This window comes from Methylomonas sp. AM2-LC, assembly GCF_039904985.1.
Lineage (GTDB): Bacteria > Pseudomonadota > Gammaproteobacteria > Methylococcales > Methylomonadaceae > Methylomonas.
In genome coordinates this window covers 2,422,202-2,479,872 of record NZ_CP157005.1, presented here as the reverse complement: position 1 = coordinate 2,479,872, position 57,671 = coordinate 2,422,202, and the positions used below count along the sequence as shown (strand labels likewise).

At 45.0% G+C, this 57,671-nt stretch carries 50 protein-coding genes and 2 pseudogenes (2 of these 52 running past the window's edge); 21 read left to right on the top strand and 31 right to left on the bottom strand.

What is annotated here, in order from left to right; all coding sequences use genetic code 11:
- The 3 genes from ABH008_RS11215 to ABH008_RS11205 form a co-directional block, all read right to left on the bottom strand.
- Positions 1-1,141, bottom strand: the 5' portion of a protein-coding gene (locus tag ABH008_RS11215; RefSeq protein WP_347989938.1) for a hypothetical protein. It extends 146 nt beyond the left edge of the window; 1,141 of the gene's 1,287 nt are visible here — the first part of the coding sequence; the start codon lies at positions 1,139-1,141; the stop codon falls past the left edge of the window.
- Complete coding sequence (locus tag ABH008_RS11210) at positions 1,141-3,774, bottom strand: AAA family ATPase (RefSeq protein ID WP_347989937.1); 2,634 nt, start codon at positions 3,772-3,774, stop codon at positions 1,141-1,143. Before ABH008_RS11210 ends, ABH008_RS11215 begins: the two co-directional genes overlap by 1 nt.
- Positions 3,775-3,990: 216 nt before the next feature.
- The gene (locus ABH008_RS11205) at positions 3,991-4,614 is read right to left on the bottom strand and encodes a tyrosine-type recombinase/integrase (RefSeq protein ID WP_347989936.1); all 624 of its coding nucleotides are present in this window, start codon (positions 4,612-4,614) and stop codon (positions 3,991-3,993) included.
- A 170-nt stretch (positions 4,615-4,784) separates the two neighbouring features.
- Here ABH008_RS11205 and ABH008_RS11200 point away from each other — a divergent pair, with 170 nt between their 5' ends.
- The gene (locus tag ABH008_RS11200; protein ID WP_347989935.1) at positions 4,785-5,129 is read left to right on the top strand and encodes a type II toxin-antitoxin system RelE/ParE family toxin; all 345 of its coding nucleotides are present in this window, start codon (positions 4,785-4,787) and stop codon (positions 5,127-5,129) included.
- On the top strand, positions 5,126-5,428 hold the full coding sequence (locus ABH008_RS11195) for an XRE family transcriptional regulator (RefSeq protein WP_347989934.1): 303 nt from the start codon (positions 5,126-5,128) through the stop codon (positions 5,426-5,428). Before ABH008_RS11200 ends, ABH008_RS11195 begins: the two co-directional genes overlap by 4 nt.
- 425 nt (positions 5,429-5,853) lie before the next feature.
- Here ABH008_RS11195 and ABH008_RS11190 read toward each other — a convergent pair whose 3' ends face one another.
- A complete protein-coding gene (locus ABH008_RS11190; protein ID WP_347989933.1) occupies positions 5,854-6,105 on the bottom strand; it encodes a hypothetical protein in 252 nt (83 codons plus the stop codon).
- A gap of 27 nt (positions 6,106-6,132) precedes the next feature.
- Entirely contained in the window at positions 6,133-8,385 is a 2,253-nt protein-coding gene (locus ABH008_RS11185) for a P-loop NTPase fold protein (RefSeq protein ID WP_347989932.1), read from the bottom strand.
- A gap of 790 nt (positions 8,386-9,175) precedes the next feature.
- Between ABH008_RS11185 and ABH008_RS11180 the strand changes: the two are divergent.
- Positions 9,176-9,394 (top strand): annotated as a pseudogene (locus ABH008_RS11180) (DDE-type integrase/transposase/recombinase); the annotation flags it as partial.
- A gap of 97 nt (positions 9,395-9,491) precedes the next feature.
- Entirely contained in the window at positions 9,492-9,656 is a 165-nt protein-coding gene (locus ABH008_RS11175; RefSeq protein ID WP_347989931.1) for a hypothetical protein, read from the top strand.
- A 49-nt stretch (positions 9,657-9,705) separates the two neighbouring features.
- On the opposite strand, the gene ABH008_RS11170 is transcribed toward ABH008_RS11175, so the two are convergent.
- Positions 9,706-10,029 (bottom strand): DNA-binding transcriptional regulator, encoded by a 324-nt coding sequence (locus tag ABH008_RS11170; protein WP_347989930.1) that lies wholly within the window; start codon positions 10,027-10,029, stop codon positions 9,706-9,708.
- Positions 10,007-10,462, bottom strand: a complete 456-nt coding sequence (locus ABH008_RS11165) for a type II toxin-antitoxin system RelE/ParE family toxin (protein WP_347989929.1) — start codon at positions 10,460-10,462, stop codon at positions 10,007-10,009. The genes ABH008_RS11170 and ABH008_RS11165 overlap by 23 nt, the downstream gene beginning before the upstream one ends.
- 98 nt (positions 10,463-10,560) lie before the next feature.
- Between ABH008_RS11165 and ABH008_RS11160 the strand changes: the two are divergent.
- Positions 10,561-11,233 (top strand): annotated as a pseudogene (locus ABH008_RS11160) (IS6 family transposase).
- Between the two features lie 119 nt (positions 11,234-11,352).
- Here ABH008_RS11160 and parE read toward each other — a convergent pair.
- A complete protein-coding gene (gene parE / locus ABH008_RS11155) occupies positions 11,353-13,242 on the bottom strand; it encodes a DNA topoisomerase IV subunit B (protein WP_347989928.1) in 1,890 nt (629 codons plus the stop codon).
- Positions 13,243-13,787: 545 nt separating this feature from the next.
- Here parE and ABH008_RS11150 point away from each other — a divergent pair.
- Entirely contained in the window at positions 13,788-14,087 is a 300-nt protein-coding gene (locus tag ABH008_RS11150; RefSeq protein ID WP_347989927.1) for a hypothetical protein, read from the top strand.
- Positions 14,088-14,407: 320 nt separating this feature from the next.
- Positions 14,408-14,851 carry a GDP-mannose mannosyl hydrolase gene (locus tag ABH008_RS11145; protein ID WP_347989926.1) on the top strand — a complete coding sequence of 148 codons (444 nt, stop codon included), beginning with the start codon at positions 14,408-14,410 and terminating at the stop codon, positions 14,849-14,851.
- 105 nt (positions 14,852-14,956) lie between these two features.
- On the opposite strand, the gene ABH008_RS11140 is transcribed toward ABH008_RS11145, so the two are convergent.
- From ABH008_RS11140 to ABH008_RS11105, 8 genes are all read right to left on the bottom strand, one after another.
- Positions 14,957-15,394 (bottom strand): LysM domain-containing protein, encoded by a 438-nt coding sequence (locus ABH008_RS11140; protein WP_347989925.1) that lies wholly within the window; start codon positions 15,392-15,394, stop codon positions 14,957-14,959.
- A 278-nt stretch (positions 15,395-15,672) separates the two neighbouring features.
- Positions 15,673-16,179 (bottom strand): hypothetical protein, encoded by a 507-nt coding sequence (locus tag ABH008_RS11135; protein ID WP_347989924.1) that lies wholly within the window; start codon positions 16,177-16,179, stop codon positions 15,673-15,675.
- A gap of 232 nt (positions 16,180-16,411) precedes the next feature.
- Positions 16,412-23,173 (bottom strand): JAB domain-containing protein, encoded by a 6,762-nt coding sequence (locus tag ABH008_RS11130; RefSeq protein WP_347989923.1) that lies wholly within the window; start codon positions 23,171-23,173, stop codon positions 16,412-16,414.
- Positions 23,170-25,149 (bottom strand): hypothetical protein, encoded by a 1,980-nt coding sequence (locus ABH008_RS11125; RefSeq protein ID WP_347989922.1) that lies wholly within the window; start codon positions 25,147-25,149, stop codon positions 23,170-23,172. Before ABH008_RS11125 ends, ABH008_RS11130 begins: the two co-directional genes overlap by 4 nt.
- A 2-nt stretch (positions 25,150-25,151) precedes the next feature.
- A complete protein-coding gene (locus tag ABH008_RS11120) occupies positions 25,152-25,784 on the bottom strand; it encodes a hypothetical protein (protein WP_347989921.1) in 633 nt (210 codons plus the stop codon).
- An 82-nt stretch (positions 25,785-25,866) separates the two neighbouring features.
- On the bottom strand, positions 25,867-26,361 hold the full coding sequence (locus tag ABH008_RS11115; RefSeq protein WP_347989920.1) for a hypothetical protein: 495 nt from the start codon (positions 26,359-26,361) through the stop codon (positions 25,867-25,869).
- 328 nt (positions 26,362-26,689) lie between these two features.
- Positions 26,690-29,509 carry a hypothetical protein gene (locus ABH008_RS11110; protein ID WP_347989919.1) on the bottom strand — a complete coding sequence of 940 codons (2,820 nt, stop codon included), beginning with the start codon at positions 29,507-29,509 and terminating at the stop codon, positions 26,690-26,692.
- 9 nt (positions 29,510-29,518) lie between these two features.
- Positions 29,519-30,400, bottom strand: a complete 882-nt coding sequence (locus ABH008_RS11105) for a hypothetical protein (protein WP_347989918.1) — start codon at positions 30,398-30,400, stop codon at positions 29,519-29,521.
- 89 nt (positions 30,401-30,489) lie between these two features.
- Here ABH008_RS11105 and ABH008_RS11100 point away from each other — a divergent pair, with 89 nt between their 5' ends.
- The gene (locus ABH008_RS11100) at positions 30,490-31,515 is read left to right on the top strand and encodes an acyltransferase (protein ID WP_347989917.1); all 1,026 of its coding nucleotides are present in this window, start codon (positions 30,490-30,492) and stop codon (positions 31,513-31,515) included.
- A 97-nt stretch (positions 31,516-31,612) separates the two neighbouring features.
- Here the strand turns inward: ABH008_RS11100 and ABH008_RS11095 are convergent, their stop codons facing one another.
- The 10 genes from ABH008_RS11095 to ABH008_RS11050 all read right to left on the bottom strand — a co-directional run bounded on the left by ABH008_RS11095 (position 31,613) and on the right by ABH008_RS11050 (position 38,081).
- Positions 31,613-33,337, bottom strand: a complete 1,725-nt coding sequence (locus ABH008_RS11095) for a hypothetical protein (protein WP_347989916.1) — start codon at positions 33,335-33,337, stop codon at positions 31,613-31,615.
- Entirely contained in the window at positions 33,334-33,933 is a 600-nt protein-coding gene (locus ABH008_RS11090) for a hypothetical protein (RefSeq protein ID WP_347989915.1), read from the bottom strand. The genes ABH008_RS11095 and ABH008_RS11090 overlap by 4 nt, the downstream gene beginning before the upstream one ends.
- Positions 33,933-34,160, bottom strand: a complete 228-nt coding sequence (locus ABH008_RS11085; RefSeq protein WP_347989492.1) for a hypothetical protein — start codon at positions 34,158-34,160, stop codon at positions 33,933-33,935. Before ABH008_RS11085 ends, ABH008_RS11090 begins: the two co-directional genes overlap by 1 nt.
- Before the next feature lie 95 nt (positions 34,161-34,255).
- Complete coding sequence (locus ABH008_RS11080; RefSeq protein ID WP_347989914.1) at positions 34,256-34,750, bottom strand: hypothetical protein; 495 nt, start codon at positions 34,748-34,750, stop codon at positions 34,256-34,258.
- Positions 34,747-34,953 (bottom strand): hypothetical protein, encoded by a 207-nt coding sequence (locus ABH008_RS11075; RefSeq protein ID WP_347989913.1) that lies wholly within the window; start codon positions 34,951-34,953, stop codon positions 34,747-34,749. Before ABH008_RS11075 ends, ABH008_RS11080 begins: the two co-directional genes overlap by 4 nt.
- Positions 34,954-35,002: 49 nt before the next feature.
- A complete protein-coding gene (locus ABH008_RS11070) occupies positions 35,003-35,200 on the bottom strand; it encodes a hypothetical protein (RefSeq protein ID WP_347989912.1) in 198 nt (65 codons plus the stop codon).
- Between the two features lie 12 nt (positions 35,201-35,212).
- Complete coding sequence (locus ABH008_RS11065; protein ID WP_347989911.1) at positions 35,213-35,710, bottom strand: hypothetical protein; 498 nt, start codon at positions 35,708-35,710, stop codon at positions 35,213-35,215.
- 9 nt (positions 35,711-35,719) lie between these two features.
- Positions 35,720-36,757 (bottom strand): major capsid protein, encoded by a 1,038-nt coding sequence (locus ABH008_RS11060; RefSeq protein ID WP_347989910.1) that lies wholly within the window; start codon positions 36,755-36,757, stop codon positions 35,720-35,722.
- 270 nt (positions 36,758-37,027) lie between these two features.
- Positions 37,028-37,666: a hypothetical protein gene (locus tag ABH008_RS11055; RefSeq protein WP_347989909.1), complete on the bottom strand. Its 639-nt coding sequence runs from the start codon at positions 37,664-37,666 to the stop codon at positions 37,028-37,030.
- 97 nt (positions 37,667-37,763) lie between these two features.
- Positions 37,764-38,081, bottom strand: coding sequence for a hypothetical protein (locus ABH008_RS11050; RefSeq protein WP_347989908.1), 318 nt, complete (start codon positions 38,079-38,081; stop codon positions 37,764-37,766).
- A gap of 405 nt (positions 38,082-38,486) precedes the next feature.
- Here ABH008_RS11050 and ABH008_RS11045 point away from each other — a divergent pair, with 405 nt between their 5' ends.
- Entirely contained in the window at positions 38,487-40,076 is a 1,590-nt protein-coding gene (locus tag ABH008_RS11045) for a hypothetical protein (protein WP_347989907.1), read from the top strand.
- Between the two features lie 356 nt (positions 40,077-40,432).
- Here the strand turns inward: ABH008_RS11045 and ABH008_RS11040 are convergent, their stop codons facing one another.
- Complete coding sequence (locus ABH008_RS11040) at positions 40,433-41,596, bottom strand: acyltransferase family protein (protein ID WP_347989906.1); 1,164 nt, start codon at positions 41,594-41,596, stop codon at positions 40,433-40,435.
- 122 nt (positions 41,597-41,718) lie between these two features.
- Between ABH008_RS11040 and ABH008_RS11035 the strand changes: the two genes are divergently transcribed.
- On the top strand, positions 41,719-42,288 hold the full coding sequence (locus ABH008_RS11035) for a transglycosylase SLT domain-containing protein (protein WP_347989905.1): 570 nt from the start codon (positions 41,719-41,721) through the stop codon (positions 42,286-42,288).
- A 92-nt stretch (positions 42,289-42,380) separates the two neighbouring features.
- Here ABH008_RS11035 and ABH008_RS11030 read toward each other — a convergent pair whose 3' ends face one another.
- On the bottom strand, positions 42,381-44,018 hold the full coding sequence (locus tag ABH008_RS11030) for a hypothetical protein (protein ID WP_347989904.1): 1,638 nt from the start codon (positions 44,016-44,018) through the stop codon (positions 42,381-42,383).
- A 329-nt stretch (positions 44,019-44,347) separates the two neighbouring features.
- On the opposite strand from ABH008_RS11030, the gene ABH008_RS11025 reads away from it, so the two are divergent.
- Complete coding sequence (locus ABH008_RS11025) at positions 44,348-44,542, top strand: (2Fe-2S)-binding protein (protein ID WP_347989903.1); 195 nt, start codon at positions 44,348-44,350, stop codon at positions 44,540-44,542.
- A 48-nt stretch (positions 44,543-44,590) separates the two neighbouring features.
- On the opposite strand, the gene ABH008_RS11020 is transcribed toward ABH008_RS11025, so the two are convergent.
- Positions 44,591-45,334 (bottom strand): S24 family peptidase, encoded by a 744-nt coding sequence (locus ABH008_RS11020; protein WP_347989902.1) that lies wholly within the window; start codon positions 45,332-45,334, stop codon positions 44,591-44,593.
- Positions 45,335-45,849: 515 nt separating this feature from the next.
- Between ABH008_RS11020 and ABH008_RS11015 the strand changes: the two genes are divergently transcribed.
- The 5 genes from ABH008_RS11015 (at position 45,850) to ABH008_RS10995 (ending at position 49,758) form a co-directional block, all read left to right on the top strand.
- On the top strand, positions 45,850-46,698 hold the full coding sequence (locus tag ABH008_RS11015; RefSeq protein WP_347989901.1) for a hypothetical protein: 849 nt from the start codon (positions 45,850-45,852) through the stop codon (positions 46,696-46,698).
- Positions 46,664-47,116, top strand: coding sequence for a hypothetical protein (locus ABH008_RS11010; RefSeq protein WP_347989900.1), 453 nt, complete (start codon positions 46,664-46,666; stop codon positions 47,114-47,116). Before ABH008_RS11015 ends, ABH008_RS11010 begins: the two co-directional genes overlap by 35 nt.
- 229 nt (positions 47,117-47,345) lie before the next feature.
- Positions 47,346-47,615, top strand: a complete 270-nt coding sequence (locus ABH008_RS11005) for a hypothetical protein (protein WP_347989899.1) — start codon at positions 47,346-47,348, stop codon at positions 47,613-47,615.
- Positions 47,616-47,968: 353 nt separating this feature from the next.
- Positions 47,969-48,316: a hypothetical protein gene (locus ABH008_RS11000; RefSeq protein ID WP_347989898.1), complete on the top strand. Its 348-nt coding sequence runs from the start codon at positions 47,969-47,971 to the stop codon at positions 48,314-48,316.
- Between the two features lie 302 nt (positions 48,317-48,618).
- Complete coding sequence (locus ABH008_RS10995) at positions 48,619-49,758, top strand: DEAD/DEAH box helicase (RefSeq protein WP_347989897.1); 1,140 nt, start codon at positions 48,619-48,621, stop codon at positions 49,756-49,758.
- Positions 49,759-49,925: 167 nt separating this feature from the next.
- Here the strand turns inward: ABH008_RS10995 and bfr (ABH008_RS10990) are convergent, their stop codons facing one another.
- Positions 49,926-50,408, bottom strand: coding sequence for a bacterioferritin (bfr, locus tag ABH008_RS10990; protein ID WP_347989896.1), 483 nt, complete (start codon positions 50,406-50,408; stop codon positions 49,926-49,928).
- A 20-nt stretch (positions 50,409-50,428) separates the two neighbouring features.
- Positions 50,429-50,908 (bottom strand): bacterioferritin, encoded by a 480-nt coding sequence (bfr, locus tag ABH008_RS10985; RefSeq protein WP_347989895.1) that lies wholly within the window; start codon positions 50,906-50,908, stop codon positions 50,429-50,431.
- 475 nt (positions 50,909-51,383) lie between these two features.
- Between bfr (ABH008_RS10985) and ABH008_RS10980 the strand changes: the two genes are divergently transcribed.
- From ABH008_RS10980 to ABH008_RS10960, 5 genes are all read left to right on the top strand, one after another.
- Positions 51,384-52,070 (top strand): hypothetical protein, encoded by a 687-nt coding sequence (locus ABH008_RS10980; protein WP_347989894.1) that lies wholly within the window; start codon positions 51,384-51,386, stop codon positions 52,068-52,070.
- A 334-nt stretch (positions 52,071-52,404) separates the two neighbouring features.
- A complete protein-coding gene (locus ABH008_RS10975) occupies positions 52,405-54,375 on the top strand; it encodes an EAL domain-containing protein (RefSeq protein WP_347989893.1) in 1,971 nt (656 codons plus the stop codon).
- Between the two features lie 260 nt (positions 54,376-54,635).
- Positions 54,636-55,919, top strand: a complete 1,284-nt coding sequence (locus ABH008_RS10970) for an HD-GYP domain-containing protein (protein ID WP_347989892.1) — start codon at positions 54,636-54,638, stop codon at positions 55,917-55,919.
- 199 nt (positions 55,920-56,118) lie between these two features.
- Positions 56,119-57,378, top strand: a complete 1,260-nt coding sequence (locus ABH008_RS10965; RefSeq protein WP_347989891.1) for an HD-GYP domain-containing protein — start codon at positions 56,119-56,121, stop codon at positions 57,376-57,378.
- A 237-nt stretch (positions 57,379-57,615) separates the two neighbouring features.
- Positions 57,616-57,671 carry the 5' end (the start) of an IS110 family transposase gene (locus ABH008_RS10960; RefSeq protein WP_347985910.1) on the top strand. The gene runs 979 nt beyond the window's last position, so 56 of the gene's 1,035 nt are visible here — the first part of the coding sequence; its start codon is at positions 57,616-57,618; its stop codon lies beyond the right edge, outside the window.

The window sequence follows — 57,671 nt, the reverse complement described above, 5'->3', positions numbered from 1 at the left end:
TTTCACTGAATCTTTCATGTGCAGGATAAAGCAAGTGCAAATCGCTGCACTGATAACGAACTGCATAACTAATCATCTGATATAGATCACTCTGCGAGATATTCTTCTTGTTATCTACTGCATCAAGTAGCTTCCATTTCGTATCCAGAACCGCTCTGACCTCGCTTTGCTCATCGAGCAAGGTAATATCCGGCTTCAGTAAGAAAGCTTTCTCATCACTCTTTTCATTTAGCACCAAATGTTTCGTTGGCCCTTGTGTCCTCAGCTTATAGCCATGTTGCCATGCTTTTGTTTTCAATTTACGGGCAATAAATTCCTCAAACAACCGATTCATATCGAACAGCAGAACCAAGCTTCGATTATCACCGGCGAAAACATCCGGACTTAGGCCGGATAAGAACCATTTACATTGCTCGAAGATATTGGCAAACCGGTTAGATGAGCGATCTAACACTAGCTTTTCAACATCGGCCTTTACAAATATCCGGTTTTGAACGGCTTCAAAGCTGTACAGTAATTCTGTTAATCTTTTCCGGACACTGCCAGCATGTGCCGATTTGAGCAATACCTTCAGCACATATTTGATGATTCGGTTAGGCTGATTATCACTGACTAACTCATGATACTCACAATAAACTCGCTCCTTATGGGCGATATTGATTTTTAATTGCTGGTCAATCAGCAGTTTGCCTCGTAACACTGGCAAGTTATCGCTACGGCGAACATAACGCTTAATCATTCCTTGGCGCAACTGCAGAAATAACTCATCACAAAACTGCAGAACGAAGACATCAAGTAAGCGATGCTTCTGCAAATTGATAGCCCCTGATCCGCATTTGTGCGGTTGTAGCCATTTGGCTGCATACAGCATCTTGATCAGAATATCTCGACAAATGCCATAGTTAGCTTCCCTGCGATAGATTTTCGGCAATATCTCGATACAATCCTGACCTATCGCGATCGAACCACAGAACTGAGCAAATTTAACCGAGTCACGCCCCCATTCTAATGCCTTGGCAGGTAAGGTGTGTTGAATCCGCTCTAAGGCTTCGGCTTGGTATGGTGAAATCGACTTCACCAAAGGATCAGGTCGATCGGCTATCATTAACCGTTCATGTTCTACAACCTGAATAACAGCCATTAGCTCAGTTCGTAGATTTTGCGGATCGCATCGGGTACGAGTTCATCTTCATCGACGACCCAGTATTCAATGCTATCTTCGTAATCGTCGTGGTCAAAGCCTAATACATCGGTATCATTAACCGTTTTATGTCCGATGATTTGAGGTTCAACCGGACTGCGATTGGGGCCGACATCGCGTAAAACGAGTTGAATCCTGTGCCAGTCTTCGTAAAAGTATTCCTGCAATAGCGGAATAATTTGATTCAAGAACACCTGTTTCAGTGTGTTGAAGTCCCTGACCGAAGTAAAATAAGCATGGCCAATAGTTTGGTCCCGATGTAGCAAAAAGCGGATTCGCTTATTCATCGTGTCTAACAATGCCCGCAGGTTGATCGCACCGCCTTGCCCATCCGGAATGCTTCCATCGCTGTTCGTACCGGAAATCACGCCAGACTGAGGCATCAACTCTCTAAAAGTAAAACGCCGTCGCAGTGCAGTATCCAGTAACGCAATGGAACGGTCGGCGGTATTCATCGTTGCAATGATATCCAAATTCTTGGGCACACCGAATTTGTCGCCAGAGTAAGGCAAAGTCAACTCCATGCCGGACTGTAAGACGCCATCCCTCGAGTATTCCGCTCGTTTGTCCACTTCTATCAGTGTAATTAATTCGCCTAATATTTTGGCGATATTACCTCGATTGATTTCATCGATGAAAATCGCATAACGATGCTCTGGATCATTTTTCGCTAACTCACAGATGCGACGAAATACGCCTGGCTGAACCTTATAAATAATATCTCCACTGCCCTGATCAGTTTCTTGTGGACGAATGCCTTCGACAAAATCCTCATAAGCAAACGCTTGATGAAAGGTGATAAATTCATAGCGATTGATGGGTTTATCTGCCGCTCCAGCCCCTTTTTTGATTCTTTCAACCGCCTGGATGATTTCTGCACCTTCCTCCTGCCACTCACCAACTAAAGTCCATTGTGCATCCTCTGTCTTATCGAAAACAAAGGGTGCAGTGCGCTTTGCGTATTGGACGGTAACCGAGTTCTCACTGGTATGCGACTGCAAACTAGCCCATATCTGATTACTAATGTACTTACTTCGACCTAATATTTTCGCTTTAGCAAGTACATAAGGATGCGTGGCGATTGCATTGACCTTAGCTTTGTTGCCGCCTATCTCATACAACGCAGCAAACACGACTTCCCACCAACTTAACTCGCCAATGATCGATTCCATCCATTCATCGTCTGAAATCGCTTCTGGCTTCTGTTGGTACTTTTTGACGTATTCGGTATTAAGCGTATAGGTCTTGCCAGTCCCTGGCGGACCGTACAAAATTAAGTTGATCGGTTTGCTGGTTTTCGTAGGCTCTACAGGTAATCTCTCAACCGCTTTATGTCGAATGTCTTGCCATAACTGCTCCACTTTACCGGCAGATCGTTTCTTAATTTCAATGCCGGAAGATTGTGGATTCCATTGTTGATTGTCCAACGTAATTTGATTCAATTCATTTAGAGCGATGAAGGGATCAATTGTCGGATCGACGATTTGGGTGAATTCGATATCTACATAAAAAACTTCCTCGCCCTTGGCTGCTTTAGCTTCGTCGAAATGAAGATCCTGGTAAGGCTCTTTGACGATATTGCCGGCGGCGATGATACCTTTTGGCTCGATACCCGTGCGTAATAAATAAGCTCTATCTCCCAATTTGATCTGAGTATTAGCACAACGCCAACTCATAATGACTGACTCACCAGATTGAGTTTTGAAACGGTCCGCGGCAAAACTGTCCCAGGTCAATTTTTCTGGATTCCAACTGAACAAATAGCTTTTTTGTTCAGATTCTTTCCACTGTTCAATCAGTGGTGTGTGATAAAAATCTAGTTCTTCAGTGCGATATTCCGCCACTTGCTGCTGACGAATTTCGGAAAGTTTTTGATCAAGTACGTACGCACTGAGTTTATGTGCTGTGTTCTTCGGCAATCCGCTAAATGCTACAACGATTGCCTCTCGGTCACTACCACCAAAGATTCGCTCAAACGAGTCAGGAAACAATAAAAACAGAAGCATATGGCGTAATTGCCGTTTTTCGGCTTCTGGAATAGAAGCTATCCAAACGCCAAAATCATCGGCATGCTTTAACAAGGAGTACCTTTTATCTTGAGGCAATGCTAAAAATGCCTTCATGACATTGATAAAGAAGATGAGCTCACGCCAGCGATTGATATTGAAGCTGGTACCGGCGCTACCAATACCTCTAAACGTGGCATCAGATAACAATGGATGGTGGTCTGGAATGACTGAATCTGACCAATTCCAAATACGCTGAACCCCCTCACGTTTCTTTTCTGGGCCGATATTGCTTGGACAGAGAAATATGATCCATAACATCTCTGCAGCTAGTTGTTTTGCGCTCGGGCTAGTCTCTTGTATCTGGTTCTCCATTTTTTCAAAAAAATTGCCTTCTCCTTCATCCAGGTTGTTAGAAAAATATTGTTCCAATTCGGCAATGTGCTCAGTTGTCCAAACTGGGCTTTCTGTAAATACCGACAACTGTTTTACCAGGCATCTTTCTTTCCAGATTTCAGCTGCCTCTAGAATAGGGCCTGAGTCATGTTCGGCACAATAGCGGCTCATAAAATCATCCGATAATCAAATTTGGTTTAGTGAAATGGGCATTAAAAGAACAAATGATTCATTTTAAACTTTAAAGCCATATTCTTCTGAATGACGGCTCATTGAATAGCAGCCGACATTGACTGTGACGCTTTGACAGTCGCTTGTGGGTCGATCTTTGCCCGTTCGCAAGCGCGGCGGTTACATAGATTGTAACCGCCGCCATGAATTAAAACATTAAATTTCTGTCTGTTCCGAAATTTCTAACGCATCATCGACCTCTATTCCGAGATATCTCACAGTGCTCTCAAGCTTGGTATGACCAAGTAATAGTTGAACGGCTCGCAAGTTTTTTGTCCGGCGATAAATCAATGTCGCTTTAGTCCTGCGCATTGTGTGAGTTCCATATGCTGCCGGATCAAGACCAATTGACATTACCCAGTGTTCAACAATTCGAGCATATTGCCGCGTAGAGAGGTGTGGCGAATCGTGAATTCGACTTGGAAAAAGAAACTCATCGGCCTTCAATTGAGCATGGTTAATCCAATTTGCTAACGAATCTCTGGTTTGCTCAGTTATCTCAAATTGAACCGGTCTATGCGTTTTCTGTTGCATTATCATTGCGCGTGATGACACTCGACCACCTTGCGCAACATCGCAAACTTTAAGTTTGACCAAATCACATCCCCGTAGCTTGCTATCAATAGCAAGATTAAAGAGAGCCTGTTCACGGATATTTTGGGACATTTGCAAACGTATGCGAATGGCCCAGATTTCCTTCAATTTTAGTGGCAATTTCTGACCAATCAACTTGCCTTTGTTCCAGGGTGCGTGTTGATTGCATTGATTTTTTTGGTTCATGACAAACTCCAAACTGTTGTTTAAGGAACTTTATTGTCATGCTATGGACTGGGTCGGGCGCAAACCATGTGGAAGTGTAAAATAAAGTTGCTGCCTGCGTACGATATAATGATCTTTTTTTAGGTCAAAGAGTTCTTGTCACAGTGTATCATTTTTGATACGCTGTATAAATGAATCCAATACTTTCTGTTAAATTTTTTGCAACTGAAGCAGGTAGCGAGCCCGTTAGAGAATGGTTGAAAGGATTATCTGCCCAAGACAGAAAAACGATTGGCGAAGATATTAAAACAGTTCAATTCGGTTGGCCTCTTGGTATGCCTTTAGTCGATCATCTCGAAGGCGACATATGGGAAGTTAGAGTTAAACTTGATAACCGAATCGCCCGCATTCTGTTTGTAATTGACAAGCATACGATGATTTTGCTGCATGGATTTGTCAAGAAGAGTCAAAAAACACCGAAGCCAGAAATCGATTTGGCCAAACAAAGATTGAAAGCATTACGAGGTAAGCAATGAACAGTCAACACGAAGAGAATCCCCATATTGGCAGTGACTTCGATGATTTCCTAAGCGAGGAAGCTATTCTTGACGAAGTCACAGCGGTAGCGACCAAGCGTGTCATTGCCTGGCAAATATCAGAAGGCATGTCTACGCTTAAACTCAGTAAGACTGCGATGGCAAAAAAAATGCATACCAGCAGAGCTTCACTTAATCGATTGTTGGATGAAGAAGATACCAGTTTAACCTTGACCACCTTAGTGAGCGCAGCCGCCGCGCTTGGTAAAAAGGTAAAAATAGAGTTGGAACCGGTGTAAACTTGTACGATCATGGTCATTTGTAGGCTCAAACGCTGAAAATCGTGGAAACGGAGCGCAAGCGAAAAGCGAGTGCCGGATTCAACCGTAAAGATTTTAGTCCGTCCTTGGCCTAAAATCGGTCTACACCGGCACGGCTTAATGTCTTCGACGCCCTGACCGTCCACGTCGCTCGAAGGTAGGACTTCTTGCTCTCGTATGACTCTACGCGCTATCGGGAGGCCTTGCAGGTTTTCCATGAAAACCCGCCCGGCACCTGTGCGCTTCCAGGGACTATTTGGACGACACTCGCTATCGCGTAGTTTCCTGTCCAAACAGCGAGTGAAGATTTTTAGTCCCCGATAGGCGTAGCGCCGGGCGGGTTATCGCAGCGAAGCGAAGAAAACCTGCAAGGCATCGCGAAACGCCGTCAAGCCATTTGGAGCCTAGCTCTTAAGCCGTTTAGGCGCAAGAGCAGGCGACGAGGGCGAATCGGGGCCGCCGGAGGCATTAAATGGTCGCGTAGTTTTTGCCGCTTGTTGGGGCTGGGATGCCCCTAAACAAGCTTTCGCAAAAATAGCGACTCGCTTGATCGGCCATCTACGTACGGCCAGGTATTCCAGACCAATGACAGGTGAAGCTTGATAGCTGACGTTCAATATACTGCTATCTGTGCCAGAAATTAAGATTTTTGGCACAAGTTTTCACGCCTGATAAATCAACATTCAATCATCAAAAGCCCACATGCCATCTGGATTCTTGCCGTTCTTAAGCATTTTAAATTCTTTAAGAAACTGCGAAACTACAACAGTAGCTGATTCAGGAACCTGTCCCTCAGATTCAAGTTTCTGCAGTTTTTCCGCTACTACATCAATTTCAAGATATTCCTCTATCCATTTCGGATTTAGTCTAGGCTGGACATTTACAGCCGAATCACCAAAAGTTTGCCCTCTTGACTGAGTTAAAAAATGCGATAGGAATATGAGTAGTTTCTCGTCAGAGATAACGACATTCGTACACCAGGCATTTACCTCCTCCTCAGCAGAACCAATCTTTTGCCATAAAAGCAATATTCTTGAAAACTGTGAGTTACTCAATAATTCACCCGAATCGGTCTTTCGTATTTTTTCGACCCAAATGGTTTTAAGTTCGTCGACAATATTTGAGTCCAGCAACATTGCTCTGTTACTTTCAAGTTGCATAGTTATCTCATCCCAAAAAACTCCCAGCAGATAGCTTTGAGTACCTATTGCTTGGCCTTGATCAAAGCCAATTTTTAAATATTCTGAACGCTGAGTTATTTCCACTCGCTTGAGCAGGTGGTAAACGATTCTTCCAATCCTTTGTTCATTACTTAAATCAAATCCACCGGTGTTATCACTTGGCAAACTTAACTTGTCACCAATATTTAAAAGTTCATTAATAATTATGGGAATATATTCAGCGAGAATATCTTGTTCTACATAATCCATCAAGCGTTCAAGTATTGCACGGGCCTTTGATAGTCCATCAGGCCGCATTATTAGACTAGCAGCACATAATTTTTCACCAAATAAGTTTGGCGTTATAACTGAATTTAGAATATCCAATATTTCGCTTCTTTTTATATCTCCATCGGCGATAGATAATCGGAAGTAAATTGGGAATAAGTCTGGAACACAAATACGCTGACTTTTACGCCATACTGCTATCCATTCTCCACCATAACTCATATCATCCGTTTTTGGAAATATCCTCTTAATTAATGCCTTGGTGCTGGCTTGCAAATTTTCAGGAACATTTTTTTGCCAAGCCGCATGAAATTCCTGCGTAGTATTGTCTCTACTCCCGCCATATTGTCTATCTGGTTTATGGCCCGCAAAATGATCTGGATTAGATCGAATAACGTCATATAATCTTGGCAAAAAAACCCGTAAAGCTTCTATAGCAATAAAATCTACCGGATTTACTTCATCGACTACAGCGGGATAAGTGACTGCCATGGTATTTATAAATCGCACTATATCTCTAGGTACTTGAATAAAAGGAGCGATACCATCGTTAAGCACATTTATCCAATAGGCTTGTTCAAACAAACCATCAGGAGTACCAATAATTACATTATCAAGTTGCTTGGTAAATGCCGCAATTAAAGCAGTACGATCCACCGGAGGTATTTCAAAAGGAACTTGAATGATTTTTTCAAGATAACGTTCACCTGGCATACCGGTTTGATCTTCGATTGCTTTAACTGCAACTTCTCGATCCAAGGCCATTAAATAAACGACATTTTGGAAATCCGCCAAAGCTTTTATTACTGTAAACAGTTGCCGAGTTTCCTCTGGAGTCAATCGATCAATATCATCAATAATAATTAGTATGCGCTGATTAGCTTTTAATAGAATTTGGTTAATTTCAGCCTTAAGGGCGGGGACGTCTTTGTTTTTCCGCTTTATATTGGCAAACATTTTGCCAAGCAAACTGCCTGCTCCCAATGTAGTGCCAGTCAGATCAATGAGGCCGCCAATACTTTCGGAAAAATTACTAAAAAGATCGCCAAGTTTCTTAAACTTCTCACTTTTATTTGGCAGAATCGCCTGCATTTGCCCAAGAAATGCTCGAGCCAAGTTTTCTTGGCCTGAAAACCACCAAGGATTAAAAGTGACAACAACAGGCCTTTTGTCTTCATCTTGTTGATCAAGATAATGTTGTATGTAATTTAATACAGTCGATTTCCCTGAACCCCATGGACCATAAAGCGCAAGTACCAAACCATCGTTACTTGGATAACGACTGATACTTAGCGCAAGGTTTTTAGCGAATGGAGCATGACCGAACAGATCATTTTCAGGGTCTATGCTTGGGCGGTCAGCAGATAGAGCTGTCATAGTGAAATACTCATAATCATTAAAATAATTCCATTTGACCGCTTTTTTCGATCGCTTTGGTTTTCGTTTGCCTGCCAAGCCAGAAGTTTTTGCGACTTTCTTTTCATGCAAACCGGCGGCAACTTCTTCAGTGTAGCGTTGGTGATTCTGCCCGTAGATGGGTAGAGGCGATAGCCGAAACCCATAAATGAATATAGCTATACACTATCATTATTGATAGCCAATTAAATATTAACATAGCTTTGTTATTAATAGCTTTCCTGATGAGTTTAGCTGTCGCTCTAGCCATCCTACAGAATCTCAGCAATCAACCAATAAGCAGTCATTTATATATTCAAACGAATGTCGCTTGTGGGTCGGTACCAGTCAATAAACATCTGCCTGATCGGTCAATCGATTAGCCATTTAATAAATTATCAGATGCGACACAATAGGGGAGTCACTGTTTTTGCGAAAGCTTATTTTGGGGCATCCTATCCCCAATAACCGGCAAAAATGACTCCGACATAATACCTACTATGCCTGGATTCGTCCTACGGAACTTGTTTCCGCTCATCCTTGGTTAGAAATCGAACCTAAACTGTCACGTTTAATGCCTGCGGCAGCCCTGGACGTTCCTGTCGCTTTGATCTCAGATGACTCGACGAGCTTTCGGGATGCTTTGCAGGATTCCAAGTACACCCGACTAGCGCATTTCCACTTCCAGGGATTATTTAACCACCGCAAGCTATCGTATTGCTTCCATGGTCTCACAGTGTAACTTGCTGACCTTGGGATGACTAATGTCATTAATTATGAAATCGCATGACACGAATGTGAATTTTTTGTCACGAATCATGAATTCTGACACGAAGCCGGTTTGCTGAACATGAACATCTTGTTATTCCTGGTCGGTTGGATCTACCTCATCGAGAGCATGCAGGTCAAATATCTGAATAATCGAGTGGAACAGGATCATCGGTTCATCAAAAAGCTGACCAATCCGATGCTGGGGTTCAAGGCATTTCATTCTGCCCAAGCGACCTTAGCCGGCATTGAAACGGCGCATATGATCCGGAAGGGCCAGTTGTCGCAAATCGGAATTCCGGCTTACCAGCAATTTATGTCGTTAGCAGGATAACTCTGTCCGGCGGAAAGTTGGTTTTTGGTTCCTGAAAAATTTGCGACACAACCCCAATTACAAAGGGCAGAAGCTGAATGATACCGAAACTCGGATTATGATGCAGTTTGCCGACGATGCTGATCTGAAAGAACAAATCGACGAAATTCTGGATGAGATTTATCAAATAGCTGATTTTCGCAATTGCGAAATAATCGACCTGTCACTCCAAGAAGAATCAACAGGCCGTTATTGGGATGAATGTGACGGCGGCTGGAAATAGGTTTATTCTGTGTGACAAAATTTTCTGGGGTTCCGGCTTACACCCCCAACTATGTAAGTATTTGCAAGCCATGCTTCTGGACAATAGCTAAGAGCTTTAGAGCCATACCGCTGGGACGCTTTGCGCCGGTTTCCCATTTCTGTATCGTCGATTCGCTGGTGTTTAGGTAACGGGCAAAGATGGGCTGGCTGACATGGTTGTTTTCACGGATCAGTTTTATCTGTTGCGGCTCTATTTCCATAGGCATGGAAAGGCAAGACTCGTCAAACTCGCGCATAGTTGTCTTATCAATACCACCGGCTTGAAATAGACCTTTAGCCCCGCTATGGATGGCTTCAAACGCATCGCTTTTAAATTGAGGTTTTTTGGGCATTGCAAATCTCCAATAAATCGCCGTTTTTTATCGCGGCATCAATCGCTACATCGGTCTGTAGGCCATATAGGGCAGCCAACTTCTTAAACTCGGCTAGCTCATCACTGCTAATGTTGTCTCGGTCTTTCTTGGCAAAAAGATAGGTATAAACCCAGTGCCGACCACCCTTAGCAAGAATGATGGAGCGGTGTCGATTATTGTTTAGGCGTTTTTTAAACACCCCTCCACCTAAATCGTCGGATTGGCCTAGCATGACCTGCTGGATTGCTAAACAAAGCTCTTCGTTAGTAATGAGTGCTTTTTTTGCAGCCTTTGCGAACCAAGCTGTCTTAAAAATCCTTGATGAAGTTTCAGTATTGGCGTTCATAAGAAAAATATACATCATTGTAGCACTGGGTGCAATGAAAAAATAACAACCAGCAAATTTTTGCATGCTCCCCTAAGGTTTAGCAAAGTTTTTCCCGATGTGGCTTTGTCGCAAATTTTGCCGGCTCTTTGCGATAATGCCATGAATTTGAGTAGGCCGAAAGCATGATAAATTTCCGTGGCGCCCATTATCCAAAAGATGCCATCCTTTACGCCGTTTACTTTTATGTTCGTTATGGCGTATCGTATCGGGATCTTGAAGAAATTTTAGAAGAGCGCGGTGTCCACTTTGATCACTCAACGCTCAATCGCTGGGTGATCCGGTATTCGCCGATGATTGCCGAGGCCGCGAAGAAAAGCAAACGAACGGCCTCCAATTCCAGGAGGATGGACGAAACCTATATTAAAGTCAAAGGCCAATGGGTATACCTGTACCGGGCCATTGATAAGTATGGCGATACTATTGATTTTATGCTGTCAGGAAGAGGCGTCCACACGCTTTTTCAAACAGGCGATCGATAACAATGGCCTGCCGAATAGTGTAGTCATCGACAAGAGCGGTTCAAACGAAGCCGGTTTGCTGAACATGAACATCTTGTTATTCCTGGTCGGTTGGATCTACCTCATCGAGATCCTGCAGGTCAAATATCTGAACAATCGAGTGGAACAGGATCATCGGTTCATCAAAAAGCTGACCAATCCGATACTAGGGTTCAAGGCATTTCATTCTGCCCAAGCGACCTTAGCCGGCATTGATACAGCGCATATGATCCGGAAGGGCCAGTTGTCGCAAATCGGAATTCCGGCTTACCGGCAATTTATGTCGTTAGCAGGATAACTCTGTCCGGCGGAAAGTTGGATTTTGGTTCCTGAAAAATTTGCGACAGAACCGTTTTTGCCGCTTGTTGGGGCTGGGATGCCCCTAAACAAGCTTTCGCAAAAATAGCGACTCGCTTGTTAAAGCACTGCCAAATTACCCCGATCTTCCAGCCAGCTTTTTCTATCCCCTGCCCTTTTTTTGGCCAGCAACAAATCCATTTGCTCAAAAGTGGCATCGTTTTCGCTGACAGTTAATTGCACCAATCGCCGCGTATCGGGGTTCATGGTTGTTTCGCGCAGTTGTGAGGGGTTCATTTCGCCCAAGCCTTTAAAGCGCTGGATATTGACTTTGCCGGTGAGTTTTTCGGCTTCGATACGTGATAACACACCCAGACGCTCGGCTTCGTCCAATGCATAAAACACGCGCTTGCCCACATCAATTCGATACAACGGCGGCATAGCGACAAACACATGGCCGGCTTTTACCAGCGCCAAAAAATGCCGATAAAATAAGGCACAAATCAGCGTGGCAATGTGATTACCATCCGAATCCGCATCCGCCAGAATACAAATTTTGCCATAGCGTAAATGCTGTAAATCATGACTGTCTGGCTCTATGCCCAAGGCCACCGCAATATCGTGTACTTCCTGCGAGGCCATTACATCGGACGAATCCACTTCCCAGGTGTTCAAAATTTTACCGCGCAACGGCATAATGGCCTGAAATTCACGATCTCTGGCCTGTTTGGCCGAGCCGCCCGCCGAATCGCCTTCCACCAAAAACAGTTCGGTACGCGTTAGATCTTGCGCAGAACAATCCGCTAATTTGCCGGGTAAGGCTGGGCCTGAGGTAATGCGTTTACGAATAATCTTTTTGCCCGCTTTCAGACGTTTTTGCGCGCTAACCAGAATAATTTCGGCAATTTTTTCGCCTTCTTGCGGATGCTGATTTAACCACAGACTAAAACTATCTTTGGCGATACCTGAAACAAAGGTCACACACTCGCGAGAACTCAAGCGCTCCTTGGTTTGTCCAGAAAACTGCGGATCTTGCAATTTAACCGACAACACAAAATGACAATGTTCCCATACATCTTCGGGTGCTATTTTTACCCCGCGCGGCAGCAGATTACGAATTTCACAAAACTCGCGCATGGCTTCGGTTAAGCCAGCCCGCAAACCGTTAACATGCGTACCACCTTGCGCGGTGGGTACTAAATTGACATAACTTTCTGTAATAGACTCTGGCAGGCTGTCCGCTGTCCACACGATGCCCCATTCCACCGCTTCGGTACTGGCAGCCATTGCGGCCATAAAGGGTTGCTGCGGAAAAATTTCCACATCGCCTACTCTGTCCAGTAAATATTCTTGCAAACCGTTCTGATAACACCATTCATATTGTTCTTCGGGTAGTTCAGAACTTAAACTGATTTTAAGGCCGGGACACAATACCGCTTTGGCACGTAATACGTGTTTTAGTTTGCTGAGCGATACGCGGTTAGAATCAAAATATTTGCTATCCGGCCAAAAATGCACACTGGTGCCGGTGTTGTTTTTGCCTACGGTGCCAGTTTGTTGTAAATCACTGGTTTTATCGCCACCGGCAAAACTCATCTGGTACACACAACCACCGCGTTTTACTTCAATATCAAGGCGTTCCGATAAGGCGTTCACTACCGACACCCCAACCCCATGCAATCCACCCGAAAACTGATAGTTGCTATTGGAGAATTTACCACCGGCATGTAATTGGGTCAGAATCACCTCTACCCCTGGTATGCCCTGTTCTGGGTGAATATCCACAGGCATGCCACGGCCATTGTCTTTTACCAGGATTGAACCATCTTTAAACAGTTGCACCTCGATACTAGTGGCGTGTCCAGCCAGCGCTTCGTCGACGCTATTGTCCACCACTTCCTGTACCAAATGATTGGGTCGAGTGGTATCGGTATACATACCCGGACGTTTCCGCACCGGTTCCAGTCCGGTTAATACTTCAATAGCGGCGGCGTTATATTCGTTACTCATGGTTTAACTTTGTTGTGCAGGTAGATGAAAATTCGGCTAGTTTGAAGATAAAGCATAGCCTAATTAGCTATTATAAAGGTAACTATTAAGTGTAAAGTTAAGTTTTTATCCGATGCGCCAATACCAGCAAGCACAGCGATTGCAAAAAACGCACTACTCTGTGCGACACACCACGCTCAACACATTGATTCATAACCATATAAATACACTGACCAGTTATCCAAAAATCAGATAGCCTGCCAAGTTAATCACAAGGCTGCGGTGAGGTACACTCCGTATATTGTGTAAAAATAAACGCAAAAGCCTAATTTCACCACATGTTCCTTAAAGTAGACAACCCTATTAATTTGTGCAAAAAACAACAAATTGGTGCATATCCCCAATTTTGGCTCTCAGCCAAATTTATAAAAAATCAATATAATCATCATGTTATTAAAAATAACAATTGGTATGTAACTTGCTGAATAGTAAATACCAAGCAGTGACTATGTGATATTTGCAAAAACGCTTGCCTGGTAATTTTTCAGTTGATGTGAGGTGTCAAAATGATTGAAGTACTTATGGTATTTGTCATGGTTGCATTCGTCGCTATTTGTGTGTTTTGGCCACAAAGTGGCTCTGCGTCATTACTAGCTAAAAATGATCAACCTGTCGATCGCACAGTGTCGATATCAGAGGCCGATTTATCGGCGGATTCAATGTTTGAGAATCAGTATCTGACCCATTTACAACAGGAGATTGAAGTCACCTTATTTCCGCGCCCAACCGATTCCGTATTGAAACGTCATTACGACAATCTGGTCGCCACCAAACTGAAGGAGCATTTATCCCAGATGCCTATGTAATTAGCTAGCCTTGTTTTAATGCGTTACTGGGTTTCGAAAAACCCCATGCACCAACGCTGACAATGGCAATATCGAGTCAGGGTTTTGATATGCATTTTTGTTTCGCTGGTGCATGTTTAGCTTGTAACTATAGTCTTCTTTATTTTCTGGGTTAAAATGTGGTCAGCTGTGTTTAAGCACAAAAGATGGCTCATCATTCACAAATACCAGCAAAACTAATACATAAATCGGTTTTTTATCTTAACCTGTGAATGCTTATCTTTCCCGTGTTCACAGCCGCGACAACTGTTGTCTTCACTCAATTTATTATTCCAAATTTTATGCTCAACAAAGATGATTTTCTCGAAGTGGTTAACCTTACCCCGTTGGTATCTATCGATTTGGTGGTAAGCAATGCTGACAATGCTATTCTGATGGGTAAGCGGGTCAACGAACCGGCTGCTGGCTACTGGTTTGTGCCCGGTGGACGTATTTTTAAAGGTGAATCCTTGGAACAGGCTTTCCAACGTATCACTGCAACAGAACTTGGAATGACATTAACCATCGACAAAGGCCAGCTTATCGGTGCCTTTACTCATCTATACGACACTAACTTTGCCCACGCTCCAGGCATAAGCACGCACTACGTAGTTTTGGCCTACCGCTTGCATTTGACTATTGATCCACTGTCACTGCCGCCTCAACAGCATCAGGAATATCAGTTATTCAAGCAAAGCGACGATCTAAGCGCAGTACACCCCAATAATCTGCCATATTTTTCCTGATTGAATTGAATCCAACCGATGCGAACCTCGAAGAACCTGGCTTTTGTGCTTCGACTTTGCTCAGGGGAGCCTTGTCGAAAGGTGGTTTTTCGAAGTTTGCCAATATTATTTGGGTGCAAAAGTCTCTATTGATGGCGAAGGCATTAAAGCAGGTGTCTTGATGCGAACATGTTTCTTGTGCTGCAAACACTGAGAGCCTAAAGAGTCGCTAGGGGGTTCTTTATGGCTGGTGGCAATATCCAGGGGAATCTTGATAACATCATTCTCCTTTAGATTTTTACAGTTTACGTCTGAATTGTAAGCGGAAATAGCCAACCACTGGTTCTCACTGCCCGTATACCATTTGGCAATACAAGCCAGAGTTTCACCACTACGCACCTGATGCATAATCATCGGCTCTTTATTCTGTTCCTGCGCCTGCTCCTTATGTACCGGGATTTCAACCACTGGTTCGGGTGGATTATCAGAGCCAAACAGGCTGCATCCCGCTTGCAGAAACGCCAATAGCGACACTGATTCTACTCGCCTTAAGTACAATTTCATCCTCTCATCTCTCCTTAGGTTTCCTGAGCCGTTAACTCTATCTTGAACGGATTTTTTGGCCGACGGGAGTACTATAAACGCCCCATCATTCCTTTGGCGACCAGTCAGGCGCAGAGGCTTTATCTATTCAGCATACGCAAACAGGTAACCGATACCTATCTTACCGCTACTTGCCCAGAATACCTAACTGGCTAAATTCCGGCAATCTATGCCAGAACGATGACTTTGATGACTAAGCATTAAATTTTCTGTAACTGATGAGGAGTTAGATTATTTTTTTAATCATCCTCACTATCATCCTCATCCATATTCAACAATGCAAACATGTTGGTAGACACCGGTTTAACGGGAACAGGCTTAACAATTGGAGTCTTTTTAGTTGATTGATATTGAGAAATTTCAAGACGTTGCTTTTTCATAGATTCACTTTCGCCTTTAAAATCAATGTGAACATTAAACACGGCTTCACCCGCTTTACCACTGCCACCTTTCATGGTCAAATCAATTTTTCCGTTCATAACATGCCCGGTAAGATTTAGCTTAATTACGCCTTTGCGCGTTACCACATAAATCTTAATATGCTTTTTATCGCTGCTTCCTTCAACTATTAGATTATCCCCCATCCCTCTAAAATAACTTGCTGCATCTTTGCATTTTGTACTAGGAACATTAAGATCCATTGAACATAAACCTATATTATTAGCAAAACCATTACTCAGGTAACGGCTTTTAATTTGGCTTACTAGATATTCACATGCATTTTTTTCTTCGAGAGTGAGTGCCATATTCTTACCTTTTTATCTAACGGTTAACATATGCTTTAATTATAATATTCATTTTATAAAACGATCAGTTTCAGACGTTTAAGCGACTTAAGCATCCAAAAAAAACATTTCATTTTATTATTCAATATTATCCCGCACTCATATTTTTGGCAACAAAATTTGTTAATCATTTTTGCCCTTCAAACTGTTTGCCAAATCAACCATCAATAGAGGCGTTTTTTTATTGATAGGCTCATAATAAATGCCACCATCCATATTTAATAGCCGTGTTACGAAACGCTCTTTTTGTACCTTCCGCCCCCGCCACCTGTTTTTCTGCTTGTTGCCACAAAGCCTGATCAAAATCGCTATAATGCGTCAGCTGCTCAAGCCAGGGCGACAAACCAGTGTCTTCTCCCATACCATGCAAAAACTCGCCTCGGCTTAAAGCCTTATCCAGATTACCGCCTTGCGTGTTTAGACGTCCGATAAATTCCTGAGTCAGCATCAACAAGGGTAATTGCGCTTCCACACCTTGCGCGACAGCGTGGGTGGCTAGGCTAAAAATATTATCGCCATTGACAGGCAAACGGCTCAGCAAAGCCTGCCCCAGCACCAACGGTACTGCTTGTTGCAACACATAATCTATCACTTGTTCAGCTCGACTTGCCTCGCTGGGATGCGCTGTTTTCCCTTGTGTAAAACTGATGCTGGCATAACGGTACAATTGTTTAAACAAACCTGCCAGCGGTTCTGCACGCGCCAACACCCACAAGCTATCCGACTCAGCACCCAGTAACAAACTGGCTACTTTTTGATCTGCAGCCAGGATGGCGTCATATTCCACATCACCCTGCATCGAGGTTTGTTCGTAAACACTTAACCAGCAACACATTTCTGCCACTTGCCGGGCGCGTATCATGACAATATCGGCAAGCAACTCTGTCACACTAGAGCCACCCTGTGTTTCCATGCGTTGGCGCAGCACGTCCAAATCGCTAAGCCGCTTACCATTGCGATAGCGCATAAACTTGGAAATATCGTTAACAAACTCGACACTGCCAAACGGGTTGCCCAAATAGCGGCCTATACCGCTCGCCAACCACTTTGGCTGTAACTCTGAAACTACTTTGTCAAAGCCTAAGGCATTGCTGGCCGCATTTAACACTTTAACACTTAAACCCGCCATTACTGGACTGAGTTTAAACTTGGCCATTGCGGTTTCGGCATTATCAACCTCGCGGTTAACCGCGCTTAAATCGGTTACCCAGGCTAATAAATCAACCACCGGCCGTGGATTAAAGCCGACCATAATATTGGCCATTAACGAGTCATTATGCCCAAACTTCTGTATATCCAGTATATTTTCCTGCCATGCGAGGTCACGAATAATATCCGCCGCACCACTAAACATACCGGATAGCGAATAGCCCAAGCGCCCAAATAGCACCGGGGCATCGTAGGGATTGATAAAACATAAGCGCGTAGCGGTAGAGATATGCGGCGTTTCCTGACTGCCCAATCCCAGTGCATCATATCGCAGCGGATAAAAGCCACCGCGTAACACCACCTCAACCGGCTGACCCTGACGATTATTCACAGAAAGACTACGTGCATAGGGGGTAAGCCAGTGTGGTGCCATACCTAAAATTTTCTGCTGTTGTTCAGCAATTTGTGGACGCAAATCAGCAAACACATCCCAAATTTGTTGAATGATTTGCCAATCTTCGGCGTGCAGGGTCGCCAGTATCGATGTCAAGTCGGCAGGCTGCCATTTTTCGCCACCTAATAAGCGTTGTATACTGCCTTGATTTGCTGTGTATAAAGCGATAGTGAGGCACATTTCCCGGTTTAAGCTGCGCTGGATATGCGGAAAAAATTGTTCAGCTCTTGTGGCATCTTCAGGTAACAGCATTTCCATAAAACCCGCCAGCTTGAAAAAGGTCTGCGCCCTAAAACTGTTTTCAAAAATAGCACTATCGATAGCGGGCCTTATCAGATAATCCCACACTGGTCCCTGCTGCTTGCCACCCCCCAGATAATCTACCCAATAGGCAGCGCGGGTTGCCAGAGCATTGTAGCCCTGCAAAAATATCAGGCCGGTCGGTTCGTAATTTTGTTTTGTCTCGGCATGTTGCTGTATGCTGCGCAACATGGGTTTAACCAGCGACTTAAAGCTGTGCTGGCCATTACCGGTTAATACCCGCTGCGGCAAGGCGGCCAAATGCTCTATCTGTTTCAGCGTATCCAGTAATTCTGTAAACTGGTCATAATGCATTTGCAAATAGGGTATACCTTTACCGGCAATAATACGCGTGGGTAACACTACTTGTATGCCTAATTGTGCCTGAATAGCCAGCCATTCGGTCATACTTTCCGCAAAACTAACTTCATTAAAACTGTTATTGTTGCCGGACAAATAAAACTTATCCAGTAAACCAGACATCAGCATAAACTCTCTGATAGGTAATTTGTGGTTACCTTGGATAAATTTCTGACTATATTCCAAACCAGTGGCTATTTCAGATTCTAGCTGTAAAGCCTGGCGTGTTGCATAAAAATTAATTAATTGCTGGCGTTTGCTACGCGAAGCCTGAAGTGGATTTTCTTCTTGCAAAGCTTGCACACAATCCGCTGCACAGCTAGCTTCGGCATGTAAAAAGTGTTGATGACGCACATTACCCAGGCTTAAGCCACTCAGCATACGCCGTGCATAAGCTTGCAGAGTATCTACGGAAACGCGCATATCATCGGCGGCTATGGCCAAGGCATCCGCTTCCATAGCCAGTAATTTAGCACGTACTTCGTTATGCAATGCCGCTTGCACAGCACTTTTCAACGCTTGCGGTGTACCGAGTTCAGCGTAATGTTCCAACAGGTATTGATCAGTTAAGCGGCGAATAGCCTGATTGGGTGCTTCGGCTTGTAGCAAGGCCATCACTAGTTCTATAGCAGACTCATAATCATACCATTCTGCAACGGCCTCTATTGGCCACTCGGCATCGTGTGCAACCATACCCAAACGGCTTAAGTGCGCCTGTTGCTCAACTGTTAAAGACAATGCTGCCAAGCCTTTAGCATCCAGTTTTACGTCGGAATTTTTCGCGGTTAAAATATCCCAAGCCCGGTACACCGGCATGTCCTTCACCTGCGCACGCATTTGTTTACGTATCTGGCGGCGCAAGCCACTGTGACGCTGTTGTAAACTGCGTAAAGTACCGCGCCCAGCATTTTGTAACCATTGCATATCGCGTAAAGCTTTACCTTGCAAACTGCGATTGGCGGCACTATTGGCTGCCTGCTGTAAAGCCTGATACTCAGCAAACTCAATGGCGCTCATGCCCGCCGCCTTCGCCGTTTTAAACAACGGACGCATAGCACGTACTTGTTCTGCCAGCCGGATTTCTTCACTACTGGCTAACATGCGGTCAAACACAGAACGCACTTCTTTAGTTAACTGTGAGTTTAACGAGCGTAAGGAACGATAGATTTTCAGCAACCAGGCTCTAAAGCGTTCAAACACGCTCTGTAAAGCCAGATTAGGTGCCTTACCGGCGAACAAATAAGCTTCAAAACTTTCTGCAAATTTTTCGTGATAAACGCGCTTTTGTTCAAAATCCAGTTGTTGCCAGGCTTGCAGACTTTCCACCCCAAACCAGTCTAACAGAATACGCGTATCGGCCAGAATCTGCTGCTTGCTGGAAAGCGACAAATCCTGCTCGCTATCTGCATCTATATCGGGTTCAGAATCTGTACCCGCATCTGCCAGCGGCTCACCAGGCATGGCCTGCATAAAGCCCAGCTTATTGCTAAAATCCACATTGGCTTCGCGACGCGAATTAATCTGTTTTTTACCGATATCCAGCACATCGGATACCACCACACTCAAGGTAGTAAAAAATCCAACCAAATTATGGATAGCCGCATCCGTTAAATCGCCTTGATTAACAATGATTGCCCGATCTGGGTTAACCATAGATAACACCCGGTGCCAGCTATCCAATCGTCCAGCCGTTCGCAACACTTCCACGTCTTCCGACTTGATTGGCACAAAGGCTTTAGGTCGGCCACCAGCATCCAGCAATAACACCCCAGTGCGTTTTTTAGCGATATATTGAGCATCACTGGTGGAATAAGGTGGGTAAATATTCACTTTAGTCAACGCACTTTCATCCATCATCATGCGTTCCAATACCGGCACATGGCGGATAGCCTGCGGTTTTTTGGTAACACCATGTTTATCATTGGGTTGTATATCCGGCAAGGCTTTGGCCTCATCACCCTCGGCCGGGGTGGGTTCAAACATCCAATAACGACCGCTACCAGACTTGGTGCCGATTAATAAAAACCCGTGCGCAGTAATTTCACTACCTCGAAATACATTAGCCAATTTACGATTCAACACGCGATCAGCCAAACTAAAGGTATTACCATCACCGGGATGATTGTGCGAAAACCAGATATCGGTAGCGCCTTCAATCCGGAACGCCTCGGCGGCTAGTGTCTCTGGCCAGGCGGGTGTTAAATAGCGCGTGCCTTTAAAAGCACCCACAATAGCCAGCGGTACGCCATCTTTGTTGGTCACCAGCGCTTCAAAACGTTCTACCGGAAAGCGTGACATATACGACATGGCTTGCGCAGCCTGCGCCGGGGTTTTTACCACATCAGTCGCCAATAAACGTTTACCATCAATCATCAACTTGGTTTTGGTGGCAAACTCCCCAGGCGGCATATCATCACGGGTACGCAAATATACATGATGTTTATTATAAAAATCATCAAATTCACGACTCACCGCCTCATCGTCTGACATGGGATACATCAGCAGCTCGCCGTTATCGGCTTTATCCGACTTTTTACGTGGGCCTTGAAACAGGGATGCCGCATAATCTTGCAACGATTGATTTTCCGCTTCCTGATCCAGTATGCGCCAGGTCATATCCACTTGCATTTCCAAAAATAAATGCGCCGATTCGTGTAAGAATGTGGAAAGATCGGCGTTTTCATTCAGCGTAATGGTGCGCGTAGCCGGATTGAACGAGCCACGCCCTTGGCCAGTGGCTTTTTCAGTATTAGGTTCATGCGTATAAACTGGGTCTTGCTGCCATGCCTGATGAGTACCAGCCTGAGGCTTTTGTTGTAAAACATCAGCGGATGTATCATCACTCACCATACTGGCTGTCTGTTTTGGCGAATTATCTGGGATTGATTCCGACTGTTTTGCAGTCAGTTGATTGTCTGTAATGGGCGATGTGGATGGCGTTTCTGCAAGGCTATCATCAGTCTTCAACGGCTTTTGTTGCCAATCCTGAGCCTGCTCATGTTCAGCCTCGGGCCCGGCAATTTGCAGTGGATAGTGTCTAAACAACTCTTCACCACTTATACCCAGCTTTTGCCCCTGCACATGATAAAAATGCGCGAGCAAAGTGGCATAATTGTCATGCACAGCCTCAGAAAACCGGCCGACCTGTTGCAATTGGTTAAACACGCTATCTTTAACCGCTTGCATAGCCAATTGACTCTCGTTATTGCTGTGTTGAGCATGCAGCATATCGCTAATTTCTGCCTGTAACTGTTGAGCATGCAACTCCTGATAGTGCCGAGCGTCGGCACGATTAAACACTTCACCCTCCAGTCTGACATGATCCAACAAACGCTGTGCATACACCTGCGGTGCAATTTGTCGCACATATTGGGCAATGGGTACACTCACCTCGCCGCCTGCGGCCAAAGCCGTGGGCAATTGTTGCTGCACTTCAGGCATGCTGGCTAATTGCGGCTGTTCAGCCGCCACTGCCTGCAAAGCCTCAGCATCAATATACACATGCTGCACCGCCCCTTCAGCCAGCGCATTCTCCACAAAATTTTGCAAAGTTTGTGGATTACGCTGTAACACCTTACTGGCAGCCGCTAAGTGATTTATCGCCTGCAAATTCAGCGCCTGTTGCTCGGCGCTGTCGGTCTGGCTACGCTGACGATTAACCAGTGCTTGCACACCGTGCAATAAACCCGTTTGCCCGCCAGTACCGACCACGGTTGCCACCAAAGTTTGCAGGGCCGCATCTGGACGTGCAGCCAGATAATCATCTAAAGTCTGTTCAGGGTGCAACACCGCCCATTCGTTCATATCCTGTAAAACTGTGGCGGCCTGCTCACCCGGAATCTCGCTGGCAATTTGCCGGGTTAATACTTTAAATAATGGCGCACTGGCTTTTAAGTCTTTAAATAACAAGCCCATGGGCGTTTGTTCAGTAGCATATTCAATGGCGGCATCGGCAGCGCCATAAACAGCGGCTTGCGGCGCAGCCAAACCCTGATCCCTAGCGCGGCCATAGGCCTGACCACCCGTGGTTAAAGCCATGCTGTTTAAGGCAAGTTGTGGATTATCCGTCGCCACCGCTAACGGCAACGTCAATAGATTTTGCGAAAGTGATTGTAAGCCTGCGTAATAGCCAGAGGCCAAATTACCCTGCGCAGGCGGTGTCAGGTACTGTCGCCAAGCGCTTTGTGATTGGCGAATTTGCCGAAAGGCAGCGGCCACTGGTTGTGCTATATCCACTGGCAAGACGCTACCCGCCAAAGGCGCAGTCACGTAATGACTTAACAAATCAGCCCCGGCTTCCGCCTGCCCAGCCACACCTTCAGAAAAGCCATACACACCGGACAACAGCGCCTTGCCACTTTGCTTGGCAAACTGCAATGCCTGCTCCATAGCGGATAGATTGGCTATATCATCATGGGCAATAGCCGCCTGCTGCGGTTGAGTTAATAAGTGACTGGTGGCTGGCAAATGCTGCACCAGATGCTGATAATCCACTGTATCCAGACTGGCACGCCTCTGTAAGGTTTCTGTATCCAGTTTTACCGCTTCAACCGGCAATTGATACTGACTGGCCAAACGCTGATTATTGCCTTCCTGATCGGGCTTATTGTCCACAACGGTTTGTAAGGTTTGCCGAATTGCCGCTGCCTGTTCTGCCTGCAAACGGGTCAAATAAGGATTAGTCTGCGTCATTTCAATAAACCTTTCTGTTGTAAATACTGATAAAAAATGTCGTCTTCATTGATGCCTGCCTGCGGATGCAGGTATTGCAAAGCCTGTATAATTTGCTGGCGATCAGCAGTAGGTACCAATACCTTATCCTGCCGACTGTCTACCAATACGGCTGGCTTATCTTGACTAGCCGACAATAAACCTTTAACACCCACCTTGGTAAACAGATGCGCCGCCAAGCTTTGCTGCTCGTCAAAACTTAAAGGCTTGCCGTGTTGCTGTTCTGCTGCGGTTAGCCTTTGCAGAAAAGCGGAGTTTATATGCCCTACCGTACGCAAACCTTGTACATCGGTAGGTTGTGGATGCGGATTAATACCCGCTTCGCGCATAAACTGGTTTAACACATCCTGTACTGGCTGGTTACTGGCTGCCTGGCCTTTTAATAAGCGTTGTTGTTGAGTTTGCAATTGTTGATATTCACGCGAATTTAAACGATCACGCACGGCCATTAAGTTGGTCGTTTTCAAATTATCGGGCTGACTATGCAAGCGATAATACAAACCCCAATCGGTAGCTACTGGCGTACCTTGTGCAATACCACGCGCAAAACTCAACACCTTATCCACATCTTTAGGCGCAATGCCTGCCAACACCTCACTGGGTAATGCCGCATAACGTCCGCCGTTATCCAGCAAAGCTTTAAGCGCCGTTGCCTTGCCCTGTAACTGTTGTTGTTTTAAAGCTTGGCTTTGCAACTGAAACTGACTATCCACTTCGGCCAATACCTGTTTACGCAAGCTAGGGCTGGCAGTATCTCCCAATTGCGCCAATGCTAACGCCTGGGCTTGGGCCTGGCTGGGTGGATTAACTTGCCCACCACCACGCGTAAACGCTTGTAGTTGGCTGTTAACCGACTGTTGAATATTGGCTGGCAGCTGAGCCAGCCAATCGCCCGCTGGTTTTCCGGCTTGCTGCATGGCTTGTTGGGTTAGCTCGGATCCCGCATGCCAAGCCGCCAAGGTTTGTGTCACATCCCCCTTAAACTGTTTAAGCAGTTGCTGAAAATGATTGGCATCTGTGGCGGTGGGCTGCGCCCCCAAGGCCAAGTTTTGTAACCGTAAGGCATCCGAATTTTGTAGACGTGGTGCCAGATGGGACATTACCTGCCCGGCCACCCTGACAGCGGTTTGTCTATCGGTGTTTTTAGTGACTAATTGTGTATTGTGTAACAGCGTATCGCTGTCCATATGCTCGCCAAACTGTTGCAATAGTGCGTTGGCAGTGTCAGTATCACTGTGCTGTAAAGCCGCCTGCACAGCATCGCTTAAGCCAGCAGCGCTGTGTTTAAGTGCTTGCGTCAATCCATACTCATCGGGATAGCCTTCCAATTGCGCTAGTTTAATACTGGCCTGCTGAATAGCGGCCACCCCACCTTGTAACAAGCCTGGATCGTTATAATTCAAACGCATAGTCTGCTGATTGGCAGCAATTGCGGCTTGTGCGACACCGCGTTGATATACCCGCAACTGCTGGCCTTCGTGCTGCTGCAACAATCCGCCGACATGCTCGCGAGCGGCTTGCGCCCAGTGCAGATACATTTGCCGCTGTTCATCATTACCTAAATTGGCCGTTTGCGCGGTAATATGTGCATCCAATGCTGTCAAAGCATTGCTGGCAGCCGGTTTATTATTCTGTAACGGTTGAAACGCCTCCGCACCCTGTTTAAGTAATACCCCGTCGTTACCGTACAATAAATTGTTAATGGTATGCTGGGTTTGGTTCTGCGCATCCTGCACGCGGGTGGCATTCGCCTCTTGCAATTGTTTGGCCTGTATGTGTGCCAACCATTGCACACCCTGTTGCCCAGCCTCCGCAGCCTGCTCTGCCAACGCCGTTTGTGTGGCCCCCACAAAATGATAATCGGCAGTATTGATGGTTTGCCGCACCGCAGGCAGCTCGTTTACTTCCAACTGGCGCTTATACTCGGGCACGCGCATGCTTATCCTCCTTGTCCGGCATAGCGGGTGGCATTGGATAACAATGAGCCACCCGTTGCGCTAGCAGCAATTGCCAATGGATTATTGGTATTCGCCTGCCAGGCACTCAGCCCAGATTGAATTTGATGTGTTTGTTCCTGTACCTGATAACCCCAAGCAGCACGTGCGGCATTACTCTGTAAGGCATTCACATCCTGAGCCCCTAAAAATCGGCTAGTCGCCAATTGATCAAGTGCCGACCCGGAACTTAAATCCACACCATTAGCCGCCAAAGTAGCTTTTTGTTCGCCAATGACCTGCACAGTTTGTAATAGACTTTGCTGAGCCTGCAAACCACCTTGCTGAATGGCGGCACTGCGTTGATAAGCCGCCAGTTGTGCATTATTCTGCTCCACTTCGGCTTGATATTTATTGGCTTGCTGAGCTGCACTAGCTTGCGTAAACGCTGAAACACCCGACAACCCCGCAGTGCCCAGACTGGCGATAGTCCCTACATTTGCCGCCGCCATCGACGCTACCGATCCCACAGCTTCGCCTACACCCGCCATCGCGGTATAACCCCCTGCCGCAGCACCCATCCCCTCTGAACCACCCGCCGCCATCATCAACGCCGCTTCCGAAAATCCATCACACATCAACCCTTCTCCTCATCAATTTACGGCAGACTTGACGCTTAAATCTACCTATCTGCGTTCGTAGTAAGCCCCTTTGCAACAGCTACGTTGCCTTTTTCTCAACAGCGCTTACAGAAAAAACCGAGCTCATTTCAAACCGCATAACCTCAAACCCGGCCCTTGCTTCCTGCCGATCAGTAAACGCAAATCCCAACAATTGCAGCCAGCGCATAATCTTTACCTGTTTAACATCTATAACATTAGTTAAATGCGGATAGACTGAGCGCATGTCCTGCACTCCCTGCCTAGCCTCGCGGGTTAAACGCAGCAAATGTTTATCCAGCAAATCTGTCGCCAACAACCAAGGCGCAGCCTGTGCCACCGTCACAGGCGAACAGCCGCAAATACACAACAACTCATCATCCGCCAGCCAAGCCCGCAAAAATCGCGGATCACTAGCTTGTACCGAAGCAATCACCGCCTCACAAGGCAACAAATCCGTCACCGCCGCCAGCTCCGCAATATCTGCCTGGCGCAAATTCTCAGCCAGATAAACAATATCGGTATCCTGCGGAAACCTAGAAGTAATCCTAACCACTCATCACCCAAAAATAAAAAAATGCATAAACTATTTACAAATTGTGGTGAACGGCATCCAACCGCATGAATTTTCACCCAATAACATTAATTATCGCAATCCAATACAGCACAATTGTTACTTGTGGTTTCATTTTGAGATTGATGGCAGTTATTAAGGCTTTATGGTGCGGTTCGTGCCTCACCGCACCCTACGACATTAACCACACATCACCCCAAATTAAAAAACGTAGGATGTGCCAACCAACGGGCGGTGCATCAATTCCAGTCTTAGCGGACGGCGTAGCTAAAAACCGCTCCACAATAACGCCGTCTCCGTGCGCTAGCACCTAGGACCCAAACGCCACCTCCAACGTCACATCACAAACCGTAATCGGCAACGGCAAATTCTGACTAATCACTACCCCGCCATCCGGCGTAAACTGCGGCATAATATTCACCCTAAACTCCCCGTTCGCCAGCGCCGGATTACCATTACTATCCACCGCCAACGGTGCCACAGGCACCAAAGACGAAACCGAAGGGCCCACCTGACACCCGCAAAAATCCACGCACCGCGCCCAAACCTTATTCACATTCTTAACCCGCCCCTGACCCAAAGACGCATCACCCACCACACTCACCGGTAAAGTTTCCAAAATGGCCGTTATCGGCAACCCTATCGTCACCACACTGGCCGCATAAGGCAAGCTCACAGTTCCCGTGCCATCACTAGAAACAGTCAACCCCGTCACCGCCTTACCATCCAACAACGCCGATACCGTCTGCCCCGCCAACCAGGTTAAACCACTCACCGAGCTGGTTGGCGTACTAAAGGTCTGACTAATCCCGCAATCCACAAAAAACGCATTGGCCAACACCCCGTCATACTGACGGGTATCAAACGCCTCAATATACTGCACCGTGTTTCCTGCAATCACTCGCTCCACAATCGCATACAGCACATCAAAACCATTCTCGGTAATGGTACAAATCGACTTAAACAGGCCATTAGTTGTGGTATGTTGATGCCAAGCCCTGACCTGCTGATCCGGCACATAAGTTAAACCCAATAGTTTTCCGGTTTCGTTTACCGCCCACACCACCGGATACAAAGCCCGGCTAAACGCCATTTCCTTAATGGTATGTCCATTAAACAAATGCGTAGCCAGCAAACTCACATCGTTCGACTCATACCCCGTTAACTGCCACTGATACACCAGCTCACGCACATGACCGCCAGTGGCCGCTACATACAAAGCGGCATTATTCACCACCACTGGCTGCACATTCGTCGCCCCGTTCTGGCTCTGTGCCTTAATGGAAATAGTGGTTGGCGTTAACCCATCGCCGGTTGGCGTATAAATCCGCCACTCCGTAGATGCAGTCAACACAATCAAATCCAGCAACGCAAGAACATGCGAAATAACATTCGCCCGTAGCGCCGCAATACGAATCCGCAACGCATCACTTCCTTGCGAAGGCACCGAATAATTCATATTCGATTCGGTACCTGGCTGTGTCAGCCACAAATTTTGCGGCTGATTATTACTGCCAGCAAACACCCGGCGCTGCTCGTAATAACCCACCGCCGCTGGATAATTTCCCGCACTCGATAGCGGTACCGGACTATCAATCAAAGGATAACTACGCGTTTGATCAGGAGTAATATTATGATCAGCAAAACTCAAAGCCGGCGCCTGCACCTGGCCCACAAACCCAAACGAACCATTATCCTGTGCATACACATTATAAAAACCCGCGCCCGTTACCGCCGTCCAACTGATAGTGTTGTAATTGCCATCAATGGTTAAATCATTACTCGCCAAGGCAGAAGCCGTAGACGGTAAACTTTCTTCCTGACCATACTGATTCAGAGACGTGACAATATAAGAACGATTAACCGGATAACCAGCAGTTGGATGTGTAATCGCCACCGTCGGCGTGGCAGGTGGCGTTAAACTGGACGCAAAACTAATCCCTGCTAATATCCAATCCAAATTGCCATAACGCTCCAGCTGCATGGGCGCATAAGACGGATGCACAAAAGTAACGATATCGCCCGATTGCACATAATGAATATCAAATAAATCCGCCGCCAAATAGTGATTAGGTATTTCATACTCGCCCGTAGCAGGCAGTTGATACCAGAACGCGGTATTGGTCGGCAAATTACCCGTGCTGGCCGCAAGGCAATAATAGGCATTGCTGCCATAACTGCATATTTTACCGGCTACATAGGCAGTAGCGGGGTTGTATACTGAATAAACTGGCGTATAACTGCTGAAATATTGCGCAAAAGTGGCAATATTAGACGGCTCTAAATTAGTGTTAGGCTGGGTGCAAATGTATACATTATCAAACGCATCATGCACATAATCTCCCTGCACATAACTCGCGTTATAATCAAAACCCGTACAGTTAAATGCCTGGGCGCTGATGCTGATTGCGTAAACATAAGCTGATTCAAAAGGCGCTGCTATATCAGCGGCCAGCCTAATATAAGTCGTTGTCGCAGAAGCCGTAAACGTCAACGTGTAGGTATGCTTAAGCGAATTGCCAGGAGTTAACTTTTGAGCTATTAAAGCACCTATAGGCGTTAAAGTGTTTCCTATTGTATTTTCAACAAATACCCATAAAGACGGCTGCCCGACAAAATTAACCACTAGATCATAGGTTGTTCCGATAACAGTGGTTAACGCTTGGTATGCTTGCCCAATATTACCGGTACTTGGCGATTTAAGTGCCATTACATTGCCAATATTGATTGATGCGGTACCGCTACCGGTATGACCATTATTCCAGTTAGGCAAAGACGTTAAAGCACTGTATCGCATGGTGTTATTTGCCACCAACTCGGCACCCAAAATGCCACAGCCATACAATAACGATTCCCCATGTGTGTGAAACCGAAAATACCCAGCCCCCAGTTCAATCGCCATGGTCTGCACTGCGCTAAACGAAAACGGAATCAAGCGTGCACCCAACGCCTTTACCACTGACACAAACCGCGACCCCGCCCGACTCTGCGCCGGACCATGCGGCAACACCACAAAATTCTGACACAACGCCAACCCGGATTGCTCCTTATCCAGATCCAACCGCCCATACATCTCCGGCGAAACCTCACCACCGACAAAGCTGGTTCTTATCGTGCGTTCGTTAGGCATTGTAAAACCTTATAAAATGTTATTAGAGCCGCCGACATTACCGCTCCAGGGCTGCCCACCCCCAACCCCATAAAACGACCCCGCCCTGTGCGCCCTAATCGCATCTGGCACATACACAGGCTTAACCCGCCTTAACAATCCATCCGCCTCAACCGCCCGCGCCAATGCCAAATCAAACACCTGCCCCAACCGCTGCTGTGCCGCAACACCTGTATCGCCTTTCAAAATAGGCCCCGCCAAATAAGAGGCCAACAACAAAGACAACGCCTCAATAAACAACGGCGGATAACCGCTGGCCGACAACGCCAACGCACTCATATACTCCAGCACCGCACTCGGACGATTGCAAAACAACACATTGGCTTCAAAAGCAAAATCAACCAGGCTGGTACCTGTGGGCATCCCCGCGTCAATACCATCACCCACCGCCACCAAATTAAAAAAATCACTCGGCAAGCCATACGCATACAACCACTGAGGATGCACAACGGATACAGACCCAGACGCCGCCCCGCCACTCGCCACCGTCAAGGTAAAGGTATTGGCATCCACCACAGAAACCGCATAACTGCTCCCAGTACCTGACGCATCATAGCTATTGCTGCTATCCGTAAATGTAAAGTTATAACTAGAGCCACTTATTAGGTTATGCCCAGTCATTACACACGTCATCACCGTACCCGCTACGCTATAACTCCCAGCCAAGGCATTTAGTTTGATAGATCGCAACGCAAACGACCACGCATAGCGCTGCAACAACACACTCAAAGCCTGCGGATAAAACAAAGCACAATAAACCGCCTGCATACTGCCATCCGTCAAACTGGAAATATTGGCCACATCACCCAACTTGGCCAACGCTAAATTACAAATATTAATCTGTGTAGTCATCTATAAACCTTGCCTTGGCAGGCGGCGTAATAAAAAACATCATATAAATTGATATACTTTGTTACCTTTCACTCAATACCGCTTACATAATGAAGCATAGATTTGCATACCTGGACGGCATACGCGGCTTGGCTGCAATTTTTGTTGTAACTCGCCATACCCCTAGTTATTGGGATTTCAATGTCTTTCATTCATATCTCGCTGTAGATTTATTTTTTATACTTAGCGGCTTTGTTATCGCTCACGCTTATGAAGATAAACTTACAAACGGTTCAATCAGTTTTTTCAAATTCATTAAAATCCGCTTAATTCGTTTATATCCAATTTTCGGTTTATCGATCACTCTTTGTGCAATTAACCTGCTATTAAATCAACACTTATTTAATGGTAACGATGCAATAGAATTCTTTACTACTGCGCTTTTTATTCCCTACCCAACAGACTCAAGCCCCGAACTATTCCCTCTTAACAATCCTTACTGGTCATTGTTTTATGAGTTGATAATAAACTTCGTTTATGCCTCTACTCGAAAGTGGCAATCCACAAACATATTGCTTTCTATAATAAGCATTTCTGCATTACTATTAATAGGCATCGCATACACACACAATGATTTAAATGCTGGTTTTTTCATGAGCATCCAATCAATTTCCGCTGGTATAGTAAGAGCCGCTTTTGGCTTTTTTACAGGTGTTTTGCTATATAGATATCATGCAAAAATATACAATTACACCAAAAACAGAGCATTACCTTACGTTGCTTTTATCATCGTATTGGTCTCGCTTTCTCTCCCTTATTCAGACTACATTGCCTGGATAGATGTAATCACTGTATGTATACTGTTCCCAATATGCGTAGCATTCGCAGCCACACCAACGTCAAGATCTAAATCAGAATCCATCTTGCTTGCGCTTGGATCCGCAAGTTATCCAATCTATGTACTACACAAACCTTTAAGCGAAATCACTTCCTTATTAATCAACAACGCAGAAGTTAAATTCGCACCCTATAGCGGCATCGCTTTTATGCTAACAATCTTTGGACTATCAATATTTTTAGAAAAATATTACGATATTCCATTCCGCAAAAAACTAACCAGAGCCTTTGTCAAATAATGAATACTTTCAAAAAAATTCTATCAACGGCATTAATTGCCGTAGCCATATTTATATTCCCTGCAATAATTGCAAATATTGCAGGGATTAATATTTATTAAGTGAACGCATACAATGGAAATTTTGCATTAGATGCAGGTGAATGTAATCTATTAGAACCCGGTAACTCGTGTAGTCCGTCTGATGTTGAATTATTAAATACGGTAACACCAGATGCCCAAGTATAGCTAGCTAGTCTTCCATCAATATACCAAACTAAAGGATTTACGGAATCTTGATATAAAACTCTAGAACTATTACCCGTACTTCCCGGGGAACTAACAACTATAGAGCCAGTTAAATCGTAGTTATTAGGGTTTGCTGATAAAGTAATAGTATTACTTGTGCAGCTACAGGTTAAAGAAGCCGTCAATGGCAACCAAAACCCTCCGTCTTGCGTTAAAGCTCCCGCTGAATTGCACTCAACATCATTAGCCAAATCAAAATAATCATATACCCCTGGTAATCCGCCGGGTACAGGTGCGGAAATCGCTCCTTTTCCTGTCCCACCAGTCCTTAACATCCAATTAAATGCAATACGTGCAGCGTTAGATATAGCGGCTGTATTTACACCGCCTGCATTAGATAACGATTGATTTGTAGCTGTTATCCATCCATCAGTACTTGAGGTTACAGGTCTAATTGTACAAGCGTAAATTTGTATAGACGGCAGCGCGTTTGCTATATTATTAAGCATCGCTGCTAATGCAGTTGTCGTTAAAATACCGCTTTGATAAATGTCATTAACTCCATAGTCACAAACTGCGTGAGTAAAATATTTATTAATCGTAGCTCGTCTTTTAGCACCATTTGCGCTAACAAATTGTGCACCTGTTTCACCGCCAACTCCAAATCCTTGTGTAGTTAACAGGCTTCCCATCATTCTTTCTATTGAGCCTAAAAATCTTGATGAATCTGGCTCTTCAAAAGTACCGTAAACTCGACTGTCACCTATTGCAGCAACAGCGGGAAGCGGAATATCTGTAATCCCAAATATACACGCAGGCCTAATGCCCTGCTGTCCGTATGAGCCACCATCAATAGTAGCCCCCGCAAAAGTACCCGTCACTACATTAGTAGCACCAAAATTGCCGGGTGTAGTGGTTCGATAAACTAGATTGTCACCTCCGTCAGGTAGATAACAGTTTCTATTAACCATTACAGAGTCTGTACCCGTAACTAAGTGCATTTCCCAGATTCTAAACTTAGCACCTGCTGGTATTAAATTTGTTAAAACAATTAAGTCCGAATCCAAATCTGTACCTGGGGCTATAACGCCCTGATTAGCAGCATTAAAGGTTATCCTTTGACGCGTTCCACCGATAGGATATTCGATACTTGCTTCGACTGTTAAATTTGTGGTTATCGTACCGCTCCCAGAAAAAGGAGCGTTTAGCGATTCGTTAAATAAATAATTCGCTACTTTAATCCCTATCGCTAAAATATTATTTTGCGCAATATGCGTAGAATAACTTAAAGTAGATTTAGCACCTGTATAAAATACATCATTTAAAGAGGCATTACCGCCAACAGCTCGTATAGCCTGCCTACCATCAGTAGCTCTTAGAGTAGTGCCATCATAATAAAACGAAGTCGCTCTATTGCCTAATACTGAACAGTTACCAATGCCGAGCTTATTACCTAAATAGTCAGATATAAATTTACTAAAAGTGCTGTAGGTTTTATTAAGACCCAGTTGACTCCCAGCATCGTCCATCACCCCCAGCAATGTAACCCCATCGTCCGCATAAATTCCCACTGGTGCTGCGCCCAACTTACTCATAATAATGCCTCTGCAATATGTTCAATTGAATGTTGTCCTAATTCATCCGCCTTATAGACATTAGGAAAATAAAGTCGCTCAGGTTCAAGCACCTGGTGTAAACCAACTGGAAAGTCGGGTATCAAGTCGTATCTACCCGCATAATGCTCAATGGCAAAACCCATGTGCAAAATGGCATCTCGCAAAGTCACATCCACCGTCTTCGGACAAGCAAACAAAATCAGCCGAGTCGGTTTAATCAAAGCCGCCAACAACAACGCCAGCGCCGCTCCCTCGCTATGGCCGCTGATAGTAATGTCCGCATCTAAAGGAAGTTGGTTATACACCCGCAATACCTCAGGATAAATCTGCTCAACCCGGTCCACAAACCCCGCATGCGCCTCACCATCCAAATACACCTTGGTCACCACCAACGCATCGGTTTTAAGGTCCGAAAAATCCCGGGTACCCCGCAAATCAAGATGAAAATGCCCAGGCTGCGCCATGGTAAAAAACCCAAACCCCTGCGGTATAGCCGTTAATATCGCCCGCCCCTCAAACGGTTTATTCTGATAGGCCGCCACCACCGCCAAAGCCGATTTTTTTGCAAGCGACATTACAACTCACCCCGCTCCGCCGCACGGCGCTCAATATGGCTTTTGGCAATGGTGTGGTTATTTTTAATATGAAAATAAACCGTACTGGTGGTGGTAATCCCACCAAAGAGCACTCCAAATGCCACACCATTGGCATTCAAATAAGTCATCACCTCATTCGCCACCAATCCCAAACTGGTGACAATCGAAGCAATCGCACTCACAATGGCTTTATAAGAATCTGTCACGCTAGCCCCCGCAATCCCGCAGATGCTCCAACTTAGCCACAGCCGCCGCCTGCAACTGCTCCACACTCATCACGTTCAACTGCTCTGTGCTGTAATTAGGCACTGGCTGGCTGCACTGTGCTGGCGGGTTTAACGGGGCTGGCTGTGATTGCAGCGCTTGCACTTCCTGCGTTGCCGTTAGCGGCTGACTGTTCGAGCAAGCTAATAAGCTGCTGCTGAGTAAGACTACTAACCACTTGTTGAATCTGCGCATTACTTAAACTCCCACTTTTCTCATTACGAATAATCGCCAACAACCCAGACGCCACCGCAATACCGCCCAGCACCGCCCCCGGAAGATTGCCAGCCAACCCACTTAACACCGCACCCGCCGCATTTGAAGCCAAATCAGTCGAACCCGGTGGCAAATACGTGGCGGCTCCGGCAATCGCAGTCGACAACCCCACTCCCGCATAACTAGAAGCCTGCGGCCCCGCATTCTGAATAGCCGTTAACACCCCCTGCAAAGACGAAGGCGCAGCCGGCAGCTCCGTATACGACACCGCCCCCGTAATCGGATCAACCACTTTCTGGCAAGTCACCGTACTCATGCAGTCACCAGCTCCGCCGCATAATCCGCCGCCGCCAACACCGACAAATTGCCGGATGCATCCTTAATCGCCCAATCATTCACCGACACAGGACCTGTTACAGGAATGACCATCGTGCCATCATCCAACGTGGCATTCAGTTCCGTAATCTGCGCAGCCTGTACCTGTACCACCACCGTTTTCTTCAAACTTACTGCTTTCATGTGAAAATCTCCAAAATTAAAAGGGATGGGCAATTAATGCCCATCAAAATTAAGCTGCGGCAGCGTCCGGATTCTCAATCTCACCCTCCGCACCTAGCGTCTTCACCGCTGCCTGCTTCGACTCCTTAATCAATTCCAGATTCGGCCCAGGCTTGCCCTCACTTTTGCCGTCATACTCAATAATCTCACCGGCTTTAACCAATCCCGATCCAATCACCGAATCCACCAACACCCGATACTTCGCCATAAATACCCCTTTTTAAACAACCGCAAACCCAGACGCATAAAACGTCTTAGGATCATCAACCACATTAGTAAACTCCGCGATAATCGCTCCCGCCGTTACCGTCGCACCCAAGGCCAAAAAGCTGGCACCCAAAAACTCCTGCCCCAAGCCGTTCGACGCACTGCTGGCAATCAGAGGTGGAACCTGAATATAGCCAAACGTACCCGCAATCAGCGCCGATATATTCTGAGAAGCCAATACCGAAGGCGTTGCTGTCAGCGCCGCCGTCGAATCCGTCACAATATTTACTGTCAACCCCGTAGCACCGGTAATGGTGGTCTGAATGACGTATTTAAGATAAATAGGCGTACCCTCGCCCAAATCGATGCCTGTACCATGCCCCGGATTTAAATCCACTGAATAGGGTGATAACACCGCCGCAGCCGTGGTGGCACCCGTCAGGTTAAAACCAGTAATGACATTGTTATTGCCGGATATGGTGCCGGCGATTAATAACTTACTATCTTGCATACATCCCCCTTATGAACTTGATGTGACTTGCGATTCGGTATTTAAAATCTGATCCACCTTACGCAACGGCACACCCATAAACTTGGTCCAACGTTGCGGCACACCAAATTGACTCAACGCCTCATCAATCGACAACGCATAATTCGACTTTTGCAACGCCGCCAAACGTAACGCCGAATACACCGTTCTATTCATATAAAAGCAGGCACGGCCTGCATTTAAATTAGGGATACGATCCAGCGCCCGCGACATTAACCACAACAACTGCGTAGAAGCCGTCGCAGACTGCGTATTGACCTGACCAATCAAATCCGAAGGTAACAGGTTGGCGATGCGCACCACATAACGCCAATCTTTCACCACCAAACCATTTTTCCATTGATAATGGGTTTGGAAGGCCTGATAACGGTTCTGGTTATCATCCCAAGTAGTCACCTCGCCCATATCCTCATGAATCAAACCCGCCTGACTGCCCTTAGGAAACGGACAAAACACCGTGTTCTCACCCCACACCACCAACCAAACCGAGGTTAAATTATTCGATCCGGTACCACCTGCATCTAACACGTTCTGGGCATTACCTGCCGCTGTGTTATTAAAGCGCGGACGCAAACCCATAAACTGACGGGCATCATTGGCCGGATTACCATAAAACAAAGTCTGTGCCTGTACCTGGTTCATAGATTCCAGAAACAACTGATCTTCCTGTAACCGAAACGCCCCCACATCGCCATTCAGCAAGGCCAAATCCTTATCCACCACCGCATACGCTTCCAGCATACCGATCTGCTCATCCACCTGTGCAACGGTGGCCTTACTGGAGGGAATACCCTTGTTATACGATCGCCAGTACACCGCCGGTAAACCTGTCGCTACACTTACGCGGTGACCCGTGGGCAAGTTACCCTCGACAAACACCGCATCTTCTAAAATCTCATTGGTCTGACTCAGCAAGTTGGCAATGACTGCCACCCGCCCATCAGGGTCTTGCATTTTTGCCCAGTCCGCTAACGTCAAAAACTGGTTAGGCAGTGCTACTGTTGTCATATTTAACCCCTCAATAAATCACAATCACCGGCCTTGGCAGGCGGCATAATTAACACTCTATTGGATGCACTAAACTTGCAGCGGCGTAACTACACTGCTGGGTTATAAGCATCCAAACATACAAACCACCCATCATGGCGCCCTTACGCTTTGAAAAATTGTCGGCCACCAGTCGGCAGCGCTTTAAATACGCGTGGATAAGCAAACTTTAACTGCGCAAACCACCAAAGCAACCGCCCGCACACTATTCTCATCCTGACTTTCAGCAACTTACCCATACAACACCTGTGCGGCCGACTTTCCTTTAAGCACTGGCTTAGTGCCACCCGGCACCAACTGATCTTCTGAAATCAACTTCCCAGCTTTAAAAAACGCCCGAATCAATTCCGGATGATTCCCCAGCCCGGTCTTAGCCAGTACGGCTTTCAACTCCGGGGTAGCAAACGCATCCAGCGCTTTTTTGGCAATCCCCAAATTCTCGTCAAACTTATCCCCACCAAATTCTTTATCCGCTTTAGATGCCTCGGTCCATGCCAATACCTCCGCCGATTTATCGGCTTCTATCTTGCCCACAATGCTCTGCGCCTGCTTAACCCCCAAATCCGCCAACGCCTGTGCTTGTTCCTGTTTCAAGCCCAAACCCTTGGCCATTTGTTTAAACTCGCCCAATAATTGCGTATTTAATTGCACCCCCTCCGGCAATTTAAAATCCGCATAATCCGCATAATCCTCATTAGCAACCGCATCAGACGTTTGCTGTTGCTCAACTGGCAGAACGTCATCTGCTGATTGATCCTGCAATTGTGCTGCAACGGGTGCTTGTTCCTCAACTAAAGACGCAGTCATACCCCCCGCATTTTCTGTGGCGACTTGGTTAGTCACACTATTTTCAGCACCGCTATTACTCATCACTATTTCCTCCTAGTTGCTGCGAAAAAACACTAACTCACCACATAAGCCGACATATCCCTGCTTTACACTAAACACTCCATCAAAGCGCCTATGATTACACGTGTTCATCATCCATCTGCTCGCGTAACAGTTGCAGATAGCGTTCAGGTTGATCCTGAAACAAACCAATCAACCAGCGCCCGATATACCTGCGGCCTTCGTGATAAGCCATTTCCAGAGCATCAATCGGCCGATCTTTATGTAAATACAACGCCGCTTGCATTAAGCCGCATTCTGCTAACAATCGGCGTAAAAAACGTCTACCAGCAGCAGTTTCTGTAATGGCTTTAAAATCGGCAGCGGCTAGCAAACGGCGGCGTAAACTTTCCGCCTCGTGTGCCTCGCGCATTTGTTCTTTTTGAAAAATGTCCATGTACACAGCTTATTGCGATCCGTTAAAATCATCCGCACACAAGCTCAAAAATATAACGTAGCCATGATTAGCGTCAGCGTAATCACGGGAATGCTACTACCCCCAAAAAAGACACACACCCAATAAAACCAATATCATCGATATTTCATTGCCCATAAACCAACCATTTGCGTCATACTTTTGTCACAAATGAGTGCCAAAATAATCCAAAAAGTGATTTAATAGTGCTTAAGCAAAGGACAAAATGAAGAATGTCATTTTATTGCAAGGAAACAGCCATATCCCCCATAACGGTTTGACTCTAAAACCAGAGTTTATGCCCGCTAACCACCCAAACAAACAGGTATTTGCAACCACCCCAGCTACACACTTAACTTGCCTGTTGGACCTGCTTAACATGCCAATATGAACTCAGCACTCTTAAAAAGACTATCCGCCATTAGCCAGCATCCAGTGCTAGCTCTGTTAGGGGTATTAATACTGATCAAAGCCTATACAACTTTATCCTGGCGTTATGAAATGGATACGCCGCTACTGCAATATATTGCTTTCCTGATCGATAAATTCCATTACGTGCCATATCGGGATATATTCGAAACCAGCATGCCCGGCACCTTTCTGTTTCATTATTTGATAGTGCATTTTCTGGGATATGGCGACCTTGCCTTTCAATGGGTAAACCTCGTGGTTTTAACCTTACTGATGCTGGTCACTTATCGGTTTATGCGCCGTTTTGGTCAAATAATAGGACTATGGAGTGTGGCGTTATTTTGTCTAATTTACTTAGCAGAAGGTCAGACCATGTACCTGCAAAAAGACTACATTGGACTAATCCCAATTTCCGTGGCTTTTTTGTGTATACCGTTTGATTTTAAAACCGCTACAACGCCGCTGCGCTTTGCGCTGGTTGGCTTAATGTACGGTATAGCGCTGATTATAAAACCGCATCTGATTATTACCTTACCCATCGTTTTTGCCACACTACTGGCTTTTCGCCAGCAATCTGAAACGCTTAGCTGGCAGAATTTTTTAAGTGCTGCCAGTATCACTTTTGCAGGACTGCTAGTGCCACTGTCCATAGTATTACTATGGCTATACCAGCATGAAGCACTCATCACATTCTTAGACATGTTCAGCCAATACTTGCCGTTACACACAGCAATGACGGGCGATCACGTGACCATTTCCGGCTTAAGCCGCATCAGTTACCTGTTAACATCAACTGTTAGATTTAGTGTGTATGGCCCGTTGCTGTTGTCGGCACTACTGGGCTATTTCCAATTTTTAATGCATAAACAACTCACACAGAACAAAGCCTTGCTGTTATTTCTGGGCTGTTTAGCTTTATCAACGCTAGCCTATGGTATTTATCCCACTTTGGCTGGAAAATTCTGGCGTTATCATTATTTGCCTTTCGCCTATTTTTGCTCTATTTCTACTGCATTGTGTTTACTGCCGATGGCCCAACTGCAGGATACGAAATTTATCTATTACTGCAAGAAACTATTAATCTCATTATTCATGTTAGTAGCGGTTAGTCTGCATGGCCAATTACCGGCATTTTTAGCTGTGTTAGGTTCTGATTTATTTCATGGCAAAGAATCGCATATCCCTAAAAATGGCCGCGTTGACGATATAATAAGCTGGCTAAAACCACGCCTAAACCCCGGCGACCTGGTGCAACCACTGGATTGGACAGGCGGAGCCATCCATGCCATGCTATTTTCAGAAGCGCAACTGGCAACCCGCTATATCTACGACTATTACTTTTATCACCATCTATCCAATCCATTTATTCAAGGCCTACGCCAAGCCTTTATTTGCCAAATGACACAATTACGGCCACGTTTTATTATAGATGTTCCCGGCGAAGATAAACCCTGGGTTTCTGGCGTTGATACCACCCGAGAGTTTCCAGAGCTACGCGACTTTATCGCCAAAAACTATAAACCTGCGCATCAGGGCAATAATTACATTATTTATGAAATTATTTAATAGGACGATGAGCCAACCAACGGGCGGAGCATCATTCCAGTTCAATACCGTTATTAGGCGGGTTTATGTTAGTGTCGTAGAGTGTAGTGAGGCACGAACCGCACCATAAAGCCTTAATTACCGACATCAATCTTAAAATAAAACCAAGACTATCAATTCTATGGTATTTGGTCGTGGCAATGAATGTGGTTAGCTTCCGCTCACCACATCCTACGCCCCTGGTGTAAGGGCATAAACAACAATAATCAAAGCTATTACCTTATGGGGCGTCGATAGCGCAGCGTATTGCCGCATGATCGAAGGTAATCGTGTCTCAATACGGCTTCTCCTATTACGACCTATTCCGGTTTATCGCCTTAAACCTGCCAAACCCTACCAACACCAATAGATTTCAGCAACTTAACCAGTTTAAAGGTATGTTTTTCGGTAACCAAAGAAAATAAATAACCATACACACACAACACAACCACGCACAGCATGAAATAACTATAGGCTTTAAAACTGGGCTGCAGCAAGAAGCCGCTATTCAACAATTGATGACTTGCGGCAACTAAAAACACCATAGCCGGAAAATGTACCAGATAAAGCGAATATGAAAAGCCTGCCAGCTTGGTATGTAAAGCATCCCCTCTAAAAGGCTGGCTCAATTGAGAACAGCTGGCCAAAAACACCGAAAACACCAAGCCCAAGCCAAAATCTCTAATAAAATGTGGGTTGATAAATACCGTGTTTACTTGATTAAAATAATGGGTACTTTGCCGGGAAACAACCAGTGCCACTACAAACAACCCAAAACTCAACCAAGGTGATGGTTTAGGCCAATTTGAGCGGCCATAATAATAGGTGGCTACGCCAAGTAGCCATATATTCATCCACAATAAAATTTCCCACGGCAACGCCGCCAGTAACACTATTAATAACGCCGCTGATAGCCATTGCCTTATGCCGCGCATAAAAATAATGGCTATGCACAGTATCCATAAAATATAGTACCACCATTCAAAAGCCAAGCTCCATAACGGTCCATTACTGCCCAATACGGACACGCAGACTTTTTGTAACATAAACAGATTGCCCAGCAACACTTCAATACTTAAATTATCTTTGATGATCGTATCCAGTGAAATAGTGTGGTATTGATACGAATTAGAATAAAGTTGAGCATTATCAAAAGCCAATAACCCCATATAATCCAAGCCATAGCCCACCGCTAAAGCAGGAATAAACACAATATAGATTCTGGAAAATCGATGCGCCAGATAATCAAACACACCGTTTGCTTTTCCCAGCCGCCATTTTTCTAAGGTGAGTGCGCCGACTAATAAACCGCTGACCACAAAAAACACCACCACGGCCTCATGACCTAAACCCGTCCAAAAATAAAACGCTTTAGTGAGTAGACCCGCATTGGCAACATCGTTTAAATCGGCCAGCACAAGATGCCGTACATGATGAACAACCACCAGTAACGCCGCAACCCAGCGCGATATATTCAATACCGAAGAAAATCCCTTATTCATGTTCAAACACCCATACGCCTAAAACTACCCTTTAGTGACATTATTTGCTTGGCGCTGATGCGCATGATTAAAACCAGCCCTGTTACGTTAGCTATTACCCGAATAGAGACAGGTTGTATAACATGATAGGAACAGATACCAGCAATGCAATACTTTTTAACTTTCAACCCAGCGGTGCTTCGGCACTAACTGTGCTGGCTGATAAGCTTAGCCAAACTGGCGTGACTGGCTCAACACAACTGGCTAAGCATGATAGCGCCAGAATATTATCTATTAAAGACCGTTTTGAACGCGCGGCGCTGGCAGTCCAACTACCACCCGCACTATTGGCGGCTATGGCCAGCCGCGAAAGCCGTTGCGGAGCGACGCTGGATAGCAACGGCTATGGCGACAATCAACATGCCTTTGGCATACTGCAAATTGATAAACGTTACCATACCCTGCAAGGCGTGGCAGATCCTCACAGTGATGCACATATATGCCAGGCCAGCACCTTACTTAACGCATTTCTGCAACAAATTACCTGTCATTATCCGCACTGGCCAGCAGCAAGACAATTACAAGCTGCCGTGGTTGCCTACAACGCTGGCGTTAAAAACGTAAAAACCCTGCAAGGCATGGATATTGGTACTACGCATAACGATTATTCTAACGATGTGTGGGCAAGAGCCTTATATTTTGCCGGTCATTAAACTGCTTATAAACAGCGTGCTGTTGGGTTAATTCAACACAGTTAACCCAACAATAGAAGCATTAAAACAATACGTCCTTATATAAGTGCCATTCAATTTGTCCAGGTAGCTAAATAATCATCCAACTTTAATCCTGAATAGGTTTGCATAAAATCAGCCGCCAAAACAGCTTTAATTTCCGGAAAATACTTAGAAGTTTTTGCTATAGCAATGCCATAATCAAACACACCTGGATAATATTCATAATTCGCTTTTAAAGTCTGGTTATCTAATAACTCTGCCAAATCGTAACTGTAATCTTTCACGGGTAACATAATAATGTCCGGCTGCCTGGATAAAATATAGCTGGCAGAGAAACCTTGTTTGGCTATGGTGCGATCATGCAGACCCACCAAATCTATAATAGTAATATCTGGAACTTGAGCAGAAATATAGCCATGCTCTGACGCAGCAAACACGATGCCTTTAGGCATACGCTTCAACAAATCACTGACTGTGGTAATGGCATTCCACCAGTTCAGCTCTGGCAAACTTGCTGTTACCGGTAATGCATAGTGTGATTTTGGCTGATAGGCAACCTGGGGTTTAATTGCCACATGCCCCCATAAATTGATCAACTTATGCTTAATAGGGTCGGATATCAAGATTGATAAACATAAAAACGAGACTAACAGCCTATAAAACACCACTTGGCTCGCATCGGTTTTTTGCTCAGTAGAGTCGGGCGTAGACAGTACAATAAAGCTGGCTAACACAATAAAAGGGATGGACGGCACATAATATCTGAAATTATGCCCCATAATTTGCGTAACCGTTGCCAGATAGGCAACCGTAATCAACAGCGGTATCAGAATTGCCGCAATCTGCCTGACGTGTTTAGCGACAATGTTATTAATGATAATCAGCACAAATGGGATAACCGTTACCAAAAAGAACAGCATTTGTTCCATTTGATTCCACACGCCCAGATAGCCTTTATAAAAACCAGTGCTTTTTGCATAGAAAGGTAGCGGAAGTACATCATTAAAAAGCACCAGTTTAAGCCCGCAATCCACTGCCAAAACCAGTACAAAGCCCAGACTATAGCTTAACGCATATTTCCATAGCGAACGATCAGTCGCCAACAAAAACAAGGGCGGAAATAATAAAGCGTAGATTCCGACATCAGGCCGGGTTAAATAACATAGATAGGCAATTAAGCCGCACAACAGCAAATTTAACTGGTTGGGTTTGCGACTGGTGATCACCACACCACACGCCAGCAAGGTATTAAGTAACACCGAAAAGGTGGTTTCCATGCCGGTATAACAATGGAATTTAAAAGGCGATTGCGATAAAAAAATAGGCACAATCAGCAGCGGTAACCAATAAGTACGTGATAGCTGATTCTGCATGGTCAGAAAACCCAAATAAACCATAGCCGCACAAGACAGTAACCCCGCCACACAAGAGGTGCCAGTCAGCAGCATGCCATCAGATACATGCATAAAACTGAGTAACGCGGTGATTAAAAACAAATACGCGGTACTGGTGATGCCATACACCGGGCCATCTTCCGCGTTCCAGGAAAAACCATGCCCATGCAACCAATTTTGACTATATCGAATATACATATAGGCATCGTCAAACAAGGTATGTCCAATTTCACTCGGCAGTAACAGAAAAAAGTAGACTAGGCTGCCTGTAACAAAAAGCGCGACTAAAAATCTTGAGGCTATAATAGATTGCATAGGGGTTCAACAAATATAAAAATACGGGGGGTGCCTGAATACACTTTTTATCACTCATGCAAACGCTGTTTATACCTATTATATCGATAGCTTAGGTTATGGCTGAGTTTATTGAAACAGCGTCCTCAAGTCTTTTGAGGCACCCTAACTGCAATTGCACTAAACCAGACTTAATTGGACGCGATCAATAGGTGATGGAGGGGAAATTCATTATAAAGTGAGCAGATGACAATTTTATTAATTAAATCACACTTTAACCGCCCTAACCACTTGACAAACACCCAGAACTAAATGAGAATGCTTCTCAACAATAGTTTGTTGGAGCTTATATGTATATCTGTTTATGCCAAGGTGTCACAGAGCGTGATATTGAACAATCTGTTAATAACGGTATCTGCACCACTTTTCAAGATTTACGTCAGGAATTGCAAGTGAGTGTGGATTGCGGTCGCTGTTCTCACGCGGCACGGCAATGCCTGAAACAGGCCAAAAAAAACAGCAGCCAAACACGTCAGGCAGCCTGAAGCTTATCCAAGGGATAAGCCCAGGCATATTGCCGCTTTGCGCTCAATTTACCTAACCACCGACCACCAGAACACTCTGCCTAATACTTTAAAATTCAACAGCTCCTCATAACTCACCTGTTCATCCGGCCATTCAAGCTGATTATAACTGCGTAGGCGGATACTGCCTCCCGGCAAATTGTAGAGTATTTTTACGCGCAAATTCCCGAAATGGTCAATGGCATAAATATCTCCATCTTTAATTTCAGTATGTTGCGTATCAATACCCAATACCGCACCTTCCGGTAATACGGGTACCATACTGTTACCTTCCATAACCCAGCCATATGCCGCTGATTCGGCTATTCCGAGTTTATGTAATAAGGCTTTGGAAAATCTAAGTTTATGCTCGGTTGGCTGTGTCATTTCAGTACGCTGCGCCCCTGCGGATAAGTGTTGAGGAGTTAAAAAATCGAGCAATACATCGTCGCTATGCTCATCTGATTCATCATCATATAAGTCTAAAATACCTAACAATTGGTGGCCGACAGGCAATTTTTCACCCTTACGCAGCGCCTGATATTCCTCGGCAGTATGCAGCGTATCCATCCAGGCTTTGGGTAAATTTAATTTGGTTTCTATTTTACGCGCCATCAAATCACCCAAACTGCGCTTGGTCGTCGCGCTAAATATTTGGCTAATATACGCGGGTGCTGTATCCACTTTTAAGGCAAACGCCCCTTGGCTTAAGCCAGATTCAGCAATCAGCAACCTGAGATTACGCACCCGTATTTCTTTAATAGTGTATGTCATCAATTTCCCCTAATCGGACCGACAACCAAATCAACCATTGAGTGCCAGTGCTTTTTTATCTAACAGGCTATTAAAGTCTGCATGTACCCATGTCGTGGAAATACACCGACAATTTAATCTTGCCCGACTTATCTGGCAGCCGCTTCAAGTTCTGTTAGCAGCGCTACCAGCAAGTGGTTAACATTTAAAGCCTTATTTAGCATAATAGCAATGTGCATTACGCTAAATTTGCTTGATTTATATTTAGCGTTACGCTATATTGTGGTCATATAAACCTTTTACAGCACTAAAATCGCCCGTAAAAGTTAGCATAGGCGTAAATTTTGCCGTGCAAAATATTTAGCACAAGCTTTAGCGTTATACCGCTGGCAGACCGGGAAAATGTCTGCTGCATGGTCTACCCCACCTGCCCGGCAGTCATTGCCGGGCTTTTTTGGGTAGTCTGTTGATAGGCTCAAATAACAAACGGGTACTTTATTAGCACGGGCACCCAACACTATTTTAAGCAGGAATGTATGAGAACTTGTTGGAATAATGAGGAAGACGATGCCTTGCAAGGCTTGCCGTTACGGGCTCAGATTATCTATTTACGCGGCATTCGCCGTTATATGGATTATGGCACCCGCATTAGCGGCGGCAGTAAGCGCCGTATTAGCCTACTGATGCTGGCAGAAATCGTTCAAGAATGGATTAACCGTCAGGTGCAGCCCAAAGCCAGTAAAGATAGTATTCGCGCCTCTATCGATCAATTAAAAAGAGCGGGGTTAATTGAACGTATTCCAGATCCTGATTATCTGATTTTTTTCCTGCCGAAAGCCGATATCGATAAATTTGCGCAAAATAAATACCCCACAAGCGCACCAGTAGCCGACCACAACCACTACCCGCAGGCGCAAACTAGCATTGCCGCAGATTCGGCAGCCAAGCATACGCCAACCAGCCTGCCCTTAGCACAGTTGCACCATCCCACACATCAAAATACAGGTATTCAGGAATCTAATTCTCTACCTGAAGGTAGAGATAATAGTAGTTCCACCACCAAACGTTCGGCATTAACGCCGTATCAAGCGATTGTGGATTTGTATCATGAATGTCTACCTGGGCTGCCAAAAGTATACAAGCTTAACGACCCGCGCCGGCGTCGCATTAAAGCCTTATTCGAGGATGAACTGGACGACCTGCAAAGTTGGCAAAATTATTTTCGGCATATCAGCCGTTCCGATTTTTTAATGGGACGCTGTGCTGGGCGTGATGGCCAACCGTTTTTAGCGTCGTTCGATTTTATTATTCATCCGGTCAAGTTTATTAAGATTGCAGAAGAGCAATATCATGGCAAAAAAATTCAAAAACGCCCCAACGCTTAATGACTTAAGCCAGCCGCTAGCAGCGCTTAGCCTGCAGGAGTATATCAATCTGCATGCGGCAGACGTATTGTCACCACACCCCTTTATGGAAGGGGCCTCTACATTACGCTTTTGGCAGGAAACGTTTCAACCTGTGCGCTCGGGGGAAGGCAAACGCTGGATCAATGACACCCTGCGCTGGCCTTACGCCGAACGCCTCATTTATCTTTCCAGAGAGTTCCGGCAATTAGATACACGTTACCAACGTTACATCCTGAAAGCAGCAAAAGCACATATTTGGTGGCGTGGCGACGATAGCCAACGTTTTCAAGCCATCGTCGCAGCGCATCTAAACTATCGCAAGCTGAATGAAACGGAACGCCTGCATTACCGAAAACGCCTGATGCAGGCTGCTCAACAGCTGTTACGTAATGGATAACCCGGCCATAACTAACAACTCAGCATAAAGCCAAGTATTTATAGCATTTGCACTGTAAGGAAGCACATCGCCAATTGCCACAGATGCGCTGTACCTTGTTAGGCACATCCTATCACTCATTGATTTTAATTATAAAAAACGACGCTAACGAGTGAGTGAATTTTAGCTTAATCGAAATCTGAACATACCCATTTCTTAAACCACGCACTACCCTATGAAAGGAGCAAACATGGAATCATTAGACAGTCAATTTCAACGCCGCGCCATCGTTGGTGATCGACACTTTATTCTCGCCCACCCCGAACAACCTGATCAATGGGCTTTGGCGGGCCCTATTATTACGGCTGAAGATGAGCAAGGAAATCGTAGTTATGGCGCAGCACGCACCATCAGTACTTCAGCCCTTAAAGCCTGGGCGCAAACTCATAATCGACGCTTTACTATTATCGAAAAATTCCCTGTCATCCGCAGAGGTATTACAGAGTTAATTGCCGCTTAAGTGCGTAAGCATAATGCGTGTTTTGCATTTTAATGACACGGCAGACCATGCTTGAGCAAAGAAAATTTCTAACGTGCATATCAATGCTATTAGTTGCCCGCATTTTTTAGTAAACTAGTCACTGAGTTAAGTGACCGCTACTGTATACCTTTGTGGTAAACCTTTAGTCTTCGCTTAGCAAAGCGCTGTCAAAGCATACAGGTATACAGTACGCGTTAACTGATGTAACGGATAAGAACCCACACATTAAGTTAATTATAATAGCTAAGTGTATAAAAACAATGTAAACTTAGATGTTTTGTCCACACTAAGACATTGGATTGAATAAGTCCACGCTACATAAAGAGGCTACTATGCAAGAATTTAAACCCGGCCCCTATACCGAAATCGCCAGCACTGCCACCGGAATCGCCTTGTGGGAATTTATGAACCAAGCCGAAACCCTAGTCATATTACAAACCACTACTGCTAACCGCCGCCCTGCAATCGAAGGCATACAAGAGCAGTTATGGAAACAATTTGGCAAAGCCATTAAAGCAGATTTATGGTTAAGAATGATTAACCGTATGCTAAGACAAGTCATGGAACAGAACGGCTATAAACGAGAACCCAGACCAATGAAAATCATTGATGGCAAATTATTTACGACCGGTACACGCTATCAACCAAGCCAAAAACCAGCCATTACAGATAGCGAATAACTTATAAAACCAGCCTATCTACTTGCATTTGATTACCCTCTGGCTTAATGACTATTTAGACATTCAAACCGAGCAAAGCAAGTGGATGCGTAAGCCGCACAACGTAACCCACCGTCAACAAAAAATAACCGCTACACAGCATTAATCCTAACCGCCATAAATGAGTTAGGTTGCGACGGGAGCCACCTGCCGCTATGAATATATAATTGGTTACAAAAGTTTTTGCAGCCTATTTTCTTTACACAAAACACCAACCCCAGATTGGTGTACTATCTGCTTATTTATTTCTATTGAGAGAATCTATGCCCTTTACCCAACTTGGCTTATCCAGCGCTTTGCTAAATGCTGTGACAGAAGCCGGTTACACCACACCCTCCCCTATTCAATCCCAAGCCATCCCCGCCATACTAGCAGGGCATGATGTATTGGCCGCCGCTCAAACCGGCACCGGCAAAACCGCCAGTTTTACCCTGCCTATTCTGCACAAACTCAGCCATATTCATCACGAGCGCAATCGTCCAGTTAGAGCTTTAATACTGACACCAACCCGCGAACTGGCAGCTCAAGTGGGCGAATCTGTCGTAAAATACGGCTCTCATCTACACCCGCGTATAAAATCCGATGTCGTGTTTGGTGGCGTTAAAATTAATCCACAAATGATGCGACTGCGTGGTGGTGTAGACGTGTTAACAGCCACGCCAGGACGCCTGTTGGATTTATGCCAGCAAAATGCGCTGAAACTGGATAAAGTGGAGATTCTGGTATTGGATGAAGCTGACCGCATGCTGGATATGGGTTTTATTAAAGACATACGCCGCATATTGGCCTTATTACCCAAAAAACGCCAAAACCTGTTATTTTCTGCTACTTTTTCCGCCGATATTCGTAAACTGACTGCCGATTTACTGCATAGTCCAGTCAAAATTGAAGTCGCGCCCGAAAACGCCACCGCCGACACCATTGAACAATTAGTGTATAAGGTCAACAAAGGTGCAAAAACTGCTTTATTGACCCATTTAGTCAAAACAAATAACTGGCAACAGGTATTGGTGTTTACCAGCACCAAACACGGAGCAAACAAACTCACCGAAAAACTCAATACCGCCGAGATTAGTGCCGCAGCCATCCACGGCAATAAAAGTCAGGGAGCCAGAACCAGTGCTTTGGCCGGTTTCAAACAAGGTAATATTCGTGTATTGGTGGCAACCGATGTTGCTGCGCGAGGCATTGATATTGCGCTATTACCGCATGTAGTTAATTTTGAACTGCCGCGTTCCTCCAGCGATTATGTACACCGTATTGGCAGAACCGGACGCGCCGGCCAAAATGGACAAGCAGTATCCTTAGTGTGTTCTGAAGAATACCAAGCACTCCGTCTGGTAGAAAAACTGATTGGCAACAAAATCCCCAGCCAGGAAGTCAGTGGCTTTGCCGCGCTATAAATCTAATTAATGTAGCCCGTATGTAGCGTAGCGAAATACGGGTGTCGGCCCAACATCGCTAACACCCTTTCAATCCAGGGCGTTAGCCTTAAAATCGCTAACACCCCAAGATTCAATCTAAGCTTTGTTTTAACCAAACATAGCCGTTATCTCAGAAACTATGTCCTTCATTCACCCGCCACCTCAATATGTGCCTGCAAATAATTCGGCAGGGTCACATCCTTAATCAGGCTTTGCTGGGTTTCCAACCAATCTATGGCTTGCTCACAATGTTCCAATAATTCTGTCAGTAAATCGCGACTCACAAAATCCTGATGTTCTTCACAAAGTGCCACTGCTTTAACCAATAAAGGCCGTTGAGTCTCTTTCTCGTTGTTAAGGTCACTTAACAAACATTCCACAATGTTTTCGCCAATAGACAGTTTTCCCAGATTTTGCAGATTGGGCAAGCCTTCCAGGAATAATATACGCTCAATCACCTTATCGGCTTCTTTCATTACCCGTATGGATTGTTTGTACTGAAAATCGTTGAGTTTTTCCAGACCCCAATTGCGAAACATCCTCGCATGTAAAAAATATTGATTAATCGAGGTCAGTTGGTTTTTAAGTACCTTGTTTAAAATATCCAGCACTTTTTTATCGCCTTTCATGGTATCGCTCTCCTTAAATGTTATAAACCTGGTTTCATTTGGCTTTGCACATAATTTTCAATACCGACCAAACTGATCAAATGCAATTGTTTTTCCAACCAGTAAGCATGATCCATTTCTGTATCATCCAATTGCAGCACCAGTATATCTCGGCTGACAAAATCTTCAGCTGCTTCGCAAGCGACAATGGCTTTTTTCAATTCACCCACCACCTGATATTCCACTGCCAGATCGGCTTTTAGCATTTCCTGCACCTGACTACCCACCTGAATGGCATGGCGTTTAACCATATCTGGCTTGCCTTCCAGAAATAAAATACGTTGTATCAGGGCGCGAGCATGTAACCGCTCATGCTCAGATTCATGCAGGGTTTTTTCGGCCAGATGCGGCAAGCCAAAATCTGCATACATTTCTGCATGGATTAAATATTGATCGGACGCACTTAATTCACCTGCCAGCAGATCATTCAGTATCCCCAGAATTTTTTTATCGCCTTTCATAAGTCTCTCCATAATAGTATTGAAACAATGCGAAACAACCCGTTTATTGCTTAGCCTATCTCAAGAACTGATAAGTATGGCAAAGATTGTAACCTGTCTGCCAAATGCGTCAACTACTAGATAGCAAATCAACACAGCTAGACACCGCTTATCTTGCGTAAAGCAAAAAGCTATAAATTTAGCGTTTTGCTAAATTTATGCTAAAATATTAGTCACTATGCAAGGTAATGGTCAGGCGGTTTAGGAAGTGTTAACGGAAGATGGCACATCAATCGCACAAGATTATAAATTCATATTCATCTAAGCCTTTAGGTATGGATGATCAAACCAACAACGGACATACTCGGAGTGACAAGGTGCTAATTATCCCTTTATGGGAATAAATTTTAGCGGTTCACCTCGCCCTCATAATCAGAGCTAAACCGCCAGGCGGGTGCGAAGCCCGTATTTATAGACTAGGTATTCAGGTGACTCAATGGCGACGATTTTTATTGATATTCAAACCATTCCGCTGCAAGATCCACAAATGATTGCGCATATCACGCAATCTATCAAACCACCAGCCACCTACAAAAATCCAGATAGCATTGCCAAATGGTATCAAGAAAATTTACATAAAGAAGCAGAGCGTCGCTACGTACAAACTGCACTGGATGGTCTGTATGGAGAAATATTTTCTATCGCCTGGGCAATAGACGATCAGGAAGTCATTGCCTTTTGGCGCGACGACCTATCCAGTGAACGCGGCTTATTACAAACCTTTATGGACGAAATGGCACAACTAGAAGATCACACCGGTCAACGGCGTTTCATCCGCCAATGGGTCGGTCATTACATTAGTGGCTTTGATTTACGTTTTCTCTGGCAACGTTGCGTCATTAATCGGGTGAAACCCAGCGTCGTCATTCCGCTGGATGCCAAACCCTGGGATGAGCGCGTTTTTGATACCCATACCGTGTGGAACGGCAGCTACCCAAACCAGGCTCAAACCGATTTGCAAAGCCTTGCGCAAGCGTTTGGTCTGCAAGATGGCAGTGCTAAAAAAGCCAGTAGCGTCTATCAAGATTGGCTGGCAGGTCGCTATGAGGCCATCGCCGACTTCAATCGTCAGTCGGTCAATCAGGCACGCAATTTATACCGACGCATGCATTTCATGGACTAAAACTATAGGCGGCAAACTAGACACATACTCTACAGAAGTTGATATTTCTGGTTTTGCCAATATAAAAATGACGGCTAGTCTACAAAACCAAGGAAATCTGATTGCTAGATAGTCAGCAGACAATTATGATGAAATTCACAGAAAACCGTCAAAAATTGAGAATTTGAACAAAAGTGCATAGCTTTTATCTATTAAAGATAAGCTCTAAAATGATTATTTTTAACATAAATCTTGGCAATAAGGTTGCATTTATGATGATTTACCCAGATAGATTCTGCTTATATACTTTTAATTTTTAAAGCTTATCCCCTGTAACGAATCTGGATACAGATAAATGAACGCTTGTTTTATTAACTGGCTAAAAGAATCTTCTAGAACCCGACTTTTGTTAAGCTCGGTATTGATGTGCGTTGCATTCAGTGAAATGCTGACCAGCGCACTCGCCCAACTACTAACCGGCGAAATTTCATCGGCTTTTCTGGTAACAGGTTTTATTACCTCTCTAATTGCCTCGCTGATTTTTATCAACGCACTGTCTATGCTACAAGGCCATCAAGCCAAACTACTGGAAGATAATCAATCGCTTAACGACAGCTTGATCGAAACCCAAAAAATGGCCTCAGAGCTGCATATTGCTGCAGCCATTTTTAATGCCTGGCAAAGCACCATTATTACCGATACCGAACGTAAAATTGTACGCGTCAACCAAGCTTTCATAGAAACCACAGGCTACAGCGCAGACGAAGTCATTGGACGCAGTCCTAATATACTCGCATCGGATCTGCACACCAGCAGCAAACTCTATACACAAATATGGGAACACATCGCCCGTAACGGCAGTTGGCAGGGCGAAGTTTGGGATAAACATAAAAATGGCGAAATTCACCCCAAACAACTCTCCATTACCTCCATTAAAAACGACTATGGCGAAATTACGCATTATCTGGGAACTTACCTGGATATGAGCCTCAGTAAACAAACTGCCGAGGAAATTGAACGCCTAGCCTTTTACGATCCATTAACCGGGCTACCCAACCGCCGCCTATTACAGGAACGTTTAAAACAGGCACTAGTCAGCAGTCATCGGCATCACCGCAAAGGCTGTTTATTGTTTATCGATCTGGATAACTTCAAAATTCTAAATGATACCTTAGGACACGATATGGGAGACATGCTTCTGCAAATTGTGGCAGAGCGTTTAACCTCTTGTGTGCGTGAAGGTGACACCGTTGCCCGTTTGGGAGGCGATGAATTTGTGGTGGTACTGGAAAATCTCAACGAAAATGTACTGGAAGCCGCTAAATATGCAGAACTTATCGGCAAAAAAATACAATCGGCCCTGCGTCAGCCTTATTTGTTAAATAGTTACGACTATCGCAGCACACCCAGTATGGGGGCCACCTTATTTAGCGGTCACGAACAAGGCATGGATGAATTATTGAAACAGGCAGATATCGCCATGTATCAAGCTAAAAATCTGGGGCGTAATGCCTTATGTTTTTTTGATCCGCAAATGCAAGCCACTATTACCGCCCGCGTAAAACTGGAAGCGGATCTTAGAGACGCGGTAAAACAGGGTGAATTTATTCTCTATTATCAACCACAGGTTAATCAACACAACCATACCATAGGTGCCGAAGTGTTAACCCGCTGGTTACACCCACAGCGTGGACTGGTACAACCCATAGAATTTATACAGTTAATGGAAGAGACTGGCTTAATACTGGCTTTGGGTCTCTGGGTTCTGGAAACCGCCTGTCAACAAATTAAAAGCTGGGAATCTTCTCCGCATACTGAACATCTGCAATTAGCTGTCAATGTCAGTGCGCACCAATTCCGTCAACCGGATTTTGTAGAAAACGTAGTGTCAGTCATCCAAACCACCTGCATCAATCCAGACCGCTTAAAACTGGAATTGACCGAAACGATGGTACTTGAGGATATTGATGACACTGTGTCTAAAATGAATGCACTTCGCGCTATTGGCGTGCGGTTTTCCATGGATGATTTTGGTACAGGCTATTCATCACTTTCTAGCCTGAAAAAACTACCGCTGGATCAACTTAAAATAGATCAAAGTTTTGTACAAGATATACTCATAGATCCGGATGACACCGTAATAGTGCAAACCATCATCGCCATGGCTAACCATTTAGGCATGGAAGTAATTGCCGAAGGTGTGGAAACCCACTCCCAGCGCGAGTTTTTGGAACAACATAACTGTCAAGTATGCCAAGGGTTTTTATTCAGTAAACCCGTGCCAGTGAGCGAGTTTGAAGCCTTGCTATTAGCTAAAGAGCTATAATCCACATAGAAATGTTAAGCGCCAGTGAACCACATCAATTCCCACCCAGCAACATTCATTATCACACCCAAATATAGACAGCCCCCATCAACAGCAAAGCCGAAGTCTCAGCTTCTAAACGAAATCACTTCTACAATTTGAAAAAATTGACTTACTAGGTATACTAGAAACGCTACCGCGGCAAAATGTATGACCGTAAATATTACTGCGTAGCACCATAATTGACACGCCTACCAAACTTCTCGTACAAGGTGACAGTTTTGTTGACAAACAATCATCATCACGTAATCGACACGATTGAATTAAAAAAAATCGATGTCCAAGATTTACAGATAGGCATGTTTGTGTCTGAACTGGACCGTCCCTGGCTGGAGACAAACTTCTGGTTTCAAGGCTTTCTTCTAAAAAATCAACAGGATATACAAGCCGTACAAGACCAATGCCACTATGTCTATATCGACGTTAGAAAACAGTCAACGCTAATACCGCAATATTCATCACCCCCTGCACCCACTCCCGAAAAAAAACCGGCGTTTTATAATCCTGTTCAACCAAACCGATCTGACGCATTTTTAAAACAACAAATCAACCACGCCGAAATTCTGCATCGCAATACCAGTACAGTAGTAAAAAGCTTTATGGAAGAGGCTAAATTTGGGCGTACCATTAATACAGTACTGGCCAAAAAATCGGTTGCCACTTGCGTGGATACTCTGTTCGAAGCGCCCAATACCTTATTGTTGATGACACAACTCAAGGCATTAGACAGCTATACCGCACAGCACAGCATGAATGTGTGCATATATGCGCTGGCATTGGGACGCCAATTAAATTTAAGCCGCACCGAGCTAAATAATCTGGGCTTATGCGGCATGATGCACGATATGGGAAAAATGCGCATCCCGTACGAAATACTCACCAAGCCTCATCACTTGTCGCGCGACGAAAGACTCATCATGGAAACCCATACCACAGAAGGCTCGCGTTTATTGATGAACACCACTGCCCTCTATAAAGAAGTGGTTGAGGTGGCTTATATGCATCACGAACGTCTGGATGGCATAGGCTACCCGCGCCAATTAAAGGCAACACAAATTACGCCGTATGCACAGATGGTGGCTATTGTAGATATTTACGATGCCATGACCAGTAACCGCGTATACCGGAAAGGTATGTCGCATTTAGATGCTATCAAAATCTTAAACGACTCCGCCCAGGCCGGGCATTTAAACCAGTACTATACCTTAAAGTTTATTGAATGCTTGGGCGTCTATCCGGTGGGTTGTCTGGTGCAACTACGCAGCGGTGAAATTGGTCTGGTGCTTGAAAGCAATCGAAATGCCAAGCTAAAACCTAAAATAATGATTTTAAAAGACGCCAACGATCGTTTATGTAACGAATATATTATCGATTTGGCCATGATGAGCGAGAACAACGCAGCACAGCATTATGAGATACAGAAAATAATACAGCCTGATGAATGTGGCATAGATTTGTTTAAATATTATGCATCCGGCTCCATCACCGGCTTTGAACTTTTCTAACGTTAAATGAGTCTCTCTGTTAACTAATTAACCGAGTTTCTCAAATATCATGCATACAATTAGTCTAGGCCTAAAACTGTGAATCGTCACAAAGAATTACTACTAAGTAGTAACACTCTACAGCTAATTACCTATAAAATGTATTGATAATAACAATAGCATGAGATAGCAATTCACTGTCATTAAGGATAGTCTAAATTTGAAAAAAACCGAACATCATCGCTGGATAAAAACTGTCGATCTTGTGCAGATAGATGTCAAAGATCTAAGAGTTGGGATGTATGTCTCAGAGTTGGACAGACCCTGGCTGGAAACTAACTTCTGGTTTCAAGGTTTTGAGATTAAAAACCAAGAAGACATAGATGCCGTGCAATCGCAATGCGCGTTTGTTTTTATTGATGTTAGCAAACAAACCAAAATCACCACTTATTCTACCCGCAGTACGGGGTACAGCAACGATTTTCTGCCCTCTTCGCCCGACTATACCTCACGCAGACAACTCACACAACAAATTAAAGAAACTGAAGTCCTACATCGCAAAACCAGTACGCTGGTTAAAAGCTTTATGGAAGAAGCCAAGTTTGGACGCCCCATCAACACCGTGGTTGCTAAACAAGCCGTGGCTAGCTGTGTAGATAACATTCTGCAAAGCCCCGATAATCTAATGCTGATGGCCATGCTGAAAAATCGGGACGAATACACCGCGCAGCACAGCATGAACGTGTGCATATTTGCAGTTGCCCTGGGTCGGCAAATGAACTTAAACCGTGAAGAACTCAATAACCTGGGTTTAAGCGGCATGATGCACGATATGGGAAAAATGGTCATTCCACCCGAAATTTTGAACAAACCCGGCCGCCTTACCGACGATGAAATGCGTGTTATGGAATCACATGCTGAACAAGGCAGGCGCATATTGATTGACTCGCGGGATATGTATTCCGGTGCCATTGATGTGGCACACATGCATCATGAACGTATGAATGGCACTGGCTACCCGCGTAAACTCAAAGCCGAACATATTACGCCTTTTTCGCAAATGGTTTCCGTTGTAGACGTATACGATGCCATTACCAGTGACCGCCCGTATAAGAAAGGCAAGTCGCATCTGGATGCGATTAAAATACTCACAGATATTTCTTCAGAGGGCCACCTCAACCCAAAACTAACCATGAAGTTTATCGCCTGCTTGGGCATTTACCCTGTTGGCAGCTTGGTAGAACTCACCAGTGGCGAAGTCGGATTGGTATTACATTCCAACCCCAAAGCCCGACTAAAACCCACCATATTGATTATACTGGATGCTAACAAACAGCCCTGTAACGAATATCTAGTGGACTTATCCATGGTCACTGAAAACCAGGGCGGCGAAGCGTTTCGAATTAAACAGCTATTACAATCAGATGAATACGGTGTTGATCTGTTTAAATATTATGAAAAAGGCTTGGTCACTTTTTAAACCGCAATACTGGCTTGGACGCTGCGCAAGCTAGGCCTGTATGGTGGGTTAGATGCGCAATTTTATTATCATCAAGCATTAAATTCTTTATCAGCGCATCCTAACCCACCAAGCCTATACGCAGCTAACCACCAACCTTAAAAACAAACAACCGCGTAGGATGATGGCATGGACTTCTCCCCACCCCTAACGGTGTCATAATGCACCTGGCAAATAAACAAGGGTAAGGAGAAATCCATGATCAAGAATAACGTAATTGGTTTAGATTTAGCAAAAAACATTTTTCATCTGGT

What these genes read in the sequence shown, in the direction of transcription:
- ABH008_RS11135 (WP_347989924.1), bottom strand. Translation starts at nt 16,179, where the DNA reads ATGGCACTCACTCTCGAAGAAAAAAATGCATGTGAATATCTAGTAAGC.
- ABH008_RS11205 (WP_347989936.1), bottom strand. Translation starts at nt 4,614, where the DNA reads ATGAACCAAAAAAATCAATGCAATCAACACGCACCCTGGAACAAAGGC.
- ABH008_RS11150 (WP_347989927.1), top strand. Translation starts at nt 13,788, where the DNA reads ATGATTGAAGTACTTATGGTATTTGTCATGGTTGCATTCGTCGCTATT.
- ABH008_RS11165 (WP_347989929.1), bottom strand. Translation starts at nt 10,462, where the DNA reads ATGCAAAAATTTGCTGGTTGTTATTTTTTCATTGCACCCAGTGCTACA.
- ABH008_RS10975 (WP_347989893.1), top strand. Translation starts at nt 52,405, where the DNA reads ATGAACGCTTGTTTTATTAACTGGCTAAAAGAATCTTCTAGAACCCGA.
- ABH008_RS11200 (WP_347989935.1), top strand. Translation starts at nt 4,785, where the DNA reads ATGAATCCAATACTTTCTGTTAAATTTTTTGCAACTGAAGCAGGTAGC.
- ABH008_RS11015 (WP_347989901.1), top strand. Translation starts at nt 45,850, where the DNA reads ATGAGAACTTGTTGGAATAATGAGGAAGACGATGCCTTGCAAGGCTTG.
- ABH008_RS11140 (WP_347989925.1), bottom strand. Translation starts at nt 15,394, where the DNA reads ATGAAATTGTACTTAAGGCGAGTAGAATCAGTGTCGCTATTGGCGTTT.
- ABH008_RS11000 (WP_347989898.1), top strand. Translation starts at nt 47,969, where the DNA reads ATGCAAGAATTTAAACCCGGCCCCTATACCGAAATCGCCAGCACTGCC.
- ABH008_RS11075 (WP_347989913.1), bottom strand. Translation starts at nt 34,953, where the DNA reads ATGAAAGCAGTAAGTTTGAAGAAAACGGTGGTGGTACAGGTACAGGCT.
- ABH008_RS10995 (WP_347989897.1), top strand. Translation starts at nt 48,619, where the DNA reads ATGCCCTTTACCCAACTTGGCTTATCCAGCGCTTTGCTAAATGCTGTG.
- ABH008_RS11060 (WP_347989910.1), bottom strand. Translation starts at nt 36,757, where the DNA reads ATGACAACAGTAGCACTGCCTAACCAGTTTTTGACGTTAGCGGACTGG.
- bfr (WP_347989896.1), bottom strand. Translation starts at nt 50,408, where the DNA reads ATGAAAGGCGATAAAAAAGTGCTGGATATTTTAAACAAGGTACTTAAA.
- ABH008_RS11070 (WP_347989912.1), bottom strand. Translation starts at nt 35,200, where the DNA reads ATGGCGAAGTATCGGGTGTTGGTGGATTCGGTGATTGGATCGGGATTG.
- ABH008_RS11120 (WP_347989921.1), bottom strand. Translation starts at nt 25,784, where the DNA reads ATGTGTGATGGATTTTCGGAAGCGGCGTTGATGATGGCGGCGGGTGGT.
- ABH008_RS11130 (WP_347989923.1), bottom strand. Translation starts at nt 23,173, where the DNA reads ATGACGCAGACTAATCCTTATTTGACCCGTTTGCAGGCAGAACAGGCA.
- bfr (WP_347989895.1), bottom strand. Translation starts at nt 50,908, where the DNA reads ATGAAAGGCGATAAAAAAATTCTGGGGATACTGAATGATCTGCTGGCA.
- ABH008_RS11105 (WP_347989918.1), bottom strand. Translation starts at nt 30,400, where the DNA reads ATGACTACACAGATTAATATTTGTAATTTAGCGTTGGCCAAGTTGGGT.
- ABH008_RS11055 (WP_347989909.1), bottom strand. Translation starts at nt 37,666, where the DNA reads ATGAGTAATAGCGGTGCTGAAAATAGTGTGACTAACCAAGTCGCCACA.
- ABH008_RS11100 (WP_347989917.1), top strand. Translation starts at nt 30,490, where the DNA reads ATGAAGCATAGATTTGCATACCTGGACGGCATACGCGGCTTGGCTGCA.
- ABH008_RS11040 (WP_347989906.1), bottom strand. Translation starts at nt 41,596, where the DNA reads ATGAATAAGGGATTTTCTTCGGTATTGAATATATCGCGCTGGGTTGCG.
- ABH008_RS11210 (WP_347989937.1), bottom strand. Translation starts at nt 3,774, where the DNA reads ATGAGCCGCTATTGTGCCGAACATGACTCAGGCCCTATTCTAGAGGCA.
- ABH008_RS11045 (WP_347989907.1), top strand. Translation starts at nt 38,487, where the DNA reads ATGAACTCAGCACTCTTAAAAAGACTATCCGCCATTAGCCAGCATCCA.
- ABH008_RS11145 (WP_347989926.1), top strand. Translation starts at nt 14,408, where the DNA reads ATGCTCAACAAAGATGATTTTCTCGAAGTGGTTAACCTTACCCCGTTG.
- ABH008_RS11065 (WP_347989911.1), bottom strand. Translation starts at nt 35,710, where the DNA reads ATGCAAGATAGTAAGTTATTAATCGCCGGCACCATATCCGGCAATAAC.
- parE (WP_347989928.1), bottom strand. Translation starts at nt 13,242, where the DNA reads ATGAGTAACGAATATAACGCCGCCGCTATTGAAGTATTAACCGGACTG.
- ABH008_RS11095 (WP_347989916.1), bottom strand. Translation starts at nt 33,337, where the DNA reads ATGAGTAAGTTGGGCGCAGCACCAGTGGGAATTTATGCGGACGATGGG.
- ABH008_RS11090 (WP_347989915.1), bottom strand. Translation starts at nt 33,933, where the DNA reads ATGTCGCTTGCAAAAAAATCGGCTTTGGCGGTGGTGGCGGCCTATCAG.
- ABH008_RS11080 (WP_347989914.1), bottom strand. Translation starts at nt 34,750, where the DNA reads ATGAGTACGGTGACTTGCCAGAAAGTGGTTGATCCGATTACGGGGGCG.
- ABH008_RS11050 (WP_347989908.1), bottom strand. Translation starts at nt 38,081, where the DNA reads ATGGACATTTTTCAAAAAGAACAAATGCGCGAGGCACACGAGGCGGAA.
- ABH008_RS11025 (WP_347989903.1), top strand. Translation starts at nt 44,348, where the DNA reads ATGTATATCTGTTTATGCCAAGGTGTCACAGAGCGTGATATTGAACAA.
- ABH008_RS11170 (WP_347989930.1), bottom strand. Translation starts at nt 10,029, where the DNA reads ATGCCCAAAAAACCTCAATTTAAAAGCGATGCGTTTGAAGCCATCCAT.
- ABH008_RS11010 (WP_347989900.1), top strand. Translation starts at nt 46,664, where the DNA reads ATGGCAAAAAAATTCAAAAACGCCCCAACGCTTAATGACTTAAGCCAG.
- ABH008_RS11195 (WP_347989934.1), top strand. Translation starts at nt 5,126, where the DNA reads ATGAACAGTCAACACGAAGAGAATCCCCATATTGGCAGTGACTTCGAT.
- ABH008_RS11125 (WP_347989922.1), bottom strand. Translation starts at nt 25,149, where the DNA reads ATGCGCGTGCCCGAGTATAAGCGCCAGTTGGAAGTAAACGAGCTGCCT.
- ABH008_RS11035 (WP_347989905.1), top strand. Translation starts at nt 41,719, where the DNA reads ATGATAGGAACAGATACCAGCAATGCAATACTTTTTAACTTTCAACCC.
- ABH008_RS11020 (WP_347989902.1), bottom strand. Translation starts at nt 45,334, where the DNA reads ATGACATACACTATTAAAGAAATACGGGTGCGTAATCTCAGGTTGCTG.
- ABH008_RS11030 (WP_347989904.1), bottom strand. Translation starts at nt 44,018, where the DNA reads ATGCAATCTATTATAGCCTCAAGATTTTTAGTCGCGCTTTTTGTTACA.
- ABH008_RS11110 (WP_347989919.1), bottom strand. Translation starts at nt 29,509, where the DNA reads ATGCCTAACGAACGCACGATAAGAACCAGCTTTGTCGGTGGTGAGGTT.
- ABH008_RS11005 (WP_347989899.1), top strand. Translation starts at nt 47,346, where the DNA reads ATGGAATCATTAGACAGTCAATTTCAACGCCGCGCCATCGTTGGTGAT.
- ABH008_RS10980 (WP_347989894.1), top strand. Translation starts at nt 51,384, where the DNA reads ATGGCGACGATTTTTATTGATATTCAAACCATTCCGCTGCAAGATCCA.
- ABH008_RS11175 (WP_347989931.1), top strand. Translation starts at nt 9,492, where the DNA reads ATGATGCAGTTTGCCGACGATGCTGATCTGAAAGAACAAATCGACGAA.